Annotated in this window: 48 protein-coding genes and 3 pseudogenes (2 of these 51 cut by a window edge); 12 read left to right on the top strand and 39 right to left on the bottom strand. The window is 37.9% G+C overall.

Translation table 11 applies throughout. From position 1 onward, the window contains the following. Positions 1-167: the 3' end of a Z1 domain-containing protein gene (locus M5F03_RS14835; protein WP_249708782.1), read on the top strand. 2,017 nt of this gene lie to the left of the window's left edge; 167 of the gene's 2,184 nt are visible here — the last part of the coding sequence; its start codon lies beyond the left edge, outside the window; it ends in the stop codon at positions 165-167. A 50-nt stretch (positions 168-217) separates the two neighbouring features. Here M5F03_RS14835 and M5F03_RS14840 read toward each other — a convergent pair whose 3' ends face one another. From M5F03_RS14840 to M5F03_RS14885, 10 genes are all read right to left on the bottom strand, one after another. Then, on the bottom strand, positions 218-3,079 hold the full coding sequence (locus M5F03_RS14840) for a DEAD/DEAH box helicase (RefSeq protein ID WP_249708783.1): 2,862 nt from the start codon (positions 3,077-3,079) through the stop codon (positions 218-220). Continuing rightward, complete coding sequence (locus M5F03_RS14845; RefSeq protein WP_249708784.1) at positions 3,080-4,483, bottom strand: hypothetical protein; 1,404 nt, start codon at positions 4,481-4,483, stop codon at positions 3,080-3,082. A gap of 140 nt (positions 4,484-4,623) precedes the next feature. Further along, positions 4,624-7,914 (bottom strand): type I restriction endonuclease subunit R, encoded by a 3,291-nt coding sequence (locus M5F03_RS14850; RefSeq protein WP_249708785.1) that lies wholly within the window; start codon positions 7,912-7,914, stop codon positions 4,624-4,626. Positions 7,915-7,959: 45 nt separating this feature from the next. After that, complete coding sequence (locus M5F03_RS14855) at positions 7,960-9,168, bottom strand: restriction endonuclease subunit S (protein ID WP_249708786.1); 1,209 nt, start codon at positions 9,166-9,168, stop codon at positions 7,960-7,962. Further along, positions 9,161-11,365: a type I restriction-modification system subunit M gene (locus M5F03_RS14860; RefSeq protein ID WP_249708787.1), complete on the bottom strand. Its 2,205-nt coding sequence runs from the start codon at positions 11,363-11,365 to the stop codon at positions 9,161-9,163. The genes M5F03_RS14855 and M5F03_RS14860 overlap by 8 nt, the downstream gene beginning before the upstream one ends. Before the next feature lie 66 nt (positions 11,366-11,431). After that, on the bottom strand, positions 11,432-12,694 hold the full coding sequence (locus M5F03_RS14865) for an HsdM family class I SAM-dependent methyltransferase (protein WP_249708788.1): 1,263 nt from the start codon (positions 12,692-12,694) through the stop codon (positions 11,432-11,434). Between the two features lie 14 nt (positions 12,695-12,708). Further along, a complete protein-coding gene (locus tag M5F03_RS14870; protein ID WP_249708790.1) occupies positions 12,709-13,290 on the bottom strand; it encodes a restriction endonuclease subunit S in 582 nt (193 codons plus the stop codon). Positions 13,291-13,474: 184 nt separating this feature from the next. Further along, positions 13,475-14,482, bottom strand: a complete 1,008-nt coding sequence (locus M5F03_RS14875) for a DUF8808 domain-containing protein (protein ID WP_249708791.1) — start codon at positions 14,480-14,482, stop codon at positions 13,475-13,477. Further along, positions 14,475-15,059, bottom strand: a complete 585-nt coding sequence (locus tag M5F03_RS14880) for a class I SAM-dependent DNA methyltransferase (protein ID WP_078194337.1) — start codon at positions 15,057-15,059, stop codon at positions 14,475-14,477. The genes M5F03_RS14875 and M5F03_RS14880 overlap by 8 nt, the downstream gene beginning before the upstream one ends. A gap of 79 nt (positions 15,060-15,138) precedes the next feature. Further along, a complete protein-coding gene (locus tag M5F03_RS14885; RefSeq protein ID WP_249708792.1) occupies positions 15,139-16,773 on the bottom strand; it encodes an HNH endonuclease in 1,635 nt (544 codons plus the stop codon). 582 nt (positions 16,774-17,355) lie between these two features. Here M5F03_RS14885 and M5F03_RS14890 point away from each other — a divergent pair. Further along, on the top strand, positions 17,356-18,105 hold the full coding sequence (locus M5F03_RS14890; protein ID WP_249708793.1) for a metallophosphoesterase family protein: 750 nt from the start codon (positions 17,356-17,358) through the stop codon (positions 18,103-18,105). Between the two features lie 514 nt (positions 18,106-18,619). Continuing rightward, on the top strand, positions 18,620-18,802 hold the full coding sequence (locus tag M5F03_RS14895) for a hypothetical protein (RefSeq protein WP_121523404.1): 183 nt from the start codon (positions 18,620-18,622) through the stop codon (positions 18,800-18,802). Positions 18,803-18,843: 41 nt separating this feature from the next. On the opposite strand, the gene M5F03_RS14900 is transcribed toward M5F03_RS14895, so the two are convergent. The 4 genes from M5F03_RS14900 to M5F03_RS14915 all read right to left on the bottom strand — a co-directional run bounded on the left by M5F03_RS14900 (position 18,844) and on the right by M5F03_RS14915 (position 20,112). Beyond that, positions 18,844-19,119 carry a hypothetical protein gene (locus M5F03_RS14900; protein WP_121523402.1) on the bottom strand — a complete coding sequence of 92 codons (276 nt, stop codon included), beginning with the start codon at positions 19,117-19,119 and terminating at the stop codon, positions 18,844-18,846. Between the two features lie 121 nt (positions 19,120-19,240). Next, on the bottom strand, positions 19,241-19,423 hold the full coding sequence (locus tag M5F03_RS14905) for a hypothetical protein (protein WP_121523400.1): 183 nt from the start codon (positions 19,421-19,423) through the stop codon (positions 19,241-19,243). Between the two features lie 10 nt (positions 19,424-19,433). Beyond that, a complete protein-coding gene (locus M5F03_RS14910; protein WP_235831045.1) occupies positions 19,434-19,661 on the bottom strand; it encodes a hypothetical protein in 228 nt (75 codons plus the stop codon). Between the two features lie 166 nt (positions 19,662-19,827). Beyond that, positions 19,828-20,112, bottom strand: coding sequence for a hypothetical protein (locus tag M5F03_RS14915; RefSeq protein WP_121523398.1), 285 nt, complete (start codon positions 20,110-20,112; stop codon positions 19,828-19,830). A gap of 1,127 nt (positions 20,113-21,239) precedes the next feature. On the opposite strand from M5F03_RS14915, the gene M5F03_RS14920 reads away from it, so the two are divergent. Beyond that, a complete protein-coding gene (locus M5F03_RS14920; protein ID WP_121523396.1) occupies positions 21,240-22,310 on the top strand; it encodes a Gfo/Idh/MocA family protein in 1,071 nt (356 codons plus the stop codon). Positions 22,311-22,391: 81 nt separating this feature from the next. Here the strand turns inward: M5F03_RS14920 and M5F03_RS14925 are convergent, their stop codons facing one another. The 7 genes from M5F03_RS14925 to M5F03_RS14955 form a co-directional block, all read right to left on the bottom strand. Further along, positions 22,392-23,330, bottom strand: a complete 939-nt coding sequence (locus M5F03_RS14925) for an aldo/keto reductase (RefSeq protein ID WP_249708794.1) — start codon at positions 23,328-23,330, stop codon at positions 22,392-22,394. Positions 23,331-23,431: 101 nt separating this feature from the next. Further along, on the bottom strand, positions 23,432-24,049 hold the full coding sequence (locus M5F03_RS14930; RefSeq protein WP_249708795.1) for an NIPSNAP family protein: 618 nt from the start codon (positions 24,047-24,049) through the stop codon (positions 23,432-23,434). After that, positions 24,046-25,791: an FAD-dependent oxidoreductase gene (locus M5F03_RS14935; RefSeq protein WP_249708797.1), complete on the bottom strand. Its 1,746-nt coding sequence runs from the start codon at positions 25,789-25,791 to the stop codon at positions 24,046-24,048. The genes M5F03_RS14930 and M5F03_RS14935 overlap by 4 nt, the downstream gene beginning before the upstream one ends. Then, positions 25,791-27,569 carry an FAD-dependent oxidoreductase gene (locus tag M5F03_RS14940; RefSeq protein WP_249708798.1) on the bottom strand — a complete coding sequence of 593 codons (1,779 nt, stop codon included), beginning with the start codon at positions 27,567-27,569 and terminating at the stop codon, positions 25,791-25,793. The genes M5F03_RS14935 and M5F03_RS14940 overlap by 1 nt, the downstream gene beginning before the upstream one ends. A 4-nt stretch (positions 27,570-27,573) precedes the next feature. After that, positions 27,574-28,419 (bottom strand): sugar phosphate isomerase/epimerase family protein, encoded by an 846-nt coding sequence (locus M5F03_RS14945; protein ID WP_235831044.1) that lies wholly within the window; start codon positions 28,417-28,419, stop codon positions 27,574-27,576. Continuing rightward, a complete protein-coding gene (locus tag M5F03_RS14950) occupies positions 28,406-29,224 on the bottom strand; it encodes a shikimate dehydrogenase family protein (protein ID WP_249682046.1) in 819 nt (272 codons plus the stop codon). Before M5F03_RS14950 ends, M5F03_RS14945 begins: the two co-directional genes overlap by 14 nt. A 46-nt stretch (positions 29,225-29,270) precedes the next feature. Next, positions 29,271-30,626, bottom strand: coding sequence for an MFS transporter (locus M5F03_RS14955; RefSeq protein WP_249682044.1), 1,356 nt, complete (start codon positions 30,624-30,626; stop codon positions 29,271-29,273). A gap of 211 nt (positions 30,627-30,837) precedes the next feature. Between M5F03_RS14955 and M5F03_RS14960 the strand changes: the two genes are divergently transcribed. Continuing rightward, entirely contained in the window at positions 30,838-31,608 is a 771-nt protein-coding gene (locus tag M5F03_RS14960) for an IclR family transcriptional regulator (RefSeq protein ID WP_249682035.1), read from the top strand. A 57-nt stretch (positions 31,609-31,665) separates the two neighbouring features. On the opposite strand, the gene M5F03_RS14965 is transcribed toward M5F03_RS14960, so the two are convergent. The 13 genes from M5F03_RS14965 to M5F03_RS15025 all read right to left on the bottom strand — a co-directional run bounded on the left by M5F03_RS14965 (position 31,666) and on the right by M5F03_RS15025 (position 46,274). Beyond that, positions 31,666-34,089 (bottom strand): glucose/quinate/shikimate family membrane-bound PQQ-dependent dehydrogenase, encoded by a 2,424-nt coding sequence (locus M5F03_RS14965; protein WP_249708799.1) that lies wholly within the window; start codon positions 34,087-34,089, stop codon positions 31,666-31,668. Between the two features lie 178 nt (positions 34,090-34,267). After that, the gene (locus M5F03_RS14970) at positions 34,268-35,590 is read right to left on the bottom strand and encodes a carbohydrate porin (RefSeq protein WP_249682025.1); all 1,323 of its coding nucleotides are present in this window, start codon (positions 35,588-35,590) and stop codon (positions 34,268-34,270) included. A gap of 60 nt (positions 35,591-35,650) precedes the next feature. After that, complete coding sequence (locus M5F03_RS14975) at positions 35,651-37,111, bottom strand: NosD domain-containing protein (protein ID WP_249708800.1); 1,461 nt, start codon at positions 37,109-37,111, stop codon at positions 35,651-35,653. Positions 37,112-37,155: 44 nt separating this feature from the next. Continuing rightward, complete coding sequence (aroD, locus tag M5F03_RS14980) at positions 37,156-38,016, bottom strand: type I 3-dehydroquinate dehydratase (RefSeq protein WP_249708801.1); 861 nt, start codon at positions 38,014-38,016, stop codon at positions 37,156-37,158. Positions 38,017-38,166: 150 nt separating this feature from the next. Beyond that, complete coding sequence (gene pcaG, locus M5F03_RS14985) at positions 38,167-38,796, bottom strand: protocatechuate 3,4-dioxygenase subunit alpha (protein WP_121523374.1); 630 nt, start codon at positions 38,794-38,796, stop codon at positions 38,167-38,169. A 15-nt stretch (positions 38,797-38,811) separates the two neighbouring features. Next, positions 38,812-39,537 carry a protocatechuate 3,4-dioxygenase subunit beta gene (gene pcaH / locus M5F03_RS14990; protein ID WP_004981392.1) on the bottom strand — a complete coding sequence of 242 codons (726 nt, stop codon included), beginning with the start codon at positions 39,535-39,537 and terminating at the stop codon, positions 38,812-38,814. Positions 39,538-39,563: 26 nt separating this feature from the next. Beyond that, positions 39,564-39,998: a 4-carboxymuconolactone decarboxylase gene (gene pcaC / locus M5F03_RS14995; RefSeq protein WP_249708802.1), complete on the bottom strand. Its 435-nt coding sequence runs from the start codon at positions 39,996-39,998 to the stop codon at positions 39,564-39,566. Positions 39,999-40,012: 14 nt separating this feature from the next. After that, the gene (pcaK, locus tag M5F03_RS15000) at positions 40,013-41,368 is read right to left on the bottom strand and encodes a 4-hydroxybenzoate transporter PcaK (RefSeq protein ID WP_168158434.1); all 1,356 of its coding nucleotides are present in this window, start codon (positions 41,366-41,368) and stop codon (positions 40,013-40,015) included. A gap of 41 nt (positions 41,369-41,409) precedes the next feature. Then, complete coding sequence (pcaD, locus tag M5F03_RS15005; RefSeq protein WP_121523368.1) at positions 41,410-42,198, bottom strand: 3-oxoadipate enol-lactonase; 789 nt, start codon at positions 42,196-42,198, stop codon at positions 41,410-41,412. Then, positions 42,195-43,550 (bottom strand): 3-carboxy-cis,cis-muconate cycloisomerase, encoded by a 1,356-nt coding sequence (pcaB, locus tag M5F03_RS15010; protein WP_121523366.1) that lies wholly within the window; start codon positions 43,548-43,550, stop codon positions 42,195-42,197. Before pcaB ends, pcaD begins: the two co-directional genes overlap by 4 nt. Before the next feature lie 22 nt (positions 43,551-43,572). Beyond that, complete coding sequence (gene pcaF, locus M5F03_RS15015) at positions 43,573-44,778, bottom strand: 3-oxoadipyl-CoA thiolase (protein ID WP_121523364.1); 1,206 nt, start codon at positions 44,776-44,778, stop codon at positions 43,573-43,575. A gap of 153 nt (positions 44,779-44,931) precedes the next feature. After that, entirely contained in the window at positions 44,932-45,582 is a 651-nt protein-coding gene (locus tag M5F03_RS15020) for a 3-oxoacid CoA-transferase subunit B (RefSeq protein ID WP_121523362.1), read from the bottom strand. Between the two features lie 20 nt (positions 45,583-45,602). Continuing rightward, positions 45,603-46,274 carry a 3-oxoacid CoA-transferase subunit A gene (locus tag M5F03_RS15025; protein ID WP_121523360.1) on the bottom strand — a complete coding sequence of 224 codons (672 nt, stop codon included), beginning with the start codon at positions 46,272-46,274 and terminating at the stop codon, positions 45,603-45,605. 292 nt (positions 46,275-46,566) lie between these two features. On the opposite strand from M5F03_RS15025, the gene pcaU reads away from it, so the two are divergent. Continuing rightward, positions 46,567-47,382: an IclR family transcriptional regulator PcaU gene (gene pcaU / locus M5F03_RS15030; protein WP_121523358.1), complete on the top strand. Its 816-nt coding sequence runs from the start codon at positions 46,567-46,569 to the stop codon at positions 47,380-47,382. 353 nt (positions 47,383-47,735) lie between these two features. Here the strand turns inward: pcaU and M5F03_RS15035 are convergent, their stop codons facing one another. Further along, positions 47,736-48,683 carry an IS30 family transposase gene (locus tag M5F03_RS15035; RefSeq protein WP_249708803.1) on the bottom strand — a complete coding sequence of 316 codons (948 nt, stop codon included), beginning with the start codon at positions 48,681-48,683 and terminating at the stop codon, positions 47,736-47,738. Positions 48,684-49,021: 338 nt separating this feature from the next. Beyond that, on the bottom strand, positions 49,022-50,200 hold the full coding sequence (locus M5F03_RS15040) for a replication initiation protein (RefSeq protein ID WP_121523354.1): 1,179 nt from the start codon (positions 50,198-50,200) through the stop codon (positions 49,022-49,024). 943 nt (positions 50,201-51,143) lie between these two features. Between M5F03_RS15040 and M5F03_RS15045 the strand changes: the two genes are divergently transcribed. The 6 genes and pseudogenes from M5F03_RS15045 to M5F03_RS15070 all read left to right on the top strand — a co-directional run bounded on the left by M5F03_RS15045 (position 51,144) and on the right by M5F03_RS15070 (position 56,241). Next, positions 51,144-51,920: a ParA family protein gene (locus M5F03_RS15045; protein WP_249708804.1), complete on the top strand. Its 777-nt coding sequence runs from the start codon at positions 51,144-51,146 to the stop codon at positions 51,918-51,920. 11 nt (positions 51,921-51,931) lie between these two features. Then, positions 51,932-52,843 (top strand): ParB/RepB/Spo0J family partition protein, encoded by a 912-nt coding sequence (locus M5F03_RS15050; protein WP_121523350.1) that lies wholly within the window; start codon positions 51,932-51,934, stop codon positions 52,841-52,843. 431 nt (positions 52,844-53,274) lie between these two features. Beyond that, positions 53,275-53,886, top strand: a pseudogene (locus M5F03_RS15055) (IS5 family transposase); the annotation flags it as partial. After that, positions 53,886-54,191, top strand: a pseudogene (locus M5F03_RS15060) (transposase); the annotation flags it as partial. The pseudogenes M5F03_RS15055 and M5F03_RS15060, both read left to right, overlap by 1 nt. A 37-nt stretch (positions 54,192-54,228) precedes the next feature. Continuing rightward, positions 54,229-54,658: pseudogene (locus M5F03_RS15065) on the top strand (IS3 family transposase); the annotation flags it as partial. Between the two features lie 365 nt (positions 54,659-55,023). Continuing rightward, entirely contained in the window at positions 55,024-56,241 is a 1,218-nt protein-coding gene (locus M5F03_RS15070; RefSeq protein WP_121523348.1) for a CaiB/BaiF CoA transferase family protein, read from the top strand. Between the two features lie 43 nt (positions 56,242-56,284). On the opposite strand, the gene M5F03_RS15075 is transcribed toward M5F03_RS15070, so the two are convergent. The 3 genes from M5F03_RS15075 to M5F03_RS15085 all read right to left on the bottom strand — a co-directional run. Beyond that, the gene (locus M5F03_RS15075) at positions 56,285-56,989 is read right to left on the bottom strand and encodes a nitroreductase (RefSeq protein ID WP_121523346.1); all 705 of its coding nucleotides are present in this window, start codon (positions 56,987-56,989) and stop codon (positions 56,285-56,287) included. 87 nt (positions 56,990-57,076) lie between these two features. Beyond that, complete coding sequence (locus tag M5F03_RS15080) at positions 57,077-57,574, bottom strand: MarR family winged helix-turn-helix transcriptional regulator (protein WP_121523344.1); 498 nt, start codon at positions 57,572-57,574, stop codon at positions 57,077-57,079. Positions 57,575-57,638: 64 nt separating this feature from the next. After that, on the bottom strand, positions 57,639-57,671 hold the 3' end of the coding sequence (locus M5F03_RS15085) for an enoyl-CoA hydratase/isomerase family protein (RefSeq protein ID WP_121523342.1). Its footprint extends 735 nt past the window's final position; 33 of the gene's 768 nt are visible here — the last part of the coding sequence; its start codon lies off the right edge, out of view; the stop codon is at positions 57,639-57,641.

Raw genomic sequence — 57,671 nt, forward strand, 5'->3', positions numbered from 1 at the left:
AAGTCAAACTAGCTCAGAAATATGCCATCGACATGCCTATCATGTATCTTATTCGTCAAAACGGGAAAAAAGAGGATGGTTGGAATGATACACCATTCTATTGGCCTGTAATCCGGGCACAGGCTAATGCGAAAACATCTATATTTGCCTTAGAAACAATCGAATAATTTGTATTATTTGATTAAGCAGAGCATATAACCCATGCTCTGCTTGCTGTTTATTTAGTTGATAAATTTAATGCAACCGATGAACAATACAAATCATTTGGCATTAAATATGAATTAGATTTTTCTGCCATAAAAGACTGTAGAGCTCTATCTGATTTTTCTAATAAGCTATTTGCCTGCTGTATAGAAATCGGTACTGATTGATTAAATGCGGTCAATTTTTTAGTGAACATATCTAAAATTTTTGGTGGATTTACATGCTCACTTTTTAGTGAATATGTGTATATGCAGAATTGCTTACGTACAACATTTCCTTGCAAATCTTGCCATTTTAAAATATTGGTCGTCATAAAATTCATAAACGCATTTTCAGCATTTGAAATAGCACAACATAATCCACCAGTATCATAATCCAATGCCTTTTCAATCAAATATTGCATGATAGGTGAAGACAGATCTAACATATGTATGTGAGGACGATTCACTGCAACAGAGCGATCAATCGTTACATCTAATAGAGATGCTTTTCCTAATATACTTTTAAATTTTTTCTGGTTTTCTTCATTAAATCGGATACGGATATAACCAGACTCTCTATGTAAATTATGCTCAATATTCAAGAGCTCAAGCATACCTAAAACAAAGCTTTCGATATGGTTAGTTTCTACCTGAATATCTGTTCGAACACCATCAGCATCCCCACTTGTAGCATAAGATAGGAGTTCTCTCTGGACATTTACTGCTTCTTTGGCATTTCTTAATGCCTCTTCAATTCTTTCTTCTGTACGCGAAACACCTATTTCAGTAAGCGTTTTCAAAACATCTTCAACGTCAACATATTGACTAAGCTCACCTAAAATTTCATCCTTCAATCCATCATTAAACTCATGTGCTTGTACATTGGAAAGATCATTAACAATTTGTTCAATCCGCTCATACATTTTAAAGATAATATTTACATCAACACTGTCTGGTTGATGTAAATTAAAAATGAGAACATTTTTCTGTTGTCCATAACGATATAAACGCCCAATACGTTGAACCAATCGCATCGGATTCCATGGCAGATCATAATTCACCATGATATTACAAGTCTTTTGTAAGTTAATCCCCTCTCCACCAGCTTCTGTAGAAATAAGAAACTGACCTGTCTCTTCAAAGTTTTTGATCGCATTAATACGATCATCATGCTTCATAGAACCATTAATTATTTCAACTTTACCTAGACCATATTGCTCTTCTAATTTGGTCTTAATATATTCTTGAGTTGTTCTGTACTCAGTAAATATAAGAACTTTCTCCAAGGAGTTTTTCGCCAAAATCTGATCAATAATGGAATCCATGAATACTTTTATTTTTTTGTCTTCACGTATTAAATGATGACTAACTTCGACTAATTCTTTTAGATCCTCTAATTCTCCTGCAAAGAATTCAATCGCACTTTTGCCATCATTTAAAATTTTTGTAAGTTCTTCTTCTAAAATTTCACCAGCATAGCGCTCATCATTCAACTCCTGTAAATTTTCATGGGCTGACTGATAGCTCATTTCAAGGCGTGTCACCCGTTTTAGCAAGGCCTTATGAATAGCCATTACACTGGATGCCGCCAATTTACGATATGTAGTCATTACAAAGCCAATTGCCCGAGCAAAATTTCCTTCAGCTTGGCTAGCTTGATACCCTTTTTTAAAGTAAGCAGATAATAGCTCTTCAAATTCTTGAAATTCTTCAGTTGTAGGAATAGCTATCGCTTTTGTTACTTTTACTTTAAAAATAAAATTACCGTCTTTATCTGTGACATCTGCCTTGTGATTTCGATAAATCATATCCCTAATAATTTCAGGATTACGATCTAGTTGTAGCAAATCTCGTCTTCTATCTGGTCGCAATAGCTCCAAAAGTGCAACAAATTTTGCCTGATCCCCCTGGTGAGGAGTTGCAGACAAAATGATCATTGCTTTCGTTTTTAATCTAAGCTTTGCTGCTAAATCAAAACGGTCAGAAGAATCATATTTATTTCCATACTGTTTTCTAGATAGGCGATGACCTTCATCAAAAATTACGAGATCCCAATTTCCAGCATCTAATAATTTTTCAATATGATTATCATGTTTTAAGGTATCCATCGACCCTATCACGTAATCATACTGTTTCCATTCACGTTGTTCGTTAATAAAAAAGTCCGTACCATAAATTCTAAATTCATCAATATCGAATTTATGGTACATCTCCTCTTTCCATTGTCTGGTCAATCCAGCCGGTGTAACGAGCAATACTCTTCTTGCTTGATCCCGCTGTCTTAAAGCATGCAATAACATTCCTGTTTCAATGGTTTTACCGAGACCAACATCATCTGCAATTAGCCAATTCAAGTTATTTGTTTTTAAAATATGGTGAACTAAATTAATCTGATGTGGTAATGGATCAATATCTAAGTGTGATAGTGCACCTGTATTCTCATTCCACAATTTAATCGCATTCGCCAATACTCTTAGCCTAAATCGCTCTACTTCGGTCTGACTAATACTGACATCACCACCTTTAAAACGTGATTCTGCATTTTTAACTGGGATCAAATGCTGAAACGGCATCCAAACTCTGATGTTATCTAGCTCAAAATTGACCAAGTATTGATAAAATCCGGCTAGCTTACGTTCAAATACAATTACCCCTCTACCGAGTCGTTGATATCCAATTTCTGGGGTCGCATCTAGTACTTCCATACCTATCTTAAAGGCTGGCTGTAAATCATTTACCTTCACATCCGAAAATGGATTTTTAAGCCCCTTATCAAACCACTTTACAACACATGTTTCTTCATTTTTAGTTTGAGACACGATGCCAAGTCTTGTTTCTCCATTTACATCTAACTTAATCAAACAACCTTGAACTGGGGTTAAAGTACTATTCATTTAATTCCACTCAATTTCTTCATCATCTTGTTGCGACTGAGCCGATTTCTTAGATTTGGCTTCCAGTTTGGCTAAACGTTCTATTTCCATTTCTTTATCAAACTGTTCCAAAATTCCACTTTCAATGGTTTTGAGATTTGAAATCTTGGGCCTTGAAATCCCCCACTTTTCCAGATCCTTTTCTTTCTGTATTTGCTGTGTATCGTGACTTGTATGCCAATATTGTTGAGTAAATTGATTGTCTTGAAATTCAACATATTGTGGCAAATTGTCATCTATTTTTAAAAATCTATATTTTAGAAAGATTGCAAAGGATGAAAATTGCCGTATATAGCTTGGGTGACTCACCCATTCATCATCCAACTCATGAAGTAATATTTCTATTTCTTCAAAATCTGGATATCCACTAAAAGATCGAACAATACTTAATAATGTCGGCCAAGGAAAATATTTTTGTCGAATCTTAAAATTATAAACACCAGCATTATCATAGTCTGAATAAGAAAAATCACTTTCAAGGAGTTCTTTGGTTCTTACCATTAAAATAAATTCTTCAAAGGTAAATGATGAATCAGCCAATCTTTTTAAGGCAGCCCATGTAGCATTGGATGGATGCTCCTGAAAAAACACCTGTAATTGATCTAAAATTTTCTCGCCGTGCCAGTCAAGCAAGCTCATAAATTCATTTGCTTTTAATAATGATTTTTCCTCATGACTCAAGGAGTCTGGGAAATAATCAATTTCACTTTCAACAAAATCAAATTCAGTAAAAGAAAATATTGCATCATCATCTTGAATAACCGAATATTCTTCTTTTTCTTCAGTAGAAATATCTAAGTCGGATAAAAAATCAAGAAAATGTGTTGGCTTATCTATTGAGAGTGCTTCAATATCTTCAATATCTTCAATATCTTCAATATCTTCAATATCTTCAATATCTTCAATATCTTCAATATCTTCAATATCTTCAACAGCTTCAACAGCTTCAACAGCTTCAACAGCTTCAACAGCTTCAACAGCTTCAACAGCTTCAACAGCTTCAACAGCCTCAACCTGTATAAAGCTATTTGTAAAGTCAAATAAAGAATCTAAATCCGATGTTTCATTTTCAGTCTTATTTTCTATTAATGAATAATCGAAATATGCATCCAAAAAGCTAAATGGTAGATGCTCTTTTAAAATCTCATAACACTTAAAAGATACGGTATATTCTTCAACTTTATTGAGCAAAATATTTAATTGCGAAATAAACTGTATATTTTGTATTTGCCCCATTTGATATGCATTTAAGAAAAACAGTTTATCTATGGAAATATAACCATCTAGCTGGTCCCTTAATTGCTCTACAATAATTTTTTTGTTCATCATATCAACATGTCTAACAGGCTTTTCAATACCTATCAAATAAAGAACTAATTAAATATTAATTTAAAATTAAATTATAAGTTATACCTATAAATCTAAAATTATAAAAGTTTGTTTTGATAATATTTTAATATTGTGCATCAACATTCAGGCTGTTGATGCACTCATTGTTTTCAATATCAGCTTACCCACTTATCATCATTCAGAGCTAATGTTTTTACTAGCTCAAATACGGTTGATACCTTTTCCTTGAATTGAATAGGGTCATAACTCATAGGTAAATCTTTGTCCAATACTTTTTCAATTTCATCTTTCACCAAAGCTTGAGTCTGACCATCTTTCCACCAATCTTGAACCAAAACTTTAGGTGTCGTGTTTATAAGTGCTGTGATCAAATCTTTTGCTGCTAACTTTACCTGTTGTTGCTCATCTTTTGTGAGTTTGTCTTTTAAAAGTAGATCATAGATTTCTAACTCATCTTCAGTCAGACCTTCTCTGATATGACGTTGGTCTTCTTCTTGCAATCCTTTTGTGAACTTTTGAATTTCTTCAAACAGTTGTTCAGTCGCCGTAGCACCAGAGTTATAACGATCTATCATTTGCTGATAACGTTCAGCAAAATTAATACGTCCACCATTTTGCTTCAGCATTTGGATGATTTTCTTTTCAAGGAATGCTCGCATATCCGCAATAGCAATGTTCTTGTGCTTAGTTTCTTTAAACTGTTCTTTCAGCTTGTCAAAATCAACCGTACTTAAATCCCATTTTTGACCATGGATCAAACTATAGCTTTGCTTAAAATCCTTAACCGACTTCGCTGTCTTTTCATCAACAATAACACTTTGATCTAGTAGCTCTACAACTGCTACACCTGCCGTTTCCAAATCCTGCTGTTCAATAGTAGCTTCAATAAATCCATGTAAAAATTGAATCACAGAGACTATCGGACGTGGCTGAGCTAAGATATTCGGCTTACATGCCTCATATAAGGCAGCAACCGTATTAAAGTGAACATTGAAGGTTTTTCGATATTCATCTTTTTCTAGTAAGCGATCCGCATATTCGCCAAATAATGCATTCTCTTTAAAGGTCCCGCCATTCTCATCACGAGTTTCTAAAATTTTATTGAGATCAATATCTTTAGACTCACAATATTCTAGGGTCTTCGTAATTGCTTCATCTAGCATTTGGAAAAGTACGGTTTTATCTTGAACAGGTGCATCCGTTTCCCCATCCTCACCAGTACCTTGGCCATAATCTTTTAAAGCAGTTTTTAGATTTCTAAAGACATTGTAGTAATCAATCACTTCACCATTTCTCTTTTCTACAAGTTCACCTTCGGTATTCTGAATACGATAGGCAGTCACTCGGTTAGCACGAGCAATGGTTTGCATCAAGGTATGACCTTTCATTGGCTTATCTAAGTACAGCGTAGAAACTGTAGGTGCATCAAAACCAGTCAGCCACATTGCACAAACGAAAACAAGTTGTAGCGGATGTGCTGGATCTTTAAAGTTATCCTCAATATCAGCCCCATTCGCATCCACTTTACTCAAGCGATCAATATGAGGCTGAATATCCAAACCTTGTTTATCAAAACGCTCTTTTTCAGCACTTGGATCACTAATGACCACCGCCATTTGTACCGTCTTCATATACTTTTGGCGTTGCTTTAAACGATATTTTTCAACATCATTTTTAGAGTTATGGATACGTGTTTGTAATTGTTTCAGCTCTTCTTTCCAAAGTCTTGAAACCTTGTCATACATACGCACAGCGGTAAATTGATCTACAGCGACCATCATGCCTTTACCTAAATAACCACGGCGTGGGAAATGGTAGACAATATCTTGTGCAATACGCTCTAAACGGTCATCTCGTTTAATCACTTCAAGTTCAGTTGAGAACTTACGCTCAAGCTTTTCTTTTTGAGCATCGTTTAACTCTTCATCTTCTAAGATTTCAGCAAGCTCTTCATTTAGATCATCATTTTGAAGTAATACTTCTGGAACTCGTTTTTCATAGAACAGTGGTAGCGTTGCTTTATCTTCAATGGCTTGTTGGAAGGTATATTCCGAAACATACTCACCAAACCATTGCTTAGTTTTTTTCTGTTTAAGGATTGGCGTACCCGTAAAAGCTAGGAAATGTGCGCCGTCTAAACCTTTACGCATATTTTCAGCGAGTGATTCATATTGGGTACGATGCGCCTCATCTACAATAACAATGACTTCACGCTCAGCAGGATTAAAGAGTTGTGGGTACTCTTGACCTTTCTCGTATCTAAACTTTTGAATTAGGGTAAATACGATTTTGGTATTTTGACTGAGTAAGGTGCGAAGATGGGTACTGTTTTTCGGTTGTGCTGCTTCTTTTTCTAAAACTGCTTTGGTCTGTATAAAGTTTTTATAAATCTGTGAATCCAAGTCTTCACGATCCGTAATCACCACAAAGCTAAAATTACCTCTGACCTTACGATAAATTTTTCTGACGTAGAAAATCATCGAGAAACTTTTACCAGAGCCTTGAGTATGCCAAAACACACCAAGACGACCTTGTAACTCATCACGCTTTAGGAAGTTTTTAAAGGCATGATTCACCCCTAAAAATTGATGGTTCTGAGCGATAATTTTATATTTTTCATTTTGGAATAAAATAAAGTTTTCAATATAGTCCAATAGTCGCTCAGGGCGGCAAAGACCTCGTAACAAGTATTCAATACTTGTTCCTTGTTCCTCAATTTCTTCTTTATTGACCTTTTCTTTTTCCTGGTCTACACGCAACCAGTTAAAGAAATGCTCCCACTCGGCGGTAAAACTTCCGAGCTTGGTATCTGTGGCATTGGATAGCACACAAAAAGCGTTAGTTAAGAACAATTGTGGAATATCATTTTTATAATTTTTTAAATTGTCATCAAAGGCATTTTTAAGTTTTACATTAGAGTTTTTCAGCTCAATAAATACGAGTGGCAAACCATTGACATAGAGAATGAGATCAGGACGGCGATAAGCACAATGTGGTGTCCGTCCTGTCGATTGAATCCATAACTGTGACACCACCAAAAATTCGTTGTTTTCAGGATTTTCAAAATCAATCAGTTTTAAAGGGACATTTTCATGTTTTTCGCCGTGGGCATCTTCGTAAGTAATTGATGCACCATCACGAATCGCCGTATATAGTTCCATATTGGCTTTAATTGCCGACATTGAACCACGGCGATCCATCAATTTAGTGACAGCAGTTTCAATCACATCTAAAGGGACTTGGGGATTCAATTGCACGCATTTTGCAATTACACGATTTTTTAAGATGACATCTTTTTTGTCTGTACGACCTGAACCATCATTTAAGTCACTTGAATCTGCGGTATAACAATCGAGATGCTGATAATCAAATTCGTTGCTTAAAAGTGCAATCGTTGCTTGTTCAATGTCATCTTCACTAATAAAGTTACGTGTTACTTTTGCCACAATTTATCCCCTATATCCCTCTAAATATGTCTATTTTTTTATAACTTACTGTTCTTGCATTGACGGTGGAAACTGAATATCTAAGTTTTCCACTGATAGTTTTCCTGAAATTAATCGAGGTAAGAGGTTATTTCTCATTATTTCCAGTTTCTCATTACTTTCTTCCAAAATATTTAATTCAGAATAAATTGGAACAACTTTAGCTTCAAAGCTATCAACTAATTGTTCAGGCGGAATCAATATTTTTTGCTTGTCAATTTGATTAGGACTTAAATGTAAAACATTCGCACCGTTTGCAAATTCTTTTATATATTCTGAAAATCCAGAATATTTAAAATAACAATAAGTAAAAGTAGATGAATAGATTTTGGGTACTAATTTCACACAATCTAAAGAAATAATCGCAAACTCAAAGTTTAATTTTGGTACTCTAGCAACACGTCCAACTACAGCTCTGTCTTGAGTCATATCCGTTACAGCCATGACGATATCATCTTGATAAGTTTTTTGATTATTCGCATATTTACCAGTGTAAAATTTCAATCCATTGCGGCGATATCCGCCACCACGATTAAAGTTTTTCAGATTGATAAAAGGTAAGCTTTCATCAACAAACTCATCATGAATTTCAGGACTTTTATAAGACTTGCCTTTTACAACATCAATAAACTCACTAGAATTGATAGTATTCCAATCTTTCGGAATCCCTTTTTCAAACTCTGTATTTTCATAATTTGGAAAACGAAAACGTACAAACCATTCTTTATATAGCTCTCCAGCCATATTTTCTAAAATTTGAATACGTTTTTTATTGTTTTCGATGAGGTCATCGTATGCAGAAAGAATAGCAGCAACCTTTTTCTGAATATAAAGCTGAGGAATTTTTATCTTCAATTTTTGAAGATGATTCTGATTTAATGTAGGCACACCGGCGCCCGCATTGAAATTTTCGAGATGCATTTCCTTTAAATAGTAATACACATATTTCGGCAAATTATCTCTAAAATTTATAGAGTATAACGTTGTATTTAATGGCCATGATTTTTCAGTAATATACTGCACTTCACCTAATGTACCAGATCGACCTGTAACTACTATGGGAGGTGAGGCTTTAAAATCATTATGAAAATCTTTTATCCCTGAACTCGCAACAACAGGAAATTTACCACTGATAATATTTTGGTTAGGTAAATCATGTCCCCGCTTTAATCTGACTAAATTATCAAAAATATCATCACGCCATAAATCAGTCATTACAAATCCCCTTCATATTAGCGTTGATCATATCCTCTAAACCTTTAGCTTCTTTCGTCAAATTATTAAACAACTCTAAAGATGTACTCAAATATTCTCTAAATTCCTCTTCAGTACGACCATCTTCTTCAATGACTACACCTACATAACGCCCAGCATTTAAAGAGTAATCTTGCTCTTTTACCTCTTCAGGCGTTGCCAACTTACAAAGCCCTGTCACATCTTCATATTCAGCATTTGGGAAACGCTCTTGTAACCATGAAATATGGTTAAAGAGATACTCAGCTTCGCTGCGGTCAGCTTTAATATCTGCTAGTAATGCTTTCACTTCTTTAATATCCGCAGTTAAAGCATTTAATTCTTTTAGTTTCGCATCCTTCACTTTCAGCAAATCTTTATTATCATTTGCCTTCGCTTCGGCGACTTCAGCACGAGTCAATTTAACTAACTCATTGTGTGCTTTTTCTTTTTCACGAATCGCTTTGTCTAAAACTTTGGCTTCATCAGCAATGGCTTTAAAGAACGGCGTAAAACTTGCTCGTAAGGTCTTTTGAGCTTCATTCAACGTACTGACTAACTCTTTAGTAATGACTTGAGGGAAAGTTTTCACGTAAGCATCAAAGCTTTCTTTAAGTGGTTTAAGCGCATGCCAATGTGTATTTAGCGTATCAACACTTTGAACAATCGCTGCATCGTCTTTTAAATCATCTTTAAGCTTGTTAAAACTTGGCTCAACATGAGGAACCGTAGCTTCAAGTTTAGCCATTCCTTGTCTAAAGTAATCATCCACCAAACTAATATATTCATGACTACGCCCCTTATGTAGCTTACTAATCATGGCAATATTCAGAATCTGTTCATCGGTAAAATCACGATGGGAACGGTCAATCTGTCTAAAGATATTACGAGCATCAATAAACAAAATTTTGTTGTCGGTTTTATTTTTATCAAAGAACCACAAGGTTGCAGGTAACGTTACGGTATAGAACATATTTGAAGGCAAAGTCAGCATGCCATAAATCAAATTATTCTCAATCAATGTCTGACGTACATCAGCCTCAGAATTACGTGCATCTGAAGCTGAGTTAGGCATAACTAACGCTGCACGACCACTATTAGATAGCTTCGCTTGTTCTGCATTCTTTAGTGAAGTTGCAAATAAGTTAATCCAAAGATAGTTGGCATTAGGCACTGTTTCAGCCTTAGCACTATCATCGGCTTTTTTAGTTTTGGTTTTGTTACGTGGTAAACCATAAGTATTAAAACGAGGATCTTTTTCAACGGTCGCCAGTGCTACATCATCCACGTTAAATGGTGGATTCGCCATGATGTAGTCAAACTTCTCAAACCCTTTAAACGGATCTTCTGCATAAGAGTTTGCTTGTCGGATGTCGCCTTTAAGACCATTTACAAACAAGTTCATTTTGGCAAGTTTGCCTGTATCAAGCGTCTTTTCTTGACCATAAACAAATAAGCTATTGTTTGTCTCAGCTTCACCTATTTTTTTGCTCAGCTCTTTACGGCGCTCTACAAACTGTAAAGACTGAACGAACATACCACCAGAACCACAGGCTGGATCATATACAGAGCCGTTATACGGTTCGATTATTTCAACCATCAAACGCACAACAGAAGTTGGTGTAAAGAACTCACCGCCTTTTTGACCTTCAGACAAAGCAAACTTACCTAAGAAGTATTCGTAAATCTTACCGAACACATCACCTGAAGCATCAGAAGGAATATTTGAAAAACTACGCACTAAACCTTTTAAAGCCTGTTTACTTTGAGGTAAACGGTTAAATGCCTGATAATCATTTTTAGGCAAAACATCTTTAAAATCTTCTTGACCTTGATGATCTTCAATTGCCTGCATCGCTTCTTTAATTTTTGAAGCTAAATCTTCACTTTCAGGAAGTTCGAGTAAGTAGTTATAACGGGCATTATCAGGCAAATAGAAACCACAATGTTTAATCGCAATTTCAGCCAAAGGCTTTTCACGGCGTGTGCCTTTAAGCTCATTAAACTCTTTTAAAATCGCTTCTTCCGCTGCGCCGTATTTGTTATCTGCGAACTTTAAGAAAATCAGACCAAGAACGGGTGTTGAATACTCATTCGGTTTTAAGTCTGTATTTGCACGCAGACTATCTGCTGCCGACCAAAGCTGATCTTCTAACTGTTTTAACTCGTTAAGGTTCATAATTTTTCCAATCTAGAATAGATTATATATTTCAACTATATATTTTACGTTTATAGGCTTTAAGCCCTATAATCCCTTTATAAGAAAATTAAATTCATCTTTTAGGCCTTCGTATAGCTTCTGAGTCTCTTGAAGTACTGCGAGTTCATGCTCAAGATCTAACTGTTCAACTTCAATATGCACATCAAAATATTCCGCACAGTGTAAGCTATATTTATTGGTTTTAACCTGTTGGATAGTGACATCTTTTGACCACTCAGTCTCTTCAGCAGCCGTGAGCAGTTCCTTAATTTTCTGTGCATCATTCAGATTTAAATGAAGCTTTCGACGCTGACGTTCACCAAAACTTCGAGCATCCACCATGCGAATGGTATCTTTAGCTTTGGCTTTATTTAAAATGAGTAAACTCATTTCAATATTTGAATCAGTCAAAATACCAGCAGGAAGTAAAACAACAGCTTCGACCCAATTTAGTTGCACTAATTTTTCACGCAACTCTGCATCATATCCACCTCTGAATAACCAGCCAGGGATAATCTGAAGGTATGCTTTGCCATGTGCATTTAAGTTATACAGTGCTTGTTGAATCCACAGACTCTCAGATGCACTAGTAGGAATACGAGCAGTAATAAATAATTCTTTTAAATAATTTTGTCCTGCTACAAAGGATTCTGAGACCTTCATATTGACTGGTGGCGTACTCACAACAAGATCAACACTATAGCTTGAAGAGCCTTCACTTAATGAATTTTCCCGCTGAATATCTGCCTCTTTTTCACTTAAAGCAAAAAGCAGTTTTGTTACCCCTACTGTTGCTTCATTGATATCACGTAATATGGTTCTTTGAGCATTAAGCTCATGAGCTAATAACCCTAAACCACATGCACCATCATAAAGTAGCTTATCCTCTACTGAGCCAACCACCACTTTAAAAATATTGAGGATATTCTGCGAATCAACGTTAAACATATCCCAATTTTTATTTGAATTAAGTGCAAACGCTTTTAATACTTCAAAAGCTTTTTCCCCATAATCTTGATTATTGGAACACTGTTCCCGCAGGCTTAAAAACACCTGAACAATATTCACAAGCTGATTTGTATTCCAACGAATTACGTCCTTAGAAAACCAGTGTAATTCTTTTTCCGATACGAAATCAGAAATAAAAGTTGAGATGTTATCGTGTGTTGATAACAGGATATTTTCACTTTCCTCTCCATTCTCTTTTATAAGATAAGCAATCAAAGTAAATAGCTCTAATGCAGTACCACGTGTCATCGTACCTGTCATAGTCGATAAAGCATCTAAATATTCGATTGTATTTTTCATTTTTAATTTCCTATTTAGGCCATCAACTTTTGAAAAGCAGCATTGGTTGCTTTAATTTGTTGGACTTTTAGTTGCTCAATTGCATGCAAGACTTGATTATTTTTATGAAATACTTCTGCCAATTTGTGCTGTGCCCCTAAGTCTGGTACTGAAATTTCAATATCCTTTAGACTGCTCACAGGAATATTCATAATCGTCGTACCTTTATTCAGACTATTAAGTACTGCTTGACCATATTCACTGTTTAAGAAAACAGTTAAAAATTCTGGTAAAGCAACTTCCGAATCTACCTTGATGACTAGACATGTTGCAGGAGCAAATAAATTTAATTTTTCCTGTTCCGCAGTCACAATTGAAGCTCGTAAGTTTGTGCCCTTTGATAAAAAAACAATGTCACCTTCTTTTAGTTTCTTTTTTTCAATAAGCTCCTCATCGACAAATACTGTTTTCGTTGTACGAGTATCTACATCAAGAAAGCCTTTATCGTTTAGGCTTTGACCTGTCAATAAACTGACTTGGATTAGATTCTCTTCATGAGTATCATTGAATTTATTGATTCCAACTGTAATACTTGAACATATTTCATTTAGTTTCATAATTACTCCAAATATGGTTTCACAAAAACTATTCTTAAATTTCCTTAAGCAAATAGTAGCTTCCACAAACCACTTTGTAAATAGTTTTATTAAAACTTTTTTAATTAAAGCAAGAAAACTTCTTTATTGATAACTAAAATCTCGAAACGTCGAGTGAGCAGTAACTTTAACTTAACAACTTCAATTATGAGCTGAAGTAAATATATCCATTATTTTTTGCCTGAATGTACGCCCATTCTGCAACTTTATGAGAGCGCTCTTTATCTGTCAGGAAGCCCAATACAGAAATTCGATCCACAATGATCAAATCCTGCTCTTCATTCCGCTCCTGCCACTTATGCAAAAACTCATCTGAAGCTAATAAATTACTTTTCTTCGAATTACAACTTGCGTCTGCCAACACGAAGTTATGCCCAGTATCTGATGGATACATAGACCAAGGAATGAAGTGATCTACGGCGTAGTTATTCTTTTTCATTTCCTTATTACAGTAAAAGCATCTACATTCCTGTAGCTCTACTAATACGTTAGCAACTGCACTAAGTTGATTTCGGCTCGGCTCAAACATGAATTGTTCAAGATTCGGTAATTTATTCAAAATAGGTGCATTGCTGCTGTTCTTCCTGATGTAATCAATCCAACGCTTCTGACACAGCTCTTCAATGATCTCGCTGAATTGACGTAGGCAGTACATCACTTGAGAGAAAAGAATAAGTTGTTTCCTACACTGATCTAGCTGATATAAAAACTCAAAATTTTGACCATTCATATTTTGTAGGTAACGCACTGGCATGTCTTTGACAGTTCTTGCCACATCCTTTACTAGCTTCAACCACACCAGTGAATCTCGTCTTAACAGTCCAAGAGATGAATAATTTTTTCTATGCTCGATTATCCGATTTACAATCGCTGCTTGCTTACCATTATTCTGATTTAAGATGAGCTGACCTTCATCATTAAACACATACGGTACTGCTTGCTTCCAATACAACTCAATAAACTTCTCAGCAATATCGGTATATTCAAGTGATAGGCTTTGACCTGTGTCTTCACCTTTTTCAATTGCCAATCGACTCAGGCTAATCAGTAAGGCAAACTTGTAGGTACTACTAAAACTTCCTGATTGTAAGATGAGCTGAATGTTTTTAAGGAACTTAAGCTGTTCCTGCGCAGTAGGAATAAAGTCAGGCATGTTTTTTCCAAAGAAGATTAAGCCATTTTTCTTGTCGATCAGGTCGCTGATCTACTGTAATCCACTGTTTTAATACCCTAACCCCATTCAACCGATGTAACAATTCCTGAGCCTGTTCTTCATTTAAGTCAGTAAATGCTCTACCACCTTTTACTCTATCTGCTGTTCCATATTTAAAAGACATATAGCACACACCGCCACGGCGTAATGCAGCATGAATACGTTTTAAAACATCAGGGAGTCTATTACGAGCACAATGTAGTAAAGAGGCACATGCCCATACCCCATCATAAACATCGTGCATATCAAGCTCATAAAAACTTTGCTGCTGAACAGCGATACCAGTCAGTTGGCTCGCTCGTTCGACCAATACTTCAGAATAGTCGATAGCATCAACTTGATAGCCTTTATTTTTAAAAGCCAAAGTGTCACGCCCTGAGCCACAGCCTAAATCCAGGATGCGTGCTGAATCTGGTAACTCAGCTAAAAATGGTTGGTATAGGCTTTCCATATCCACATACAACGTGGCTTGTAAAAATTGATCTGCGTATTGGTTGTAATAGTCTATTGTTTTCATATTGGTTGCTTAGGCTAAACACTGACCCCCAGTCTACTAAAAAACAAAAAAATAAGGGAGCATTTGCTCCCTTATCTTTTTAGTCAAATAAATCTGCTCTTACTTCTTCCAAAGCACGATCTGACTTAAAACGATTACATATCGGGTGAATAATTGCTCCATTTTCTAAAACACCGTAACCACCTTCTGCTTTCGATTCTCGATGATCTACTTCAGTCGATTCAAGGTATAGAGCGCTATCACATACTTCGCAATAGCTCCATGTTTTCCTTTCCTCACGTTGATAAAGATTTCTTTTGGTCGCGAGTGAAAAATTTAGAGGTTTTTTCTTCTTTGTTAGTCTTACTGATTTCACAAAGCTCACAACATCATCCACAATGGTCTCATCATAATCACCACCAAAACGTTCAAGGTAAAAATTATTAAAATTAATATAATCAAATGATTGACTCATCGAAAGAATGACGGTGTTCAAACAAACTTCATCTTCGAAATCTAAATCCATATTGAGTCCAATACAGATAAATGCTTGATAGACGTTTTTCAATCGCTCATGTGATCTGATCCCGCTACCAAACTTACCGACAGTTTCTTTGATCGCCACAGGAATTTTTTCAATTAAACTTTCAACACCACGGCGTGCTCGAGTAAATCCAATAAAATCTATCTTTTTATTCTGTATTTCAAAACAGTCTTCTTGAATTTCACAGACGATAGAGAACCAGGCCAAAAAGGATGTCACTTGAAAACGATTATCTTTATAAAAATATAGTTTTGGGTGTAAGCCCAGACTTGGAATCCGAATACTAATTGCTGGTGTAGCGATACGACACAGCACAACTCTAAGTTTTAGCATTAAATTTTCTACACGCTGACCTTGGTCTATACTCACAGTATTCTGACAAGTATCACCAAACATGATATTCAGGAGTTCATTGACCAAGCCGATTTTTTTACCGTGTGTTAAATCCGGCTCTAAAAGTATTATCTTAAAAAGATGATCATGAATTTGCTCACCCAAAGTAATCACTTCATTTATCCGATCGTAATTCAGTTCAGCCAAGTTGGATTTATTATCATTTATATAACAACACGCATAAATCACATAAAAAGCATCACTCCCCCTATTTTGTAAATGATATTCTTCATCTGGATCTAATCGCTTCGTATCCGAATTGATTGAACAAAAGGCTTTTCGAGCTTCCTCAGGTGTCCCAATGACTTCAATAAAATTAATTTTGGTTGATTTTAATTTTTGCTGAAACTCAGAATCGCTACATAACTCTTGAAAATCAGCTAATCCACCTAATCGATTACGAATCTGACGAATATCTCGTTTTTGTGGTGCCGTGAATTTTGGGGCTCCTGCTACTTGCTCATCAATAAAGTATCTTTTGATCCAAGCATAAATGATTGAAATCCTGTGCCCACCATCGATAATATAAATATTGCCAGTGGCATCTTTCCAATAGCGAACGCATAAATTGACATTACGATCATTCAAACATTTTAGAATAAACTTCTGAATTTCAGCAGGGCTCCAACACTCTGTGGAGCGTTGATTGTCTGCCTTATATAGTTTTTCTCGAATCTCATGGTTGGCGAAGTCATAAAGTGATATTTCAAAATTATTGTGCAGATTTGAGTGTGACATTTCGTCAAGCAGCATCATTTTTCTTTGAATAATATTGGTTAAAAGCTTAGTACGAGCCATTTTATTTTCTCTAGGCAATACTTCTCTAGATCTCGTGAGATTACGAAATTAGAAGTAATTAAAATTAAAATCAGTGATAAATGAATTAAAAACTCATTAACTCAGAAGTATCTTTTTGCTAGAGAAAAAACAGATAGAAATAATATAAAGACGCATTTTAAACCTCGTTGATAGATTGTCGTTTGCCAATATCCTTTCCACGAGATGGAGGCAAACCAAATAGGGTGTGGAAATACCGCTCAACGAAACGGCCAGTCAAAGACTGCCCTACCTGGCTTACCATAAAAGCGCCATGTAGACACAAAAGAGCCACTAAAAGCGACTCTTTAGTTCGTTGAGTAACAGGTTTCCACGCCTGGTCACAGATTTTGCTGTAACATCTTTATCTTATGTGCATAAATTCAAATGGTCAAATTTTATGATCGATATTTAATCAATTGATTCAAAAATAATTACCTATATTTTTTAGAGGCTTAAGAATACAGATAAGTATCTTATAATTTCTACAATATTTAGTTGCTGTAAACTGATCGCAATGAAACTCTATATATTTAAGCAGCGTGATTTAATAAAGGAAGTAGATTGAAACTGCAAATTTTATCTGATACTCATAATTCTAAATATTCAATATCAGAGCAAGCTGATGTCATTATTCACGCTGGCGATTTTTCTAATCGCTTAAGTGGTGCAATTGAGTTTGCCGAAAAATGTAAATCTCTGAATAAAAAATTTATCTTTGTTTTAGGTAACCATGATTACTACAGCTCTAACTACAGTTCAGTCGTGAATTTCTTGAAAGAAAACTACCCAAAAAATGCACTACTTGATGACAACCATATCAAAATTCAAAATAAAATATTTGTAGGTGGCACGCTGTTTACGAACTTTCGCTCCAATTCACCACTTACATCTCCTGAGGTACTTTTACAGTCCCAAAAAGATGCTGAACAATCGATTTATGATTTTGATCAAATCATGATTAGTGATGAAAATAGACCTATAACCGCCGATGACTACATAAAACTATTTAAAAAATATCATCAAAATATTTTGCAGTTTAGAGGGCAAGATCATGTGATTGTTATTACGCATTTTCCACCTCATTTAGCTTGTCTTGATCCTTATTGGGGTACGCACCCTGTTGCATCAGCCCTCAATCCCTATTTTATTAATGACCTAGATGTAAAAGGGTTTAAGTTATGGATTGCAGGACATACGCATACATCAGTGGATACTGTAGTCGATGGATGTAGATTAGTGATCAATCCTTTGGGTTATCCACCAGAGCAAGGTAAAAATGGGTTTAGAGAAAATTTGATCATCGAAGTTTAAATAGATATTTTTTTCTGAAACCTTTTTAAAGCATCAGATAACTCGATTTTAAAACTGTCTGCAATATTAATGATGAAGCATTAGTCCTATCAAAACCTAAAATAAGTGATGTCACATGTTTTTTTGATACTCAATAGTGCTGTTAGGACTTTCAAACTTTAGCTCAAGGTTCTAATTAGTATAAAATTACATAACACCATTAAAATTTTATGGAAAAATGAGAAGACTACGAGATTTTAAAAATATAGAACAAAGATCACGCCCAATTATTGAGGTTATACCTATGGTATTTGAAAACAACCAAGCGACGCAACGTATTGTATTACATCATTTAAAACGTATAATTCATCAACATAGAGATGAACTACAAAAGCTTGCCTATAAATAAAGCTCATTATCCACGTTTAAATGTTCATACCTATATTTGGCCACTTTTTCCACTACATCAATTTATTTCAAATTTTCTGTGATACTGATAATGAAATTTATACCACATCCGAACTAGGAGAAACTCATGTCGATTCCTTTAGATCCAGAAAATAATTGGAAGAATAAAATTGCAGATCAAATACTTAAAGATCTACTAGAGATCAACAAACTCCAAGGTAATTCTATTAAAAAAATGAAAGCAGACCAAAATGGTGTTTTCTATGTAGAGCAAGAAATCTCTGTTGAGGAATTCCTCAAGACACGCTGAGCCTCTGACATTAAGATAACATCAAAACCCTAAAGATATATTTAAAAACTCAACCAAATTGTATCACCTGTAGAGGCATACATCGCTTCAGCAGCTTCTTTTAATATATCCCTATCATCTATTTCCATTGATAGCTCATCACATGCAGGATCCCTATTGTCGCTTGTGGAAAATATGCTAGATTGAGTCGTAATATTATGCTGTATAAATCTAGTTCTATCTTGCCTTAAAAGCTGCACACCACGGTAGCTAGCACGCATTTGATTTAATGCTTGAAGACGTCTTTCATTTGTAGTCATTATTACTTTTCTCGACATTCATTGTCTCCTTGATTTTTATTTGAAATTAAGATTAATAAATTATGACATAAATTAAAATTGAGTAGTGATCCAGCTATCCCGCAATACCTCATTAAAATCAAAGCGATCAAATAAAACTCTAGTAATGTCTTAAAAATCCCACAATATCTTGATCAGTTCTGATGATTTTGGTAGGAATTTGATTATCTCCGTTTAGTATAGCTTGCATATAACCCTCCTTTATTATTTCATCTTTTTGATTTTTTACTGAGGATTCATCGGCTTTTTTTGCATTATCTTTAGAAACAATCCGATCTACCATAATATCTATCTCACTTTACAGATCGCTCAAGATCTTGCTCTTCAGCACTCTGGTACGAAGATGAACGACTCATTAAAGCATGCCCTCTTCTGAATGCCAGTTCTTGCTTAATTTCTTGATCAGCCAAACTGGTCTCACCATGATTTTTTATGTAATCAGCTCGTTTTTGAATAAATGCTCGCTCTCGATCTTGAACGCTGGAATTCACCACCGTATTTTCTATTTGACGAGTAGCCATATAATTATAGGCAATTACTCCGCAAAGTACGATTAAAAAAAACCAAGTTGCCTCTTTACACCATTGCTCATAAACAATCCTTTAATATGCAGTCAATACTGAAATCATCATCAACTTAAGCTGAGAAATTTCAAGACTATAAAGTTTGCAAGACTATAATATTTCATTACTCATCCCTAGGATTAAAATCTTTAAATTCATCTGCATTGCTCGCAAATTCACTAAAAAAGTTATGCCACGTAAATAATGACTTTAACTCCTGTTTATTTTTAATCGGTCTAGGCAACTCATAACCAATAATCCAATATGGTGCTTTACAGCAGATATGCTCAGGTATAAGGACTTGGTTTAAGGCTGTTTCAGCACTTAAAAAATATAAGTTATTGTATAAATGCACAATGTTCCCTTTTAAGGCTTGTTGAATACAATGATCTATATAATTATGCCTCATTTAGTACTCTCCTCCCTTTTTTTGATATCGCATTCTTAAACCTGTTAAATTATTTAACACTGTAAGTTAGTCATTAATTCGAGCTAACTTCCAACGGCGATAGATGCCTACTAAAAATAAATCGCTCAAAATTTTTTGAGCAGTTATTATATTGATAGTTGTCATTACTAATTTTCAAACTAATCCCTTTTTTACTTTTAGCCATTCTAAGTTCAGCTTCAATTCCTCTCCATGAGAGTTTTGATCTTTTATTTTTTCTTGAAATGGCTAGCTATATGGGCTCTTCACCTACGATAAAATTTATAAAATTCCTGATGTTCTAGTTTGCCTTGGATACACATCCCATACGAGCATATATCAGACGTATACTGCACTCAAAATAATTCTGTATAAATTGCTATTCAGCAAAGCTGTGAAAACTTGATAATTAAACTGCTTTCAAAAGTCATTTTTTATTCAGTTCAAAATAATAGATTCCCGCAATTAAATTGCATATTAATCCTAGTCTTTCACTGGTTAAGATATCGCTCTGCAAGAATTTTGAAGGTTTTCAAACTGCCAAATAACTTCAGGCTTAGCCCTTATCTGCAAGAATACAGCGCCTGGAGGACCCTAATTCAAGTTACGTTTGAATAGTTCGAAATCGTGTACGGTACCACGACTTGTATATAAACTCAGGAATTTTTGTGTTCGATAACGAATGATGGCCTGCACTCTAAAGGTGTAGGTCTTTTAGTTGTCACTATAGCTTTTATTCTGTTTATAGACCTTTGGATTGAAATTTATACGGCATCTACAATAAACACATTCCACTCAATGTCTTCTCCTTCAGATAAATGCTTTGGTAAATTAAAAAATATTTTGGAACGGTGTTCCATTAATTACATTTACTTGCTATATTTTGTCAAATCATATTTCGAAATGAAAATTTATTAAAATACTTATTATCGAAAAAACTAGAGACATAAAAGTTACATAAATACATTTTCATTTCTTCATATATTTTAGCTGGATAACGCTACTTTTAGACAATTATTCTCGCAAGAAATTTAAGTATAAATTTTTTATTACAACACTCAAATCAACCTGAATTGATTTATTAGCTTTACAAGCAAGGAGTCGCTTAAATGCAAGGAAAAAAAATTGCCATTATTGGAGCAGGTGTCATGGGCAAAAAACATGCTCAAACTATTATTAAACATCCTAATACAGAATTAGTTGCTGTTAGTGACCCATATTCAGATGCTATGGCACAGGAATTTAATGTACCTAACTACAAAGATTTAGAAGAGCTTTTTAACCATGTTAAATTAGATGGTGTTGTAATTGCTAATCCAAACCGTTTCCATGTCAGTACTGCAATTCAATGTATGCAACATAACATCCCATGCTTACTAGAAAAACCTTTGGCAATAAATACCAAAGAGGCATTGTGCCTAATTGAAGCGCAACAAAAATTGAATGTACCAGTATTGGTCGGCCATCATCGCCGTCATAATAAAATCATTCAGCAAGCCAAAGAAATTATTGAGGCAGGCACTTTAGGCACAATTAATACCTTTAATGCACTCTGGAGCGTATATAAACCCGACAGTTATTTTGATATAGAATGGCATCGGTTAGCTGGTGCAGGTGTATTGGCCATCAATCTTGTACATGATTTAGATTTAATGCGCTATTTAAATGGTGAAATTGAATCTGTACAAGCAATGACATCTAATAAAAATCGTAACCTAGAAGTTGAAGATACAATTTCAATATTAGTGCGCTTTAAAAATGGTGCTTTAGGTACTCTATTGGCCTCTGATGCTGCTGTTTCACCTTGGGGATGGGATCAAAATACTGAAGAAAATAAAGATAGTTTTGCAGTATCTCCAGATCAAAACTGTTATTTTATTAGTGGTTCGGAAGGAGCTTTGAGTGTACCAAATCTTGAATACTGGAATTATCCTAAAGACCAACTTAAAAGTTGGGCTGTCTCACTTATAAAAAATAAAATCGAACCTAATAAAGAACAAGATGTTTATATCAACCAATTAACTCACTTTATTGAAGTAATCGAGCATAAAGCAAAACCGATATCATCCCCTGAAGATGCTATTTTGAATATTCAGTTGCTTGAATGCATTGAACAGGCTGCCAAAAACCAAAATACAGTTTATATTGAACAATTAAATTTTTTGCAAAAAACAGCCTAATCGTAGAACGCCTATCTTAGTAAGTAAAAGGGACGAAATATCGTCCCTTTTACTTGTTTTATAATTAGATAAGTTAAGTAGCTACTCATATTGACTTACTCTATTCAATAAATCGATATCTTTTGCATGCAGTTCCAAACGCGTAGCTTTAAGTAATGAATCTATTTGGGTAGTAGAAGTAGCAGAGGCAATCGGTGCAGTAATACTAGGCTGGGCCATGATCCAGGCCAAAGCAATTTCTGCAATCTCTGCTTGATATTTTTCTTTCAAACTATCCATGACGTTTAATATATTTAAGCTTTGTTCACTAAAGTAATGTTTTAGTTGGCGTTTGCGCGCTGAATTTTCAAGCTGCGAAATTTCACGATATTTACCACTTAAGAATCCAGCAGCCAAACTAAAATAAGTAATCACACTCAACTGATGTTTTTCACAAATTGCCTTATATTCTGTCTCATATTGCTGACGCTCTACTAAACTATATCCTGGCTGAAAAATTTCGTATTTGGGTAAGTTGAGAGTTTGACTTTTGTGTAATGCATCTTCAAGTTGCTGAGCAGAATAATTGGATGCCCCAATTTTTAATACCTTACCTTCTTGAATTAAATCCGCATAGGCACTTAAGGTTTCTTCAATCGGAGTCTCAGGATCGGGATAATGACTTATATAAACGTCAATGTAGTCAGTGTTTAGACGCTTCAATGAGTCTTCAATGGCTTGTTTGATATATTTTTTAGACAAACCTTTTTTATCACCACTCAAAGTAGCGCCAACTTTTGTAATTAGCACAGTTCGCTCACGATTTGATGGTTTGCGTTTTAACCACTCCCCTATTACTGCTTCAGACTCTCCCCCAGTATGGCCTGTTACCCAAGTAGAATACATATCTGCCGTATCTACAGTATGAATACCATGTTCTAAGGCGTAATCTAATAGATTAAGAGACTGTTCTAAATTAACTGTCCAACCAAATACGTTGCCGCCAAAAATAATTTTAGAAAAGTTTATATCCTTTTTCATATTCTCATTTCTGCTTCTTAATTGATTAAAAATAAGTTAAAAAATAAAAATGACCAACGCCTCTAACATTAGTCATCTTCATTATCTAAACAAACACATTCTTATTTTAAAGGTGAAATCGCTGTCGGTAACGCAATCATCGACTGCATTTCATGAGTTAGCCATTGTGGTCCACCTTTCGGTGGCCAAATACCATCTGCAACCGATTTTGCACGAATTTCAGAACGTTCATTTAATGATTTGTATGGCCAAATACTTACTATACGTGGTGTACCATCTAGTGCATACATTGCGATAGTTAATTTTGAATATTGAGTACGCTCAGGGACTGCATTGTTCCAAGCATTTAAAACATGTGGCACACCCCCATGCTTCAATTCATAAGTACGAATTTCATATACAGGACCAAACTCACCCAATTCAACCTCAGGTAAGAAATCAAAACCTGCAAAGTTTTCAACTGAAAATTTAATGATATTTTCAGCATTTGCAAATACATTTTCTTGTGCAAATAAACGTGCTTTTTCAGCATCCAAAGCTTGTTGTGATGCAAAACTAACTAAAACTACTATTTGATTAAGTTGACCGATATCTGAGAACCATACGCCTAATAGTTTCGCTTGTGCGTCGGCATTTGTATAATAATCCTGAATACCATTGGCCACTGAACCTGCAGTGCCCATTTTAATTGTGATATTAATTAGTTGATAAAGTTTCATGCTGAAACGTGCTCCTGTGTAGAATTTGATTGAGAGTTAGAATGAGAAATCGGCTGTGGAATGAGCTTACCTGATGCAAATTGCGCAATACGCCATGCAAATACCATTCCTGGACCTAAAGTTGTGCCAGGTCCTGGATAGGTTCCCTTAAAAATCGAAGACAAGTCATTTCCGCATGCAAATAAACCTTGAATCGGTTGATTTTGATCATTGAGTACACGACCAAACTCATCTCCTGCTAAACCAGCACTGCTTGCACAGTCCATTGGAATAACTGGTAGTGCGTAATAAGGGCCATGTGCTAACTGACCTAAACATGGGTTCGGTTTGACATCTGGATCACCATTAAAACGATTCATCACACCAGAGCCTTTGCCAAAATCGAGGTCAATACCCGTTTCAACAAAAGTGTTATAGCGCTTCACGGTTTTTATAAGCTGTGTCGCATCAATACCGACTTTCTTAGCTAAGGCATCTAAACTGTCTGCACTAAATAAATACTTTTCACGCAAGTAATAATTCAGCTTTTTTGCACCTGGAAGAACAAAACCTAATCCATATTTTTGAATTGCTGTTGAATCACAAATGAGGTACGACACCACTTTGGATTTAGACTTATTTGTTTTAATTTGTGCCATGCAGAAATCATGATATGAATCAGATTCATTCACAAATCGTTGACCATCAGCATTCACTGCAATAACACCCGGCTTAGCCCTATCTAAAATGATGTGCGGCCAAATAGCTTTATAACCATTTTTATGTGTATGAATAGAACATGGGAAATACAACACACTGCTATCTACAGAGGGATCAATCTGCGCACCAATCTTATTTGCCAGTGTTAAACCGTCACCTGTATTGGATTTTGGTGAAAGTGAATCTTCGACAAGCCCTTTAGGAAATAAACTTTCACGGAGTTTTTTATTCCAGCCAATACCACCAGTTGCCAGCACTACACCTTTACGGGTTTTTACTGTAATGACTTTTTCTTCATGCAAAATTTTTGCACCTACAACCTGACCCTTTTCATAAATCAATTCTTTTAATGGTGATTGCATCCAAACAGGAACTTGTTTCTGTTTTAAATTATGAAAAAGGCTTCCAACTAAGGCATTGCCCATCACCAAACGTGTACCACGCTGAAAACGTAAACGTGATAAAAAATAAGGCAGCACGACTTTAATCGTTGTCATGAAATTTGCCCCTGATGAAAATGGGTTCAACAAAGCATTTAATTCATTACGATTGACCATCATGCCACCTAAACCCATAAATTCAGGACGTGGCGGTTTCACATATTTAAAATCTGAACCTAATACACTTGCATCAAATTCAGCAGGTGCCAATGCGCGACCAGCAAAGGCTTCTCCTGGTTGATTCTTTACATAGTCTGGATGTGCTAAACAAGCATTTAATTTAACCGTAGTTTGCTCATCTAAATCACGAATCATTTTCGGACTAGAGTCTAAAAAGGCATCACGAAGCTGTTCCCCACCACGTGAGCCAACAACCGATTTTAAGAAAATTCTCGCTTGTTCAATGTCATCGGGCACACCTGCCTTTACACTCAAATGTGAACCGGGCGCCCATACTGTTCCCCCAGATGTTGCTGTTGTACCTCCCACTTGCGGATCTTTTTCACATAGCAAAACATCGAGACCATTTAATTTTGCAAATAAAGCTGTAGACATCCCAGCAGCACCAGCACCGATAACCAATAAGTCGACTGTTTTTTCCATTATCTTTTTCCATCCATTTTTTGTTTGTCCGAATTCAACTTGGCATGTTGTGCCAGATGCTGACCAACAATAAATCCAAAGGTCATGGCAGGCCCTAAGGTAATACCGCCACTCGGATATTGCCCACCCATAATCGTGTTCATATCATTGCCCACAGCATATAAACCTTGAATAGGTTGCTGTGTATCCTTATCTAATACACGAGCTTTACAATCTGTATTGAGCCCTGCAAAAGTACCTAAACTTCCCGGTACAATCTCAACGGCATAAAATGGTGCTTTTTCAATAGGCGCAATACATGGATTAGGATGGTGTTCAGCATCGCCTTGTGCTTTTTGATAAGGTGTTGTACCTCGATGAAACTCCGGATCCGTTCCGTTTTGGGCAAAGCTGTTATAGTTTTTGACTGTGCTTCTGAAGACATCTGCCTGAATACCACATACCTCAGCTAAAGCCTCAATACTATCTGCACATTTTAAATAACCATTCTCTAGCCAAGGTTGCATAGAAATTGGGAAAGGTTTGACAGCACCAAGACCATAACGACGAATAAATTTATGATCACAAATCAACCAACAACGATTTAGATCTCCTTTCACCGTATGTTTGAATAAATCTTTGACAAATGACGGATATGAATCACCTTCATTGGTGAAGCGCTTTCCATTGGGTAAGACTGCAATTAATCCCGGCTTACCACGCTCAACAAGGTGAGGAAAACGACCTAGTGTTCCATCTAAACGTGGCATCAATGACACTGGCGCCCATGCACCCGACCATGGCAAATTATCACAAACACTTGCTCCAACAGACTCTGCTAATTTTAGACCATCACCTGTATTTGTTTCTGGTGCTGCTGAGTAATGTGGCGTACCTAATGCAACATGCTGAAAAAGTTGTTGTTTACGCTTTTCATCATGCGGAAAACCACCTGTAGCAAGCACTACGCCCTGTCTAGCCAAGATTTTGACCCGACCTTTAGGCGTATTAAAAATCGCACCAACAACACAATTTTGCTCATAAATAAGTTGCATGGCAGAGTGATTTGAACAAAGTTTAACTTTATGATTTAAAGCAGATTTGAGTAACCGAGCCACCAAAGCGTTACCATTTACGATTTGAGTAGAACGATGTCTAAAAAGTAAATCCATAAAATGACGCAAAACACGCTTAGTGGCATAAATAAATGAAGATAACGCATTGAATGTATTAATGAAATGCTTCATGTCAACACCCGATGCAATCCCCATTCCCCATACGGTTGTTTCAGGAATTGCCGGTTTTAACAAATGTAAATTTTTACCTAATTTACGCCCATCAAATGGAGCTGCGACAATTGAACGCCAACCCACACGCGACCCTTCAATATTGAAAAAATCAGGTACAGCAGCGCCGATGTTAAATTTAACATCAGTTGATTTTTCAAAAAAATCAACCATTTCAGGTGCTTTAGTTAAATACGTATGAATTTTTTGTTCATCATACTGATCCCCTAAAACATTTTTTAGATATTGTTTGGGTACGTTAATCGGCTCAGCTTTCCCTGCTTTTTTGGCATGAGGCGTATTAGGAATCCATAACCACCCTCCTGAAACTGCTGTCGTACCACCAAAGACGGTTGCTTTTTCAGCAACGATCACATCTAACCCTTGAGCTGCCGCAGTCACTGCGGTAGATAATCCCCCTGCACCAGAACCAATGACCAAAACATCACATTGTTGCTGATCACGAAATGTCTTATCTGTTACAATAAAATCATGTTGAGTTGACGCATTCATGTTCTTACCCCGCTACAGCGTCCACATTTGCTAAAGCCACCAGAGCTTGGATGGCCTGCAAATTAATTCGCGCACGTTCTAAAGCAGGGAGTTTGGCCAACTCTAAATTTGGAACTTCAGCTGCCAATGTAATATTTTTTGGAAGTGCTGCAATTAAAGCCACCAAATCAATGTCTCCTTGACCTGGCACTAAGCGATTGTTTCGCGCAATCTTAATCAGCCCTTCATCACTTGGATCATAGTCGGCAAAACCATCACATAACTGCACATAATTCAAACGTGAAGCAGGTATGGCTTGAACTTGTTCAAGTGTTGAATCTGAACGGTCAAAATGCAGTGAATCGATTAGAACAGCTGCATTTGACTGTCCTGTTTGTTCCACTATGGTTTGTGCCTGCGTTAAGTTTTTAACAGCAGTCCACGGCATAAACTCTAAATCACAGCTCAAGCCATAACTTTTGCTCAACTCACAGAACTTTGCATAATTTTCAATTAAGCGGTTTTGCTCTGAATCATTTCCGGCAATCAGAATATGTTTTGCCCCTAATTGTTGTGCGACATCCAAAAACTGCGAGTACTTTTTCTCGTCAAAATCAGGGTTAATGCGGATAATTTCGACATCCGCAACTTTGACTCCTGTATCGTTTAAAATAGCTTGAGTTTCTTGAATTAAATGTTGATCTGTTAAAATTGGATATTCAGATTCATGGGGTGCAGCAGGTAATAAACGCAATCCTACCTGCGCATACCCACATTCCGCTGCAATCTTGACTGCTTCTACTGGACTCACATCAGCAACCGTCAAAAATGACAATGAATATTTACGTTGCACAGTATCATGCTGCATCATTCTTATCTCCAACCTGATTTTCAAGTAAAAAATTCACCATCAAATCACGTACTTTGATAAACATGTCTGTTCCTTTGACCGCCACACACCCTAACTGTGTTGCATGTTTCACGAAAGGTGTTTCTGCAGGGCTCGTTACAACATCAGCAACAGCCATATGTGCAGTCAGCTCGTCAAGTTGAAAAGATGACGATGGATCTCCATTCATCCCCATTGGTGTTGCATTCACAATCACATCAAAACCATGCGGATTATTGTCATGCGCAATGACTTTACCTTTTTGCAGTTGGCTTAGTTGCTCGACCAATTGTTGTTGACGCGAAGCATCCACATCAAAAATTGCAAGTTCAGCCACACCTGCAAGTAATAGTTCAAAAGCAATCGCTTTACCTGCACCACCTGCACCAGCCAAAATCACGCGTTTATCTTTAAGTAAAATATTCTTTTCTAGAATGGCCTGAACCATTCCAGTGCCATCCAACATGTCACCTTCCCAACCTTCTGCACAACGACGGATGGTATTTACAGCCCCAATAAATTGCGCACGTTCAGTAACTTTGTCACAACTTTGCAAAGCCGAAATTTTGTGGGGAACGGTCACAATTAGACCATCTGTATTCAACATATTTTTGCTGTGTGCAATAAAGCCCGTAAAATTCTCTGGAGTGACATCTGCCGGTGAAACAATCGCATTAAGTCCTTTATTGACTAGCTCCTGTGTAACACCTTCTGGTGATTTCACTTGTTTAATTGGGTGTCCAACCACAAAGTAAAGACGAGTTGATCCGTTCAATTGAATGTTCATTTTCAATATCCTTTTAAATTCAGTAGATTAGTTTTTTTTGGCAGTTTTATGCCTGTGCGTTGTCTAATTCACGTTGTTGCATTTTTTTGGGAGAGTACACGGTTTTCATAATTAATAATGCGATGATAATTCCCATGGCTGGAAAGGATAAAACCAAGAAAATTTTACTTGCTGGCCATCCTAAACTTAAGAAATAAGCTCCTGCAAATGCACTAGCTACAGCACCTAAGCGTCCAATACCATGCATCCAGCTATTTCCAGTCGCTCGAGCAAAAACTGGATAGAATGCACTTGATATTCCATTGATTCCTGCATTGGCTCCATTCATCCACATACCAATGAAGAAGCACATCATGCTGTACAGCATAAAGTTATGCCCAACTTCACCAATAAAGAGCATAAAGAAAATCGCAATAACATAGGCAATGACCAAACCAAGATATGGATTGAGTTTATCCATCAAGTATCCACATGCAATACAACCAATCGGTCCACCTAACTGATAAATTGCAGTAATTAGAGATGCTTCACTTATACTGAAACCAAACTCATTGCTCATCATCGGTAACCAACTGCCAAGTAGATAAACTACAAACAAACCCGATGCATAACTCCACCACAACAAGAAACTGCCTAAGACATAAAATGGACTGATGACTGTTTTTACTGGGTTATTAACTGTATTGGTTTTAGGTTTTGGTAAAACAATTTCCTTATTGGTCATATCAAAATCAGGTGCAATACGTTTAATTAACGCATTAATCTCTTCTTTTGGATGTTGTTTTAAAACTTTATAGCCAATTGATTCAGGTAGAATAAAAAAAGCGAGCATTGCAAGGATTAAAGGTAATACACCGCCGATAATCATCATGGCGTGCCAATTAAAATGTGGAATCACCCAAGCTGCTAAAAAGCCTCCAATTGCTGCACCAATTGTAAAGCCACTTAAAATAATGGTTACCATTCGGCCATTAATACGCATTGGCGAATAATCTGTGACTAATGTTACAGCTTGTGGCATTACCCCACCCATAAATAAGCCTGCAATTAATCGATATATCATTAATTCAGTCACATTACTTGAAAGGGCAGCGAGTAATGTAAACAATCCAAATCCTATTAGATTAATAATCAATAATTTTTTTCGGCCAAATTTGTCAGCCAATGGACCAGAAATAACCGCACCTAAGGCTAAACCAATCAAGGCCGCACTCATTACAGGTGCCAAGTCTGTGGTACTAATACCCCATTCTTGCTTGATTACAGGTGCTACAAAACCCATAATCGAAATATCGATACCGTCTACAACTACAATCATTAAACACAGAAAAATGACTAATTTCTGTAAAGGAGACACCCTATTTTCATTGATGAACTCCCTTAAATCGACCTGTTGAGTCATACACATGCTCCCTTAGCGTGAACCAGCTTTTAATGCCTTTTCCATGCATCGCTGGTTTTATTCAATTCAGGCCTGCTCTTTTAAATGAGCAGTAAATACTCGCGCGTCACTTTAGATTTATCCCAAACCCTTTTAGGATAGAATCTAAAGGTACTATAATCTGTTTTTAAAATTTTTGGAACACTGTTCCATAAAATATATCAGGATTTTTATGCTTAGTAACAATGATCGTTCACTACAAATTCTTGAAGCGCTATTAAAAGAAGTGAATGGATGCGCACTCAGTCAGCTGTCAACAGATTTGGACATTCCAAAATCAGCAATGCACCGGCTATTAACATCAATGAAAGACATGGGATATATCTATCAAGATGAAATGACCCAGCACTATAAATTAAGTTTGAAAATCGCATCCATGGGATTAACCTACTTATCTTCACGTTCAATCACAGAAACATTTCAACCTTCACTGAATGAACTTGCAGAACAATCTGCTGAACTTGTACGTTTAGGCATGATCGAAGATGAAAGAATTATCTGGATTGCCAAAGCCCAAGGCTCCAAATCAGGGCTAAAATACGACCCTGATTCTGGCAGCATTGCTTATTTGCCAGCATCAGCCTGTGGTCTTGCCTATTTATCGAATATTCCAGCTGACGATTTTTCAAGGATTGTAGAACGTGAAGGCTTTGAAAAAGCAGATCAATTAGGGCCAAACTCACCGAAGAACTTAGATCAATTAACACAAATGGTTGAGGCTTCACGCGAACGTGGTTATGGTCTCATTTCAGATACTTATGAATTGGGCATGACAGCAATGGCTAAAACCATTATTAATCCTCATACCAACAAGCCATTTGGTACAGTAAGTATTGCAGGCCCCTCATTCCGTCTGAATGACAAGCGAGTAGAAGAATTGAGTCCAGCATTGATTGCAACTGCTGAAAAATTAGGTGAAATTGTTCACCTTGCGCATCTATAATTTATAAACCACTTATAAAAACAGACTGATATAAGTCAGTCTGTTTTTATATCTATTCTATTTTTTTAGTGTATAAGCAATTACAAAATCACCATGATCTAGTGACTGACGTGCCCCTCCTGCGGAAATGACTACATATTGCTTACCTGTTTTTGGAGAAATGTAGCTGATTGGTGTACCCTGACTCCCCACAGGTAAACGTGCTTTCCAAAGTTCTTCACCATTCGAAGAGTTGAATGCACGTAAATAGTAATCTTGTGTGGCCGCAAAGAATACTAAACCACCTTGAGTTGCCATTGGACCACCAATTGTTGGCATACCAATCGGAGCTTTTAAGCCCATTTTAATGCCCATTGGTCCAGTATCTTGCACTGTACCTAAAGGTACCTGCCAAGCCACTTGACGGGTTTTCATATCAATTGCCGTCATAGTTCCGAAAGGTGGTTTTTGACATGGAATGCCCAATACCGACATGAAGCGGTTTTTATTCACTTTATACGGTGTACCTTTCATCGGCACTGCGCCCATACCAGTATTAACCTTCTCTCCCCCATTAGCTTCAAGTTTTAAGTCTTCAGGTGTTTGTTTAATCAGCTGAATCCACAGCCCAAGACGCATGTCGTTGACAAACATATAATGATGCGTTGGGTCAAATGCGATACTGCCCCAGTTCATCCCGCCCAACGAGCCCGGAAAACTTAAAGAAATATCAGATCCTGGTGCAGTGAAAAGACCATCATAACGCATGGATTTAAAGTTAATACGACACATCAATTGGTCAAATGGAGTTGCACCCCACATGTCCGATTCAGTCAAAGTTTGATTGCCAATTTGTGGCATTTCAATTGAACGTGGTTGGGTTGCACTGTATTGCTCATCAGGGATATCTGCAGCTTTTACAGGCTGTTCAATGACTTTAGTTAAAGGCTTGCCTGTCACACGGTCGAGTACAAAGAACTGCCCTGACTTGGTGCCAACTACAACAGCAGGTTTGGTTTGCCCATTTTGCATTGGAAAATCGACCAAGCTTGGCTGCATGGGTAAATCAAAGTCCCAAAGGTCATTATGAACAGTTTGATAAACCCACTTTTCTTTACCTGTGGTTGCATCCAAAGCCAAAATGGAAGAATTGTACTTATGATCTAAGGGTTGACGGTTTCCGCCCCAGACATCGACCGATGAACTTCCCATCGGTAAAAACACCGTGTTCATTTGTGGGTCGTAGGACATTGCAGCCCAAGAGTTAGCTGAACTACGTTTATAGACTTCCCCTGGTTTGAGGACATAATTTGGATTTGGGTTGCGCGGATCAAAAGCCCAACGCAGCTGTCCAGTAATCACATCATAGGCACGAATCACACCACCCGGCATATCCGCTGCAAAGTTGTCAGCAATACGACTCCCGACAATGATGCTGGTGCCTGCAATGGTTGGTGCCGAAGTGACTTCAAAACGAGGTGCTTGCGTGCCCGCACCTAGACCTTCCAGTAAGTTCACTGTTCCATCGACACCAAAGTCTTTACATCTTTCGCCGGTATCGGCATTTACTGCAATTAAACGACCATCAGGTGTATTGGTATAAACACGACGTGGACATGCGGTATTATTTGCCACCGCTCTAACTGTACTTGCACCTGCTAAAGTCGGTTGTACCAAGGCTTGAGTTGAGTCAAAGTAACCCACACCACGGCAACGTTCCCAAGCATCGGCTTTTGAGTTCACTTCGGCCTTCCAGATTTGTTTACCTGTGTCAGCATCTAAGGCAATAATATTGTTATGCGGCGTACATAAAAAAACTTTATCGCCCACCTGTAAAGGCGTGAGCTGGTCTTCTGCGCCATTACCCGTACCTGTGGTTATATCACCTGTTTGAAAACGCCATGCTTCCTTCAACTGGGATACATTATTACGATTAATCTGATCCAACGCAGTAAAACGACTTCCACCAGCATCATTACCATAGTGCGACCAATTCACTTGTTGAGTTTGAGCCGTTACAGGCACTAGAGGTAGCTCTTCACCACTGGCTTTTACCGTTGGATGTGGAATAAACATGCCATATAAACCACCCAGCATACCTAACACCGTCAAACCACCTAAGGCATAAGCAGGTGCTGAAGGTGCAATTTGAAATTGGTACTTATGAATAGCAGGTAAAGTAAAACACAGTGCGGCAAATAAACCCGCAGGAAACATTAACCGTGAATGGAGTGCCCAAAAATCCCAACCTGCATCAAACAGTGCCCAAACCACGGTTCCAAGAAAAACCAGTGCAAAAATCCAGACACCCAATGCTTTTTTTCTAAAAATAAACACTGCGGAAATAGTGGTCAATAAACCTGCTATCAGGAAGTACCAAGAACCTCCCAGACTAATCAGCTTTCCGCCACCAATTACATAAAATACACCTGTCAGTAATAAAGCCAAGCCTAATATAAAGCACCATATTTTAAATATGGGTCGAGATTGCACTTCGGACATACTTTTTACTCCAAATGCTGTGTTTTAAATGATCGCTTCTACTTTGTTATGAGCATCATTCACACCAGATCCAAATTTTGAGCATCCGCATTTTTTTGCTTCAGCAATGAAAAAAAGAGTGTTTAAATTCAGCAACGGTATTGCTTATATTTTAAACACTCCCTTACTTTAAATATGATTAAAAATTCACCTTAACACTAAGGCCCGCTACCCAAGCATCATCCACTTCTTTCACACCAGAAGGTTGATAGATATATTGTAGGTTGGGTCTGAGCATTACCGCAGGAGACCACTGATAGGTATAGTTCAACTCAACATTGAGTTCGTCATGTTGAATTGGGACATAATCGCTGGCAAGCGCGTCATAACTGTAATAACCACGGCCTTGGTTAGTGGCGATTTGCTTGTCCGTCACACGGTCATTCACTACATAGTTAGCCAATCCAAAACCAATAGAATCATTTGAACGGCTATCAAAAGGACCTTTGTACCAAAGTGCCAGTTGTTGTGTACTTTCTACAGCGGTCGTGTCTCGGTCATTGATGACCCCATTGAAACTGATATATAAACCTCGCTTCGGATCAGCCCCGTGTTGAGTCAGTTGTTGTTGTGCATTCAACCAGAAACTATATTTTCCATTGTGGATTTCTCCTGATGTGCCAACATCTTTAGCTTCTGCTGTGGAATACAGTGCACCGAGTTTATATTCGCCCGGTAAACTATTAAATGTGGCAAGTTTTGGTTTCCAAGCCAGTTCGACTGGAATGGTCGCCCCTTCGACATTGTCCATATCGAGGTTAAAGCCATCACTGTCTGAATCTGTTTTGACATTGTCTGGGTTGACTTCATAGACCCCAACACCAAGTGACCAGTCTGGTGCAAATTGGTATTTCACATTGGTGCCCCATAAGCTGACAGGCCAGTTATACCAAATCGAACCGATGGACTTACCTAACTGTCCACCACACAAAAGTAAGTTCTGAAACTCACATTGCGAGCTGTTAAAGTCATCAGACATGCCCATACGACCAATCTTAAATTGGACACGGTTGTCGTCAAATCCTGTTTTGATCCATGCTTGGGTCAAACGCCAAATTTTGCCACGACCATAAATTTCTTGGCTGTTGCCCAAGGTGCTGGCACGAGGGTCTTTAATGCGTTCAAGTGTTAAGGCATTACCATCACGCTTAGTCACCATAATTGCTGCGGAGGTATTTTCCCAACCTGCAATTTTGTTTAAATCAAAATTGGCACCTAAGGTCAACTGTGCAGCATTGTCAAAACTTCTGTCATCGTTATAGCCACCAGCCAAATTGGTCGCTGCTTGGCTCATAATCGAAGCTGTAAATTTATAACCTTGATCTTCCAGCTGCTTCCGCTCACCGTTCCAATCACCGAATAACCATTGACGGTCTGCTGAATAAAAATCATTGGCTGAAGCCAATTGGCAACCAAATAATGCCAATGAAAGTGTGCCGATTCTTAATAATTGTTGTTGCATCCCAAATATCCTTTTTTGTGAGAAAAGCTCAACTCAAGTGAGCTTTTCATGCGGTTTTTATTATTTAATGCGAACGGCTGGACTCAGTTCAGAAGTTGCCCCCAAGTGGTCAGTAACATTGGCTGTCACATTGGCCACATCACTTGCCACTTTCCATATTGCTTGACCTTGACCTTGTGTATTGGTTGTCACAACTTGACTCCCTAGATACTGTTCAGCTTCTTGACTATTCGCTTGACGATTAGCAAAGAACTCAACCTGATAACGCTGATTTGGTTTTGCCTGAACTGTAGCGGTGACCTGAGCTTTTTTAAAGGTTAAACGTGGCGCTTGGATATTTTGGTTTGGCATCGCATTACAGCTTTGTTCATTCGAATGTGTACAGGTTTTTTGCAGATTCGCCGTTTCAATGACTACACCACCCCCACGAGAACCGACAAAGCCAGCATGTTCAAGCGCAGGCACATCAAAAACAATGGCACCCACACGCTGATCTGGAACACACGAACCACCCGCTTCACAGCGTTTAATATCTTTACCATTGTCCCAAATTAGGTTTTTGGTTAGGGTGGTACGAGCATTGGCATCTTTTTCAGAACGAATGGCAATCCCTAAACGGTTACCATGCACTTTATTGCTGTCAAAAATGTTGCCATCACCGGTGAGGTTAAAGCCAATTGAGTTGTTAGTCAGTTCGTTATAAGCAATGTAATTGCGCTTACCCCAGTTGATTTGCAAACCATCCGAGTAGTTTTCAAATTTGTTGCCAACCACGGCATTGTCATTGCCCCACAAAATTTCGATACCTTGCGACGGTTCTGGATTGGCTTTGGTTGAAGTAAATAGATTGTTGGCCACAAGGTTAAATGCCGCGCCACGGGTAAGCTCAAGACCATCTCCATTATCTACAAACAAGTTGTTCAAAACTTTGTTGTTATTGGTAGTGGTCGAAGTCGGATTACCCTTACCGTCATCACCCGTCAACATCACGCCTGAACCACCGTAGTTATTACTAATACGGTTATATTGAATCAAGTTATTGCTTGAACGGTTCACCAATACACCAATACAGAAACGATGAATATCAAGACCTTTTAAGGTCACGCCATTCACATCTTGCAGCACCAGACCGGGTAAAGTTGTTGTGCGGACATTGGTACCATACTGTTCAGCATTTGCCCCCGGGCAGGCTTTAGCGCCTTCACCTTTAATATAATTTGAACCATCAATCGCAATAAACTCGCCTGTTTTGTCCCATTGCGTCCCGATGATCTTTACTGAAGATTTGATCGGTGGTAAAGGCTGATTCAGTTTAATTGCATAGGGGGCTTTACCCACAGCTTGGATTTGAATTTCATTTTCTTGTGTCGCATTGGCATTCGATTGTTCAATCGCCCAACGCAGTGAACCTTTTGCACTATCGTCCTGATAACGATCCACAATATAAGTTTCTGCACTGGCCAAACCTGATGCCACTAAACTCAAAACCAATGTGGTCAAACGTAAAGTTGATGGTTTCATATTTTAAATCCTTTTCTATCCTTGAACATGAATAACGCAGTGCATTAAGGGGTTGGTTGTACAGTTTTCAGCAAATGTTTGAGTTGAGTCACATCAATTTGACCCGGTGCAGAAGCTTCACCAATCATGCCAAAACTTAGGCTGCCGCCCATGTTGGCAGTCGCCACACGTGAAATGGTGCCTAACTGTCCCATCGACATAGTCAATAGTGGTTTTTGACTTATTTGCCTGACGGCCAAGGTGGCATTCATGAGGGTAAAGACATCTTGTTTTGACTTTGGCATTACCGCAATTTTCAAAATGTCGGCACCCATCTGATCTTGTTTTAGCAGACGGTTTTCAATGTCTTGTTGCTTAGGTGTTTTTGCAAAATCATGATTCGACATGATCACCAACACGTTCTTTTCATGTGCCAATTGGGTTAATTTCGCTACACTGCCAGCATCGCGGAACATTTCGATATCCAGCAATTGCATAAATGGCTTTTTCAGGTATTCACGATAAATCTTTTCATAGTCTTGGTCAGACACCGTCATTTTTCCACCTTCGTTATGAGTACGAATGGTCGCGATCAACGGTTTGTCTTTTAAAATTTGATTCAGCTGCTGACCCAGTGCTATCACTTTTTTAGTGTCCGCAGAAAATTCCAATAAGTCGATACGAAACTCAGCCAAATCGACATCAGGATTGCTGGCAATCACTTGCGCTTGGGCCATGGCTTGCTCTGCTGTCTTTGCGGTAATCGGCACAATAGTTTTGACAGGTAAGTCACCAATATTGACGTTTTTGACCATATAGTGTTGTGCATGAGATTGAGCCGATTCAGCTGCAAATGCAGATGGCATTGCGGCGATAACAGCACTGCTTAAGCAGAGTTGCATTGCTAATTTTTTAATTGTCATCATTACATTTCCTTGTATTTTCAAACTATTGTCTGACTTTTATCATCATCCGCAAACATACGTGGGATTCATGCAATGGGACATGCAATCACCACGTATAAACTTCTATCTATTCGACTCGTGCAAGATGTCCTGCACCAAGCCTTCGGTAGTTTAGATATCTAAAAACACCGTTTCATCTTCGCCTTGTATACGAATATCGAAACGATAAACCACTTCACCATCACGTTCTTCGCGCTTAGCAATTAAGGTCTGACGACGTGGTGCCCATTCAATGCCTTTCAGTACAGGATCTTGTGCATTCGCTTCCGCTTCATCTTCAAAATACACACGGGTATTCAAGCCAATGTTAATCCCGCGAGCAAAGATGATCAGTGCAATATGCGGTGCCTGAGTTGTGCCTTTACGTCCCGGAACAGCACCCGGTTTAATGGTATTGAAACTCCAAAAACCAGTTTCAAAGTCTGCCCCTGTACGTCCCCAACCGAAGAAGTTTGGATCAACTGCTTTGCATTGAATATCGGCTGCACTTGGATACACACCGTTGGCATCCGCCTGCCAGATTTCAATCAATACATCACGTAACGGTAAACCTAAGCCGTCAAACACTTGACCTTCTAAGCGAATACGTTCGCCTAAAGTATTTTCTTTAACTAGCTGGTTGTTAAAGTTATTTTCAAAGACTTCAATGTTGGCCTGTTGGGGCAACAAACCAATGTGTACGTATGGTCCACCTGTTTGAGATGGCGTTTCATGCAATTCTTGAAAGTTCCAATGGTTCATGTTGTTCTCCCTGAATTAAGTCAAATCATTTTCGAAATAAGTCGCACGACGACCACGTAAAGTGATGTCAAAACGATAACAACGGCTATCTGCTTCAATGAAGTTGCTCTTGTCTTCTAAAGCAATCAATGCACGACGTTGTTCTTCCGAAGGAATGGTTTTAATAATTGGACACGAATCAATCAGCGTATCGCCTTCAAAGTAGAACTGCGAAATAAGACGCTGCGCCCAACCATCGGCTAGTAAAGAGAAATGGATATGTGCAGGACGCCATTCGTTAATACGGTTACGCCAAGGATATGGACCCGGTTTAATGGTACGGAATACAAAATAACCATTGGCATCAGTCATCATACGACCACAGCCGCCAAAGTTCGGGTCCATTGCACCAATAAATTGGTCATTTGGATGACGATAACGACCTGAAGCATTGGCTTGCCACACTTCGAGCAATGCATTTTTAACTGGGCGCCCAAACTGATCACGGACATAACCATGCACAATAATACGCTCACCAATCGGCAAACCTTCTTTGGCATAGTTCAAAATTAAATCGTTATCTTTAGGTCCAAACTGTTCGGCACTAAACTGTGGTGAAGTCACTTCAGTTAAGGTTTCAGCAATTGAAATCAATGCATTTTTTGGCGAGCGTAATACACTGGTTTTATAGCCGGGTGCATATGCTGGCGGGTGATCTTCGGTATTACGTTGTGCATAAGCACCTAAAATAAGTTGCGACATCTGACGTCCCTCTTAATCTTGTTCCATTACTCTTGATTCATTTGTTCTTGGCTAAGTTGCTGTTCACTCAGCTTTTGCGAGGCAATACCCAAATCTGCAAAAACTTCTTCTGCCATGTGCATGGCTGCATTGGCTGCAGGTAAACCGGCATACAGTGAACAGTGCAAAATCAACTCTTTTAAGTCGTCCTTGGTCACACCATTGTTAAAACAAGCACGTAAATGCATACGCAATTCATCTTCACGGCCCAATGCTAATAAAACGGCAATGGTGACTAAGCTACGGGTATGGCGCGGCATGCCTGGTCTAGACCAGACCTCGCCCCACGCAAAACGGCTAATAAAGTTTTGGAAGTCGGCATTGAAATCATTCAAGTTCTCAAGTGAACGACCGACATGCTTTTCACCCAGCACTTCTGTGCGTACAGTGATTCCTTGTTCATAACGTTGTTCATCATTCATGGGAGAAACCTCAATTAAGTCGCATCGGTATGTGCGACCAATGATTTAACAAAAATAGCGACTGCTGCTGCTGTTGCTGGAATTAACAGCAGACTTAAAATGGCAGTAAACGACCAGTCATTGCCCAGTAAAACTGCGCCGATCCAAGCACCAAATACCGCACCGAAACGACCAATCCCAGACATCCACGCCACACCTGTTGCACGGCATTGCGTCGGGTAAAAACGAGCGCTGAGTGCTGGCATAGCCGACTGTGCACCATTAATCGCAACACCCGCACAAAGCACTAAAATGGCAAGTAAGGTTGGATTTGCTAAGCTCTGACCAACAGCAAAGGCAAATATCCCAGCAACAAAGTAGAAGCCTGCAATAATACGGTTTGGGTTGAAACGGTCCATTGCCCAGCCAATAAATAAAGCACTGAGGACACCGCCAAACTGGAATAAGCCACCAATAAATGCAGCGCGTTCCATGGTTGCGCCAGTTTCACGCATCAAGGTTGGTAACCAACTGGTGAGTAGATAAATCATTACCAAACCCATGAAATAGGTCAGCCACAATAAAACCGTACCTTTGACATATTTCTGAGAGAACAGCATGCTAAACACACCTTTCTTCTCTGCACCTTCAGTTTTTTCTTCAGGTACATGAAACTCAGTAACACCCTGTACTTGCGTCGGTGCAATACGCGTTAGAATTTTGCGGACTTTTTCGCTGTCACGACCTTTCACAATCAAGAAACGATAGGATTCTGGCAGGAAGAAAATTACCAAGATCATCAAGATCAGTGGCGACCAGCCGCCCAGTAAAAATAAGCTGTGCCAACCAAAGGTTGGGATCAACCAACTACTAATGAAACCGCCTGTCGCCATACCCAAGTTGTATCCACAGAACATACAAGTCACTAGTAACGAGCGTGATCGCTGTGGGCAATATTCAGAAAATAGTGTGGTTGCATTCGGCATCGCAGCACCCAAGCCAATACCGGTTAAAAAGCGCAGGACCACCAAGGTATTTAAGTCAGCTGCATATGCCGATGCCAAAGTAAAGCCACCGAAAATCAGCATCGAAACACTTAAAACAATCTTTCGCCCAAAGCGGTCAGCGGTTGGACCAGACACTAGAGCACCAATGATCATGCCACCTAAAGCCGCACTCATGACTGGACCCAATTGCGAGCGGTCTATTCCCCAGTCTTGTGCCAAGGCTGGAGCAATAAAACCCATTGCCGCAGTATCAATACCGTCAACAAAAACTATGAGAAAACATACAATTGCGATCAACCACTGATATTTGCTAATCGGTGCATCATTAATCAGTGCTTGTGCGTCTATACTCGTTTTTTGAGTAGCGTATTCCTGAGACGCCATACCTGCCTCCTTGGGCTGAAAGTCCTTTTAAAATCCTTAAACTATTGAATCGATCCAATGAACTGACTGAGGGTTTGGGTAAACAGCTCAGATTGCTCAATATTGGAAAGATGCGATGCATCAATCACCGCAAGTTCACTCTTTTGAATCTGTTGTTGCATAAAGACGCCATCTGCCACTGTCGTGACTGGATCAAATGCGCCTGCAATCACTAAAGTAGGAATCTGAATCTGTTGAATTTGAGTAGATAGATCTGCTTGCGCGAGCGCTCGGCAAGATTCTGCATAGCCCAGTGCTGGCGTAGTGGCTAAAGATTGAATGGTGCGCTGCGCCAAAGCATCGTGTTGATAATCAAACTGCTCACTAAACCAGCGTGTATGCGTAGTCGCGACCAAGTCTGCTAAGCCATTGGCTGTTACAGCGTCTGCACGAGCATTCCAACCTTGTTCAGTCCAAATTTTGGCTGCTGAGTTCGCCACAGTGATACTATGAAAACGATTTGCATGATGAATACCAAGCCACAAAGCCGTCATGCCGCCCATTGAAATCCCGCAAAAATGCGCTTTTTCAATGTTTAAACCGTTCAGAATATCAATCACATCTTCTGCAAGGTTTTGTACAGTGGTCTGCTCAATCACATCACTTTGCCCATGACCACGCGTGTCATAAGTCACCACTTTGAACTGTTGTTCAAATGCCGCAACTTGCGGCTGCCACATGCCTTTATCTGTACCCAATGAGTTTGAAAATACAATCACAGGTGCATGGTCTTGCCCACTGATTGCAACAGATAAAGTCTTGCCTTGACGATTGGTCATCGTGATATTCACTTTGCCTCTCCTTTTGCTTCCCGCAAAACCGCATCAATCTGGTCTTGAATATTGCCAAGATATGACTCGGGTTTAAAAATTTCTGAAATCTGAGCGGCACTAAAATAGGTTTTGACTGGATCGAGTTCAGTCATGACCTCTTTTAAGTGAACACCTTTTTCAACCGCTGATTTACATGCTGCTTCAACAATATAATGTGCCTGTAAGCGCCCCATATGCGGTGCCAAAGCCATCATGACCGCTTCCGCCATAATTAACCCTTGGGTACATTCCAAATTACGCTGCATGTTCTCGGCATTAACTTGCATGCCTTGTAATACGTCTAAAGTCCGCTCTAAAGCGCCTGCACACAGTTGGAAAATTTCAGGCAATGCCAACCATTCTGCATGCCATCCACCTAGACTACGCTCATGTTCCTGAACCATGCTTTGGTACAAACTCGACATCAGCACAGGTACACGGTTGGCTGCTGCCAAAACGGATGCCGCAGCGACAGGATTACGCTTATGTGGCATCGTCGATGACCCACCACGCCCTTTCGCTGCTGGCTCAAATACTTCTGCAATTTCAGTTTGCATCATCAACGACCAGTCACGCGCCATTTTGCCCAAACTACCTGTCACTATCGCTAGAACACTCGCCACTTCGACAATACGGTCGCGCTCGCCATGCCAAGTACAATTTGGGACTGAAAGCTGTAGCTGAACGGAATAAGCATGAACTACCGCTGTTCCTTGAGATTGCAATGAAGCCAATGAACCAACGGCACCGCCTAATTGAGCAGTAAAAACACGTGCTTTCATGGCTTCAATACGGGCTAAATCACGATGAAATGCCGAGGCCCAACGCGCGAATTTATGCCCCAAAGTAATCGGCAACCCTTGCTGCAACCATGTGCGCCCAATCATCACTTGTGCACGATACTGTTCAGCTTCTGTCAATGCAGTGCGGTAACATTGGTGAATTAAAGCTTCAACATGCGTCATTGCAGCACGACATTGCAAAATACAGGCAGTGTCTAAAATGTCTTGACTGGTTGCGCCCCAATGCACATAACGCGCAGCATCTTCATCACTTTTTTTCACAATCGCAGTTAATTGCTTCACAAAAGGAATCGCGATATTGCCCGCCAAACCTGTTGCAATCGCTAATGCATCAAAGTCAATCTGATCAATTGCAGTTGCTGCAATGTTTGAAATTGCTGTTGCCGCAGATTCTGGAATAACACCGACCTGAGCCTGCGCTTGTGCCAAGGCAACTTCAGCCTCAATCATGTATGACACCAACGCGCGATCACTGAAAATTTCAGTCACCTCGTTTTGGTAAAATAAGCTGGCATATAACTGGCTCATGATCGCTATCCTTAAATCTGCTTTAAACGCGCTGAATAATCATTGCAATGCCTTGGCCGACACCAATACACATCGAACACAGGGCATACGTCCCACCCGTTTGTTCTAACTGGTTTAAAGCTGTCGTGACCAAACGTGCGCCCGATGCACCGAGTGGATGACCAATCGCAATCGCACCGCCATTTGGATTTACTTGTGGGGTGTCATCTGCCAGACCTAAATCACGTGTAACGGCCAGTGCCTGTGCTGCAAAGGCTTCATTCAACTCAATCACATCCATCTGCTCTAATGTCAGATTGGCTTGTTTCAGTAACTTTTTGATGGCAGGTGCAGGTGCAAAACCCATAATGCGTGGTTCTACACCCACTGCTGTTGATGCAATGATCTTGGCACGGGGTTTAAGTTGGTACCGCTCAACCGCTTGTTCTGAAGCAATCAGTACAGCAGCCGCACCGTCATTGATGCCTGATGCATTCCCCGCAGTGACGGTGCCTTCTGCTTTCACAACTGGCTTCAGTTTTGCCAAACCTTCTAGTGTGGTCGATGCACGTGGATGTTCATCCGTGTCGATCACAATTAGATCACCCTTACGCTGTGCAATACTCACAGGGATGATCTCATGTGTAAAAAAGCCTTGAGCTTGCGCGGTTGCGGTGCGCTGTTGACTCGTCAAGGCAAACTGGTCTTGATCTGCACGATCAATATTAAATTGTTGTGCCACGTTTTCTGCGGTTTGCGGCATGGTGTCTACACCATACATCGCTTTGAGCTTTGGATTGATAAAACGCCAGCCCATAGTGGTATCTTCAATCTTTTGACTACGGCCATAGGCAGTTTCTGATTTGCCCATGACAAAAGGTGCACGCGACATACTTTCGACGCCACCAGCAATGATTAAATCCGCTTCGCCGGCTTTAATCGCACGGGCTGCCATCGCAATCGCATCCAAAGATGAACCACATAAACGGTTGATGGTGGTCGCTGGAACTTCGACCGGTAAACCTGCCAACAAGGCCGACATACGTCCGACATTACGGTTGTCTTCACCGGCTTGGTTGGCACAACCATAAATCACATCATCGACTTGTTTCCAATCAACACTAGGGTTACGCTGCATTAAGGCTTGAATAGGCACGGCACCCAAGTCATCAGCACGCACTGGGGCGAGTCCACCCGCATAACGGCCAAATGGAGTACGGATAGCATCTATAATATAAGCATCTTTCATTTTCAATCTTGTCCTTAGAAACCCCTAAATCCACCTGTAATAAAAAGGTACTTTTTCTGGGAGTATTCTTTTCAATTCTTCAATCCGTTAAATGTAGTTACTCCCTTTTTTAAAAAGGCAGTGAGAGATTTAAGAAAATCGCATTCGTAAATTCTATTGCGTTGCATCCACTAAAGTTGCACCTGTCATTGCCTGCAATTCTGCAAAGCCTAAACCTTCAACTTTTTCAATTACCTTCATACCCTCAGGTGTCACATCAATAACACACAGGTCGGTGTAAATGCGGTCTACGCACTTCAAACCTGTCGCTGGATAAGTAAGCTCAGCAACAATCTTCGGTTCACCTTTTTTTGTCACATGGTCGGTAGTGATAAAGACTTTTTTTGCACCTACGGCCAAATCCATTGCACCACCCACTGCAGGAATTGCATCTGGTGCACCGGTATGCCAGTTGGCTAAGTCGCCATTTTCCGCCACCTGAAAAGCCCCAAGCACCGCAATATCTAAATGGCCACCACGCATCATGGCAAATGAATCACCGTGATGAAAGAAAGCACCACCATCGAGTAAAGTTACAAACTCTTTACCCGCATTGATCAGTTCGGGATCACGGTCTTCTTCAGCAGGTGGCGGACCGAAAGCTAAAAGACCATTTTCAGAGTGTAAAAATACATCTTTGTCGCTTGGTAAATAGCTTGAAATCTTGGTGGGTAGTCCAATACCTAAGTTGACATAAGCCCCATCAGGAATATCTTGTGCAACACGTTCAGCAATTTGATTACGGCTTAATTTGGTATAACTCATTTTTAATTCTCCGTATCCGATTACTGTGCAGGTTGCACTTGTACAACGTGTTGTACAAAAATACCTGGGGTGATGACGTGTTCAGGATCCAAAGCTCCAAGCTCTACCACTTCAGAAACTTGTGCAATTGTCACATCGGCTGCCATTGCCATAATCGGGCCAAAGTTACGTGCAGACTTGCGGTAGACCAAGTTACCCCAACGGTCACCATGAGATGCTTTAATTAAAGCAAAATCTGCTTTAATTGGATTTTCTAAAACGTAATCTTTACCTTCGTAACTCATAGTCGGTTTGCCTTCAGCAAGCAAAGTACCAAAACCTGTTGGTGTATAAATTGGTCCTAAACCCATACCTGCTGCTTGAATGCGACACGCTAGGTTGCCTTGAGGAACCAGTTCTAATTCAACTTTTCCCGCACGGTATAGCTCGTCAAAAATGTAAGAGTCTGATTGGCGTGGAAAAGAACAGATAATTTTACGGACAGCACCTGATTTAAGAAGTTTCGCTAAGCCATAGTCGCCATTGCCTGCATTATTGTTGACAATGACAAGGTCTTTGATACCAAGCTCGATTAAACCATCAATCAATTCTGCGGGTTGCCCTGCGGTTCCAAAACCGCCAATCATGATGGTTGACCCATCTTTAATTTGTGAAAGTGCTTCAGTAAGTGAAGCCGAACTTTTATTGATCATTAGGGGGACAACTCCGTCTAGCTATACATCTTAGAAACGAAACTCAAAACGACACTGAATCAGAAAAAGAGCCTTACTCAATCCCGAGCAATTTCATTAGAATTCCTATTCCCTCATTTTTGTTATTTTTTTCTTATTGTTCTAGCTAAAAAAATGAGTTTTGTTCGATGATTAAATACAATGTTCGATCATCGAACATTTATTCTAATTTTAAATTATATTAAACATATTTTATATTAGGCTAAAACTACATTCAGTAGTGAATTGGAACAAAGGCTTAAAGGACTGGAGCATGTTAAACGAAGGAAAAAAAATCCTAATTAATATGGATAACCAAAAAAAAATTCGTCATGAAGACTTTGTCGCAGGAATTAGCAAAGGAATGGCTATACTTGAATGTTTTGGTCCAGAAAGACATCGCTTAAATGTCACCATGGCTGCTGAAAAAACTGGTTTAACCCGTGCCGCAACGAGACGTCATTTATTAACACTTGAATATTTAGGATATTTAGATTTTGATGGTCATTATTATTATTTGACACCCAAAGTTTTAAAGTTTTCAGGTGCTTATTTAAGTGGTTCACAATTACCTAAAATTTGTCAGCCATTATTGAATCTATTAACCACACAAACATCACTTATATTTTCAGTCATGGTACTGGATGGATTTGAAGCAATCACCATTGCACGAAGTGCATCACATCAACAAACAGATCGGGTCAATCCGTATGGTTTACACCTAGGAAATCGTCTACCAGCACACGCAACATCCGCGGGTAAAATACTACTTGCCCATTTAGACGTTGCAGAACAAATCAAGTGGCTCGAAAAATATCCTTTAAAGCATTTAACTAAATATAGCATCACAGATAACACTTCATTTTTAACTTTACTAGAAGAAGTTAGAGAACAAGATTGGTGCTACTCAAGTGAGGAACATGAACTAGGTGTTCATGCACTGGCTGTTCCAATATATGGACCTAAAGGAAATATTGTTGCGGCATTAAATATTGTTTCTCCCACTGCTAGGTCAACTAAAGAATATTTAATTCAACAAATATTACCACTTCTTCAAGAGACAGCGAGGGAACTTAGGAATGTCATTTAAATTGATATACCGGAAACTTCATCTTCCGCGGATTAAATATAAAATATTATCTTGCAACACGACTTTATGAAAAGAATATTTTTTCCTGACTAAAGATTAACATATTTAGACTATTGAACATTGTACTAAGACACGGTCATTCTGCTATGCATACCAATACCCATAGCAGAATATATCAAGGGAAAGCCGTATCTATAAATATTTTTTGCAAATAAAAATGAGATTTTAGTCTATGAATAACTTAATTATTTAGAATAATGGTGATTTACATAGAATTCCTTCAAAATATTAACTACTAGATCGCCATTTTTTAATCTTAAATTTAATATCCAATTATATCGATGATAAAATTCTTAGATTAGCATTTGAAGTGCAACACCATGCTGTTGCCATAATACCTGACTCGAACTTCTAAAGCCGAGTCTTTTTCTTGGACGATGATTGATACGGTCAGTGATTTTTGAGAGGTATTCATCTGTATACTGATTTAAGTCACTTCCTTTTCTAATGTATTGTCTGACTAAGCCATTGGTATTTTCATTTGTGCCTCGCTGCGAAGCACTATAAGGATCTGCGAAATACCAATCTATTTCTAATGCTTGAGCTGCATATTCATGCAGACTGAACTCCTTACCATTATCTGCGGTAATCGTTTTGAGCTGATCTTTGATCGGCTCAAGTATACTGATTGTTGTTTGGCAAACTTCCTCTGCTTTGCGTGACCTACACTTCTTCAACCACAAATAACCTGTCTTGCGATCTACAATCGTGACCAATGATTGCTGATGATTCTTACCCACAATCGTATCTATCTCTAGATCACCAAAACGATGACGCTGTTCAATCTCAATCGGTCTATCATGAATACTTTTACGATTAGCCAGCTGACCACGAGTTTCAGGAGAGCCGTATTTCCTCTTTCTTTGATTTCTAAAACATAGATGATGAAAGAGAGTACCGTCCTTATTTTTATCCTGTCGTATTAAACGATAAATTGAATGCAGGCTGACTGAAACAAGAGAAGCAATTTGTTCAGGACTCCATCGAAGTTCAAGATAAAAGATGACATGTGACCATATTTCATCAGGGATTCTTTTCGGATTGGAGCAATGGCGTCTTAAAGCGATTTGATTAGCATGTTTAGCGAAGTAACCGTTTCTCGCTCGATTACGATTAATTTCTCTAGAAATAGTTGAAGGTGAACGATTGAGTTTCCAAGCAATGTAACGTTTAGAAAATCCTTCACGTAACAATGTAGAAATCTGATATCTTTCTTCTTGGGTAAGATGAGTATAGTCCATGATACAACTTTGACTTTGGTCGGTCGGAAGCAAAAGGCTAGCTTATCTTGCTTCTTTCCAATAATTTAATCTCTGTTGCACTTCATTTGAGAATCTAAGATTCATTTTATCCAATTTCAATATTTATCTCAAAAAATACTATTATCACTTTAACCTACAGATCATTTATGAATTAGATCAACATGTCATAAACTCAATGAAATATATGCTTTAAGTAATTAAAACTGAATAATATGAAGTTGGAATGAAGGTCAAATATAACTGTTTTACTAATTAAAGTTATAAGTGGTTTCATGAACTAAGAATAGCCGATAAAAGTGTAGCAAGTTGCTACACTCCTAAATAATATCCTTTCCGAAAATTTCATTTAGACGATCCTTGATGTCTTCCACAAATTTACTATCAGTTTTCAATTTATTTTTCATTTTTCTCTTAAAGTCACTTAAGCTCATTCCAACTTCAGCAAAATCCATTTGAAATAATGAATCATTGATAACAACGTTTGCTTGAGAGTCTGTGAGGCAACCTACGGTCTTAAACCACTTTTCAAGCTGTAAATAATTTGCATCATCATTAAAAATATACCATGAACGTACAGTGGTATCGAATTTTGCACCTAGATCTTTTACCTCAGCATTATCTTCAAATGGAACATCTAAGTAGATCTTTAATTTTTCGGCCTTTTTATTTTCAATTATAGGCTTCTCAAAACCACGATGATGTAGTTTAAATTTTACGCCTACAATAGGGCGTCCTTTTTTAATTGTTTCATATTCTAACTGTAGATCGGTGTTTTCATTAATTTCAGCTACAATTTTATCTAATACATAACGTCGAAAATCGACCCAACGGTCATATTTAGTTTCATTTATATCAATTAGAGCTTTGAGATTCTCTAATAATAATGGGACTTCGTAGATTTCTTGGGTCTTAAATTTGAATTCGTTTTTTATGAAATAGGTATAAAGACTCATACTTGCAACTGAATCTAGAGCAAATAAATGTTTTAGTTGGTATGTCGTAAAATTACCACCAGCTAATTGAGTAAAGTAAGGTAATACTTCACTGGTAAATCTGATTTGAAGTGCATTCTTTGAATCATCTTCCCATCTTAACTCACGGATAATAGGGACAACCGAGTGAACTCTTTTTGTTTTTTTCTTTATATCATCTACAGGTTCTTCAATTACAAAGTGCGCCACACGGGATGAAAGTTCTTTGTAAATTCGATCAATGGCTACATTAATTGAATTTCGCTTACTTAATCCCAGTAATTCAGCTAAATCATCTTTATACAGATAGATGTATGTTTGTTCACTAATCTCTTTATCGATATGATTCTTCTCTCCGTAATTGGCAACAGCCATCGCATATAAAAGTGCTTTATATTCATTCGCTGACAATTCAATAGGTCGTATTAAACGATTGCTAGTACTTACAACCCCATTGTGACGAATATTACCTATGCAGTACGGGATTGAATCCAGCTCTTCTTTGTTATGGCTTAGTTCTGACATAAAGAGTATTAACTATTTTAAGTGTACTTAAGTTGATTATGCATGTTATATAAAAAAGTGGAAAAAGATTCAACACTTTCACCTAAAAAACCTAAGGTGGAATACTTGTCACCAGATTTAGGTAAAAATTAATTAGAGTGGAAACCTATTTTTTAAATTCCACCTTAAGATGACAAATACTCCACTTTTAGATGTTTTTGATTCTTTATAGAAATACGGATTGATGAATAAACACCCATAATGGATTTTAAATAATCAATTAACTTATTTCGATATGACAAGTTTTCCACCTTTAAAAAACGCGGATCACTGAAAAAAAATATTGAGTTTAGTTATAAGAACAAAATATCTGCATTCTAGGGTGAGTGCGTGAAATTCTTTCCACTCTTAGATCAATGAATATATAAAAAAGTGGTCTAGTAAAAAAAGCATTGCAATTTTATCCACAATAATATTTTTGTAAGTGATTTTGTTTCCACTCTTCCACAAAAAATCAATAAGTTATCAACATCATAAATAATTGTTTTATTTATATTTTAAATGATAATACATATATTTTATAATTAACAGTGAAAAACATTCCACCATAGTGACAAATACTCCACTTTTAAGTGACATTTACTCCACTTTACAGTGACAGGCATTCCACTTTTAAGTGATCTTCTTTCCACTTATAGAAGACAACTCTTCCACTTTAAGATGACAAACCCTCCACCTTAAAGTTTATATATTATTGTTTTTAAATGAAAAATATTAACTTAATTATTAATTAACTTAATTATTAATTACTATTAATTATTAATTAAGCTAGCTATATAAAACTTTAAAATTAAAATTGCTTTAGCGTTATACAAATGACTGTTTTAAATTTAAAAGGTGTAGTAACTTAGCCCAAAGTTATTTATATTAATAGTAATTGTAAATATAGAATGATTTGACAAGTATGTCTGCAAAAATTATTGCTGTTGCGAATCACAAGGGTGGTTGTGGTAAAACAACAACAGTTGTTCATTTAGCCTCTGAGCTAGCAAACTTAGGAAATAAAGTGCTTGTGATTGATTTAGATCCTCAAGCAAATGCTAGCTTGCATATTGGTTTAAAACATCCAAGTGAAGTTGGAGTAACAACCGCTGAGTTATTAGTAGGTGATGTCTCATTACTTACCGACGCTTTAGAAGAAGATACTAATTTTGATAATGTTTCACTAATTTATGGTTCTCTCAATTTAGGAAAAACTGAGGACCAATTAAAAGAAGATGCGCCAAGACCATCAGAAGAACTCACTATAAAATTAGAACTATTAAAAGATCTTTATGATTTTATTTTAATTGACTGCCCTCCAAGTTTAAAACTATTAACTAGTAATGCTTTAGCATCTTCAACACATGTAATCATACCGATTGAATCTGGCTCACAATATGGTCTATATGGTGTTACAGACTTACTTAATCATTTGGAAAAAATAAAGCGAATCAATCCGGAACTACAATTATTAGGTGCATTACTTATTAAGCACGATGAGAGACAAAATGTTTGTAAACTCATTCGTGATGAAGCATTTAAGGAAGTTGGCTATATTATGGAAACGACTATTCCACAAAGTACAAAAGTAAATCAAGCAGCGATTATGCAGCAGTCTTTACTTAAGCTAGACAAAAGTGGAAAGGTTCGAAAGGCTTTTGAAAGTTTAGCTAAAGAAGTTTTGGCTAAAGTTAACTGATTGAGAATTTTATGGCAACTGCAAAAGAACTTTTAGCTCAAAAGCTGAAACAAAATACTCAAAAGCATCAATTAGCTCAAAAAGATAATATTAAGGAATTAAAGGAATTTAGACGAAATGTCCCTATTGAAGACATTTCACGTAGTCCTTATCAACCGCGTAGAAAATTTGATGAGCAGGAAATTAAAGAACTCGCTGAATCAATAGATGAAGTTGGTTTGTTGCAACCCATCACTGTTCGTAAACTTGAAAATTTAAAATTTGAGTTGATTGCAGGTGAACGTCGATTACGTGCGCATGAAATTCTAAAAAAATCAACCATTGAGGCCATTATCATTGATGCGAATGATGAAGAAGCTTCACTACTTACGCTAGCTGAAAATTTAAAACGCCAGGATTTATCAGACTTCGAAATCTATATTGGTCTAGTAGGCTTGGATGAAAATTTAAAGAAAAATAAACAACGTTTAGCGAAGTCTTTAGGCTTAAATCGCGAAGACATGTATAAATATCTATCTTTTGAGAAGTTGCCTAAAGCTATCTTGAATGATTTAGTAAATGAGCCACAATTATTAGGTCGAACTGCGGCAACAGCTTTTAAAAAATTTCTTGCAGATCACGAAGAAATAAAACAACATGCTGAAAAAGCCTTGTTAACTGTTTGGACAAAAGTAAAGAATGGCCAACTTGAGCAAACTAAGGCTGTGGCACAAGCTACAAAATATCTAGTTCAAGATAATAACGATTCTCCATCAACATCCCTTGTAAAAAAAATTGAATATGCTGGGAAAGTTGCTGGGAATATTAAATTTAATGATAAGTTATTAAAGGTTTCTTTAAAAATTTCTCATTTTGATGATGCTAGCTTAGAAAAATTAGAAACCCTGTTGAAAGAGTTGGTGGAAAAAAATCAAGAAGTGTAGCAAGTTGCTACACTTCTTTTCTTTAAAATATGTCTGAAAGTATAATCTTGGTGAGACCTAGTAATAAAATTAACCTTTTTAAAAACAATTTCTATAAAATACATTTGTAAAACTTAGAATCTATTGATATTTGCTGTTTAAAAAAACACTGAGAAAGTAAAATTCAATTGCCAAACAAAATTCACTTCTCGCTATGCCTCGAACAATGCTAATGCACTAACAATGGTCTAAGTCTTTAAATTATTACCTCATGATGTAGATTCAGAATGGGTTTGTATTGATGCCACTCATGGACTAGCGCATTTAAATCCGGCAGGAATGAAAGAATAAGCTATTTCTAAAAGCATTTATTAGGGGGTATTGACACTTTTAGCTTAAAAAAATAGCGAAGTAGTAAAATCAAATCACCAAACCCAATTTTACTATTCGCTATGCCTCGTACCATGCTGACAGATCAACACTGGCAAAAGTTGAAAGTTATTCTGCGTAATTTATCTATTCACCACAACTCAAATTTACGCAATTTTATTGAAGCTATTCTCTATAGAATTAGAACAGGCTGTCCGTGGCGAGATATTCCTTCTTGTTTTGGTCATTCAAACTCTATTTTCAAACGGTTTAATCGTTGGTCAAGCAGTGGTAAGTTACTTAAATTATTCAAATTACTAGCCTCATGCCCCGATATGGAATGGATTTTTATTGATGGCTCTCATGTACGTGCTCATCAACATTCTGCCGGCATAGCGAATCAATCTATTTCTAAAAGTGTAGGAGGAAACTCCTCAAAAATACATTTGATTGTTGATGCACATGGCAATCCTATTGATTTCATGATTACCGATGGAACCACACATGATGTTAAAGTTGCACCTGATTTAATATCAACATTAGATTTAAAAGAGACAAATGTGGTATGCGCAGATAAAGGCTATGATTCAGAACTACTGCGTGAACAGATCAGGAAAACAAAGACTAAAGCTAATATACCAAGGAAAACGAATAGCCAATCGAACAATGACTATATGGACTGGTATCTATTTGAAAAGCAAGTCAAGCTGCTGCATATGTAGGTTTGGTTCCAGTACATAAGTTGTCTGGCAGTTCAGTCAACAAGCAAAGTCACTTATCAAAAGCAGGTGACAGTAAAATACGCACAGTATTGTATATGTCAGCATTAACAGCGATTAAATATAATCCACACATTGAAGCTTTATATCAACGATTATTAAGCCGGGGTATAAATAAAATGTGTGCTTTAGGTGCTGCAATGTGCAAGCTTATACATCTGAGTTATGGTGTTTTAAAACATCAGACTGCCTATCAAAGAGATTATTTATTGGCCGAATAATCTCAAAACCTCATTGACTACCAAGACTGTATCTCAGGTCAGTGACTTTACGTATATTCAAACTTATTCAGGCTGGATTTATACCGCATTTGTTATTGATGTGTTTTCACGAGCAATTGTTGGATGGAAAGTATCTACACGGATGAATACAGATATGGTGCTCGATGCATTAGAGCAATGCATTGCACGATCGAGGCATGCCAAAGAATGTGATTCATCATTCCGATAGAGGTGTTCAATATCTTTCTATTCGCTATACCAATCGTTTAGAAGCAGCAAATTTACAAGCATCAGTCGGTACAACTGTTGATTCATACGATAATGCAGTGACTGAAAGCTTCTTTCATACATTAAAAGGGCATGTAATCTATGGCAGTATGTTCGCCACTCGAAAAGAAGCGAATGCTGTCTTGTTTGACTATATCGAGATTTATTACAATCGGGTCAGAAGGCATTCCGCAAACGGCTAGTTAAGCCCAGAAACCTTTAAACAGAAATATTTTAAAAGTTTAGAGGGGCTGGTTGCCCACAATACTGTCTAGGATCAATTTGCAAATGAGCTAATAAGAAATCAAGAGAAATTGATGCAAAAGAAGTTATAGTACAGGGCTACCATATCGATGAAAATTATGTGGATGCTGATGTTTGGCATTATGTGAAATAATTAAAATTTTCTAAATTTAACATAATACAACTTGATGTTTTTTCCACAATTTTATTGGTTATGCCAGTTAGTTTTTCTTTTAATCATTTTATAATTTTAAAGGAAAATTAGGGCAAATGCCTAACGAATGAAGGGTTAAGACTTTAATTAGAAAATTTGAGGGAAATTATGGGCGCATTAACAGGATTTAAAGTTCTTGACTTAAGTCGAATTTTGGCAGGGCCTTGGTGTAGCCAAATATTAGCAGATTTGGGTGCAGAGGTTATCAAAGTTGAGAAGCCATTTCATGGAGATGATACTCGTATTTGGGGACCTCCTTTTTTAAAAAGTGATCATGGTAATGAAACAGGCGAGTCTGCTTATTATTTATCTACAAATCGTGGAAAGTATTCTGTAGCTATTGATATGGCTTCAGCAGAAGGCCAGGCACTTATTAAACGAATGGTCGTAGACAGTGATGTTCTTATTGAAAACTATAAAGCTGGTTCATTGAAAAAATATGGCTTAGATTATGAAAGTCTTAGTAAATTAAATCCTAAGTTGGTCTATTGCTCAATAACAGGCTTTGGGCAAACAGGCCCGCGAGCTGCTGAGCCGGGATATGATTTTATTATACAAGGTATGGGCGGAATGATGAGTGTCACGGGTGAGCGTGATGATCTCCCTGGAGGTGGACCACAGAAGGCAGGGTTGGCATTTGCAGATTTAACTACAGGATTATATTCAGCAATTGCCATTCAGGCAGCTTTACTCTCACGAGTAAGTACTGGTGAAGGTCAACATATAGATATGGCTCTTCTCGACACTCAGGTTGCTTCACTTTCGGTATTGGCAATGAATTATTTAACGTCAGACAAAGTACCTGGACGTTTAGGCAATGCGCACGCCAATATTGTGCCATACCAAGTCTTTAGAGCGAAAGAAGGTGAGTTTATTATTGCTTGTGGTAATGACCAACAGTTCCAGATGTTATGTGAATGTATTGGTTTGCCAGAGCTTTCTGAAAATCCAAAATTTTCAAAAAATAAGGGTCGTGTAACATATCGTGAAGAAGTCACTGAGTTATTACAACAGCATTTTATGGCTCAGCCTGCAAAATATTGGGTCGAGCGGATTCATGCGGTTAAGGTTCCTGTAGGTATGATTAATGATTTACAACAAACATTAGAAGAAGAACAGGTTATATCGCGCGAAATGGTTATAAAAATGGAACATCCATTACGTTCAGATTATATTTCTATTGGTTCACCGATTAAACTTTCTAAAACGCCAGTACAATATGTTAAAACTCCCCCTTATTTAGGGGAGGATACAGACAAAATTTTAAACCGATTTATTTCTGAAACTGAGCTAGCGATTCTAAGAGATAAAAAAATTATTCAGTAAAATTAAAATAAGAGGTACTTTTGTGCCTCTTTAATTTTTAGATTTAATCGTAGAAAATAGCAAATTCTTCAACTGGGACACGAGGTGTTTGCAGCTGATTGACCACTTCAGACTCATCTGCATAACCTAGAGAAATCGCACAAACCAGTTCTTCATCGTCTGGAATATCCAAAACCTCTGCAACCACCTGATGAAAAGGATTCCATGCGGCTTGCGGACAACTGTCAATGCCGCGGGCTTTGGCAGCAATCATGACATTTTGGATCATCATTGCAATATCCATTTTTGAACCTGTTTCTAAGATCGTATTGGCGGTAAAGAATAAACCCACAGGTGCATCGAACAGCTGATAATTGCGTAAAAGCTGCTGTTGCATTTTATCTTGTTCACCTTTTTGAATACCCAATAAACCGTACAAGCCCCAACCATTTTCACGGCGGCGCTCAATAAATGGCGAAGTCCATTTTATCGGATAATATTTAAAGCTTTCTTGATACAAATCAGCTTTTTCTGGATGGGTGAAAATTTCGGTTTGTGCTGCACAAACCTTCTGTATCAAGGCTTCTCGTTTTTGTCCAGTGACCACATAAACTTTCCACGGCTGAATATTATTGCCTGATGGAGCACGACTAGACACCGTTAAAATGTCTTTGATCGTTTGTGTTTCAATTGGAGTCGTTTTAAAAGCACGTACCGAATGTCTTGAATTAATGACTTGATCGACCAATGTATGTTGCTGCATATAAATTCCCTTTAAGATTGATATTGTGATTTTAGTTAAACACCCAATTTTTTAGTTCAGAGCATGATAGTTCGCTAGATATAAAAAATAATTTTAATTCACGTCAGTACCTAGTTGTTTAAGATCGATCTGTTTAAGACCTACATTTAACTTATTGAGTAAATGAATTAAGCTGGCTAAATCATCCAAAGCAAAGCCAGACATCGCTTGATGATAGAAATGAAAAAAATGCTCCTGAAGGTCTAGCCAGTTTTGTTGCCCTAATGGTGTGAGTGCTACATTTTTAGCCCGTTTATCTTCATCGGAGGTAACACGCTGCACACTGCCTTCACGTTCTAAACGCTTTAAAACATTGTCTAAACTTTGTCGGCTAATCCCTAAGTATTCGGTTAAATCGGAAAATGACATACCTGCATCATTGAGTTGTGGACGCGAAAGTGCACCCATTACTGCCCAATGGACAGGGGAAATACCGAGTTCATTTAAACATTGGCGATCTAGACTATTACCTACCTGAAATAACCGAAAAAACAGCCGATTATGAATCATATATAAAGATTGATCGTAAATTCCAAGTTTTGAATCTGACATAGTTATTAAGCACATTTTCTAATGATATTTGCAGCTAGTATATCGGCTTAGAATATTAGTACAGCTATTTTTGAGAAAAATTCGCTGACCTTTTTTC

Source organism: Acinetobacter amyesii, assembly GCF_023499985.1.
Lineage (GTDB): Bacteria > Pseudomonadota > Gammaproteobacteria > Pseudomonadales > Moraxellaceae > Acinetobacter > Acinetobacter amyesii.

What these genes read in the sequence shown, in the direction of transcription:
- M5F03_RS14840 (WP_249708783.1), bottom strand. Translation starts at nt 3,079, where the DNA reads ATGAATAGTACTTTAACCCCAGTTCAAGGTTGTTTGATTAAGTTAGAT.
- M5F03_RS14855 (WP_249708786.1), bottom strand. Translation starts at nt 9,168, where the DNA reads ATGACTGATTTATGGCGTGATGATATTTTTGATAATTTAGTCAGATTA.
- M5F03_RS14860 (WP_249708787.1), bottom strand. Translation starts at nt 11,365, where the DNA reads ATGAACCTTAACGAGTTAAAACAGTTAGAAGATCAGCTTTGGTCGGCA.
- M5F03_RS14865 (WP_249708788.1), bottom strand. Translation starts at nt 12,694, where the DNA reads ATGAAAAATACAATCGAATATTTAGATGCTTTATCGACTATGACAGGT.
- M5F03_RS14870 (WP_249708790.1), bottom strand. Translation starts at nt 13,290, where the DNA reads ATGAAACTAAATGAAATATGTTCAAGTATTACAGTTGGAATCAATAAA.
- M5F03_RS14875 (WP_249708791.1), bottom strand. Translation starts at nt 14,482, where the DNA reads ATGCCTGACTTTATTCCTACTGCGCAGGAACAGCTTAAGTTCCTTAAA.
- M5F03_RS14880 (WP_078194337.1), bottom strand. Translation starts at nt 15,059, where the DNA reads ATGAAAACAATAGACTATTACAACCAATACGCAGATCAATTTTTACAA.
- M5F03_RS14885 (WP_249708792.1), bottom strand. Translation starts at nt 16,773, where the DNA reads ATGGCTCGTACTAAGCTTTTAACCAATATTATTCAAAGAAAAATGATG.
- M5F03_RS14895 (WP_121523404.1), top strand. Translation starts at nt 18,620, where the DNA reads ATGTCGATTCCTTTAGATCCAGAAAATAATTGGAAGAATAAAATTGCA.
- M5F03_RS14900 (WP_121523402.1), bottom strand. Translation starts at nt 19,119, where the DNA reads ATGTCGAGAAAAGTAATAATGACTACAAATGAAAGACGTCTTCAAGCA.
- M5F03_RS14905 (WP_121523400.1), bottom strand. Translation starts at nt 19,423, where the DNA reads ATGGTAGATCGGATTGTTTCTAAAGATAATGCAAAAAAAGCCGATGAA.
- M5F03_RS14910 (WP_235831045.1), bottom strand. Translation starts at nt 19,661, where the DNA reads ATGGCTACTCGTCAAATAGAAAATACGGTGGTGAATTCCAGCGTTCAA.
- M5F03_RS14915 (WP_121523398.1), bottom strand. Translation starts at nt 20,112, where the DNA reads ATGAGGCATAATTATATAGATCATTGTATTCAACAAGCCTTAAAAGGG.
- M5F03_RS14920 (WP_121523396.1), top strand. Translation starts at nt 21,240, where the DNA reads ATGCAAGGAAAAAAAATTGCCATTATTGGAGCAGGTGTCATGGGCAAA.
- M5F03_RS14925 (WP_249708794.1), bottom strand. Translation starts at nt 23,330, where the DNA reads ATGAAAAAGGATATAAACTTTTCTAAAATTATTTTTGGCGGCAACGTA.
- M5F03_RS14930 (WP_249708795.1), bottom strand. Translation starts at nt 24,049, where the DNA reads ATGAAACTTTATCAACTAATTAATATCACAATTAAAATGGGCACTGCA.
- M5F03_RS14935 (WP_249708797.1), bottom strand. Translation starts at nt 25,791, where the DNA reads ATGGAAAAAACAGTCGACTTATTGGTTATCGGTGCTGGTGCTGCTGGG.
- M5F03_RS14940 (WP_249708798.1), bottom strand. Translation starts at nt 27,569, where the DNA reads ATGAATGCGTCAACTCAACATGATTTTATTGTAACAGATAAGACATTT.
- M5F03_RS14945 (WP_235831044.1), bottom strand. Translation starts at nt 28,419, where the DNA reads ATGATGCAGCATGATACTGTGCAACGTAAATATTCATTGTCATTTTTG.
- M5F03_RS14950 (WP_249682046.1), bottom strand. Translation starts at nt 29,224, where the DNA reads ATGAACATTCAATTGAACGGATCAACTCGTCTTTACTTTGTGGTTGGA.
- M5F03_RS14955 (WP_249682044.1), bottom strand. Translation starts at nt 30,626, where the DNA reads ATGACTCAACAGGTCGATTTAAGGGAGTTCATCAATGAAAATAGGGTG.
- M5F03_RS14960 (WP_249682035.1), top strand. Translation starts at nt 30,838, where the DNA reads ATGCTTAGTAACAATGATCGTTCACTACAAATTCTTGAAGCGCTATTA.
- M5F03_RS14965 (WP_249708799.1), bottom strand. Translation starts at nt 34,089, where the DNA reads ATGTCCGAAGTGCAATCTCGACCCATATTTAAAATATGGTGCTTTATA.
- M5F03_RS14970 (WP_249682025.1), bottom strand. Translation starts at nt 35,590, where the DNA reads ATGCAACAACAATTATTAAGAATCGGCACACTTTCATTGGCATTATTT.
- M5F03_RS14975 (WP_249708800.1), bottom strand. Translation starts at nt 37,111, where the DNA reads ATGAAACCATCAACTTTACGTTTGACCACATTGGTTTTGAGTTTAGTG.
- aroD (WP_249708801.1), bottom strand. Translation starts at nt 38,016, where the DNA reads ATGATGACAATTAAAAAATTAGCAATGCAACTCTGCTTAAGCAGTGCT.
- pcaG (WP_121523374.1), bottom strand. Translation starts at nt 38,796, where the DNA reads ATGAACCATTGGAACTTTCAAGAATTGCATGAAACGCCATCTCAAACA.
- pcaH (WP_004981392.1), bottom strand. Translation starts at nt 39,537, where the DNA reads ATGTCGCAACTTATTTTAGGTGCTTATGCACAACGTAATACCGAAGAT.
- pcaC (WP_249708802.1), bottom strand. Translation starts at nt 39,998, where the DNA reads ATGAATGATGAACAACGTTATGAACAAGGAATCACTGTACGCACAGAA.
- pcaK (WP_168158434.1), bottom strand. Translation starts at nt 41,368, where the DNA reads ATGGCGTCTCAGGAATACGCTACTCAAAAAACGAGTATAGACGCACAA.
- pcaB (WP_121523366.1), bottom strand. Translation starts at nt 43,550, where the DNA reads ATGAGCCAGTTATATGCCAGCTTATTTTACCAAAACGAGGTGACTGAA.
- pcaF (WP_121523364.1), bottom strand. Translation starts at nt 44,778, where the DNA reads ATGAAAGATGCTTATATTATAGATGCTATCCGTACTCCATTTGGCCGT.
- M5F03_RS15020 (WP_121523362.1), bottom strand. Translation starts at nt 45,582, where the DNA reads ATGAGTTATACCAAATTAAGCCGTAATCAAATTGCTGAACGTGTTGCA.
- M5F03_RS15025 (WP_121523360.1), bottom strand. Translation starts at nt 46,274, where the DNA reads ATGATCAATAAAAGTTCGGCTTCACTTACTGAAGCACTTTCACAAATT.
- pcaU (WP_121523358.1), top strand. Translation starts at nt 46,567, where the DNA reads ATGTTAAACGAAGGAAAAAAAATCCTAATTAATATGGATAACCAAAAA.
- M5F03_RS15035 (WP_249708803.1), bottom strand. Translation starts at nt 48,683, where the DNA reads ATGGACTATACTCATCTTACCCAAGAAGAAAGATATCAGATTTCTACA.
- M5F03_RS15040 (WP_121523354.1), bottom strand. Translation starts at nt 50,200, where the DNA reads ATGTCAGAACTAAGCCATAACAAAGAAGAGCTGGATTCAATCCCGTAC.
- M5F03_RS15045 (WP_249708804.1), top strand. Translation starts at nt 51,144, where the DNA reads ATGTCTGCAAAAATTATTGCTGTTGCGAATCACAAGGGTGGTTGTGGT.
- M5F03_RS15050 (WP_121523350.1), top strand. Translation starts at nt 51,932, where the DNA reads ATGGCAACTGCAAAAGAACTTTTAGCTCAAAAGCTGAAACAAAATACT.
- M5F03_RS15070 (WP_121523348.1), top strand. Translation starts at nt 55,024, where the DNA reads ATGGGCGCATTAACAGGATTTAAAGTTCTTGACTTAAGTCGAATTTTG.
- M5F03_RS15080 (WP_121523344.1), bottom strand. Translation starts at nt 57,574, where the DNA reads ATGTCAGATTCAAAACTTGGAATTTACGATCAATCTTTATATATGATT.